At 53.3% G+C, this 54,646-nt stretch carries 45 protein-coding genes and 1 riboswitch (1 of these 46 running past the window's edge); of the genes, 33 read left to right on the top strand and 12 right to left on the bottom strand.

What is annotated here, in order from left to right; all coding sequences use genetic code 11:
- Window positions 1-470 precede the first annotated feature (470 nt).
- The 7 genes from DQG23_RS06590 (at window position 471) to DQG23_RS06560 (ending at window position 7,226) form a co-directional block, all read left to right on the top strand.
- Window positions 471-1,775, top strand: a complete 1,305-nt coding sequence (locus tag DQG23_RS06590; protein WP_113030001.1) for a M20/M25/M40 family metallo-hydrolase — start codon at window positions 471-473, stop codon at window positions 1,773-1,775.
- Between the two features lie 133 nt (window positions 1,776-1,908).
- The gene (locus tag DQG23_RS06585) at window positions 1,909-2,292 is read left to right on the top strand and encodes a Rid family detoxifying hydrolase (protein WP_113030000.1); all 384 of its coding nucleotides are present in this window, start codon (window positions 1,909-1,911) and stop codon (window positions 2,290-2,292) included.
- A 21-nt stretch (window positions 2,293-2,313) separates the two neighbouring features.
- Window positions 2,314-3,066 carry an SDR family NAD(P)-dependent oxidoreductase gene (locus tag DQG23_RS06580; protein ID WP_113029999.1) on the top strand — a complete coding sequence of 251 codons (753 nt, stop codon included), beginning with the start codon at window positions 2,314-2,316 and terminating at the stop codon, window positions 3,064-3,066.
- A 122-nt stretch (window positions 3,067-3,188) separates the two neighbouring features.
- On the top strand, window positions 3,189-4,295 hold the full coding sequence (locus DQG23_RS06575) for an alanine racemase (RefSeq protein WP_113029998.1): 1,107 nt from the start codon (window positions 3,189-3,191) through the stop codon (window positions 4,293-4,295).
- A 324-nt stretch (window positions 4,296-4,619) separates the two neighbouring features.
- Window positions 4,620-5,477 (top strand): phytanoyl-CoA dioxygenase family protein, encoded by an 858-nt coding sequence (locus DQG23_RS06570; protein WP_158560330.1) that lies wholly within the window; start codon window positions 4,620-4,622, stop codon window positions 5,475-5,477.
- Window positions 5,478-5,499: 22 nt separating this feature from the next.
- The gene (locus DQG23_RS06565) at window positions 5,500-6,375 is read left to right on the top strand and encodes an AraC family transcriptional regulator (RefSeq protein ID WP_113029996.1); all 876 of its coding nucleotides are present in this window, start codon (window positions 5,500-5,502) and stop codon (window positions 6,373-6,375) included.
- 74 nt (window positions 6,376-6,449) lie between these two features.
- Entirely contained in the window at window positions 6,450-7,226 is a 777-nt protein-coding gene (locus DQG23_RS06560) for an AAC(3) family N-acetyltransferase (protein WP_113029995.1), read from the top strand.
- A 146-nt stretch (window positions 7,227-7,372) separates the two neighbouring features.
- Here the strand turns inward: DQG23_RS06560 and ald are convergent, their stop codons facing one another.
- Window positions 7,373-8,506, bottom strand: a complete 1,134-nt coding sequence (gene ald, locus DQG23_RS06555) for an alanine dehydrogenase (RefSeq protein WP_113029994.1) — start codon at window positions 8,504-8,506, stop codon at window positions 7,373-7,375.
- Between the two features lie 177 nt (window positions 8,507-8,683).
- Entirely contained in the window at window positions 8,684-9,925 is a 1,242-nt protein-coding gene (locus tag DQG23_RS06550) for a PucR family transcriptional regulator (RefSeq protein WP_113029993.1), read from the bottom strand.
- A gap of 285 nt (window positions 9,926-10,210) precedes the next feature.
- Between DQG23_RS06550 and ilvD the strand changes: the two genes are divergently transcribed.
- A complete protein-coding gene (ilvD, locus tag DQG23_RS06545) occupies window positions 10,211-11,881 on the top strand; it encodes a dihydroxy-acid dehydratase (RefSeq protein ID WP_113030044.1) in 1,671 nt (556 codons plus the stop codon).
- Window positions 11,882-12,109: 228 nt separating this feature from the next.
- On the opposite strand, the gene DQG23_RS06540 is transcribed toward ilvD, so the two are convergent.
- The 4 genes from DQG23_RS06540 to DQG23_RS06525 all read right to left on the bottom strand — a co-directional run bounded on the left by DQG23_RS06540 (window position 12,110) and on the right by DQG23_RS06525 (window position 17,669).
- A complete protein-coding gene (locus DQG23_RS06540; protein WP_113029992.1) occupies window positions 12,110-13,006 on the bottom strand; it encodes a manganese catalase family protein in 897 nt (298 codons plus the stop codon).
- Window positions 13,007-13,045: 39 nt separating this feature from the next.
- Window positions 13,046-13,270, bottom strand: a complete 225-nt coding sequence (locus tag DQG23_RS06535) for a YuzF family protein (RefSeq protein WP_420330208.1) — start codon at window positions 13,268-13,270, stop codon at window positions 13,046-13,048.
- A gap of 695 nt (window positions 13,271-13,965) precedes the next feature.
- Entirely contained in the window at window positions 13,966-15,624 is a 1,659-nt protein-coding gene (locus DQG23_RS06530) for an S-layer homology domain-containing protein (protein WP_113029991.1), read from the bottom strand.
- A gap of 14 nt (window positions 15,625-15,638) precedes the next feature.
- Window positions 15,639-17,669, bottom strand: coding sequence for a choice-of-anchor I family protein (locus DQG23_RS06525; protein ID WP_113029990.1), 2,031 nt, complete (start codon window positions 17,667-17,669; stop codon window positions 15,639-15,641).
- A 155-nt stretch (window positions 17,670-17,824) separates the two neighbouring features.
- On the opposite strand from DQG23_RS06525, the gene DQG23_RS06520 reads away from it, so the two are divergent.
- Entirely contained in the window at window positions 17,825-19,135 is a 1,311-nt protein-coding gene (locus tag DQG23_RS06520; protein ID WP_113029989.1) for a phytoene desaturase family protein, read from the top strand.
- 69 nt (window positions 19,136-19,204) lie between these two features.
- A complete protein-coding gene (locus DQG23_RS06515) occupies window positions 19,205-20,110 on the top strand; it encodes an RNA polymerase sigma-70 factor (protein WP_113029988.1) in 906 nt (301 codons plus the stop codon).
- A gap of 238 nt (window positions 20,111-20,348) precedes the next feature.
- Here the strand turns inward: DQG23_RS06515 and DQG23_RS06510 are convergent, their stop codons facing one another.
- On the bottom strand, window positions 20,349-20,612 hold the full coding sequence (locus DQG23_RS06510; protein WP_113029987.1) for a hypothetical protein: 264 nt from the start codon (window positions 20,610-20,612) through the stop codon (window positions 20,349-20,351).
- Between the two features lie 221 nt (window positions 20,613-20,833).
- Window positions 20,834-21,133, bottom strand: a complete 300-nt coding sequence (locus DQG23_RS06505) for a DUF3055 domain-containing protein (protein WP_113030042.1) — start codon at window positions 21,131-21,133, stop codon at window positions 20,834-20,836.
- A 408-nt stretch (window positions 21,134-21,541) separates the two neighbouring features.
- On the opposite strand from DQG23_RS06505, the gene DQG23_RS06500 reads away from it, so the two are divergent.
- The gene (locus DQG23_RS06500; RefSeq protein ID WP_113029986.1) at window positions 21,542-22,540 is read left to right on the top strand and encodes an HRDC domain-containing protein; all 999 of its coding nucleotides are present in this window, start codon (window positions 21,542-21,544) and stop codon (window positions 22,538-22,540) included.
- Between the two features lie 182 nt (window positions 22,541-22,722).
- On the opposite strand, the gene corA is transcribed toward DQG23_RS06500, so the two are convergent.
- Complete coding sequence (gene corA, locus DQG23_RS06495) at window positions 22,723-23,658, bottom strand: magnesium/cobalt transporter CorA (protein WP_113029985.1); 936 nt, start codon at window positions 23,656-23,658, stop codon at window positions 22,723-22,725.
- 422 nt (window positions 23,659-24,080) lie between these two features.
- Window positions 24,081-24,201: riboswitch (SAM riboswitch) on the top strand.
- Between the two features lie 136 nt (window positions 24,202-24,337).
- On the opposite strand from corA, the gene metA reads away from it, so the two are divergent.
- From metA to DQG23_RS06445, 10 genes are all read left to right on the top strand, one after another.
- A complete protein-coding gene (gene metA, locus DQG23_RS06490) occupies window positions 24,338-25,255 on the top strand; it encodes a homoserine O-acetyltransferase MetA (RefSeq protein WP_113029984.1) in 918 nt (305 codons plus the stop codon).
- A gap of 140 nt (window positions 25,256-25,395) precedes the next feature.
- Window positions 25,396-26,550, top strand: a complete 1,155-nt coding sequence (locus DQG23_RS06485; protein ID WP_113029983.1) for a PLP-dependent transferase — start codon at window positions 25,396-25,398, stop codon at window positions 26,548-26,550.
- Window positions 26,551-26,825: 275 nt separating this feature from the next.
- The gene (gene mqnC, locus DQG23_RS06480) at window positions 26,826-27,959 is read left to right on the top strand and encodes a cyclic dehypoxanthinyl futalosine synthase (RefSeq protein ID WP_113029982.1); all 1,134 of its coding nucleotides are present in this window, start codon (window positions 26,826-26,828) and stop codon (window positions 27,957-27,959) included.
- 168 nt (window positions 27,960-28,127) lie between these two features.
- Entirely contained in the window at window positions 28,128-28,571 is a 444-nt protein-coding gene (locus DQG23_RS06475; RefSeq protein WP_113029981.1) for an OsmC family protein, read from the top strand.
- Window positions 28,572-28,698: 127 nt separating this feature from the next.
- Window positions 28,699-30,243 (top strand): AraC family transcriptional regulator, encoded by a 1,545-nt coding sequence (locus tag DQG23_RS06470; RefSeq protein WP_158560329.1) that lies wholly within the window; start codon window positions 28,699-28,701, stop codon window positions 30,241-30,243.
- A 201-nt stretch (window positions 30,244-30,444) separates the two neighbouring features.
- Complete coding sequence (locus DQG23_RS06465; RefSeq protein ID WP_113029979.1) at window positions 30,445-31,008, top strand: nitroreductase family protein; 564 nt, start codon at window positions 30,445-30,447, stop codon at window positions 31,006-31,008.
- Window positions 31,009-31,075: 67 nt separating this feature from the next.
- Entirely contained in the window at window positions 31,076-32,029 is a 954-nt protein-coding gene (locus tag DQG23_RS06460) for an ABC transporter permease (protein WP_113029978.1), read from the top strand.
- Window positions 32,019-32,969 (top strand): iron chelate uptake ABC transporter family permease subunit, encoded by a 951-nt coding sequence (locus DQG23_RS06455; RefSeq protein WP_113029977.1) that lies wholly within the window; start codon window positions 32,019-32,021, stop codon window positions 32,967-32,969. The genes DQG23_RS06460 and DQG23_RS06455 overlap by 11 nt, the downstream gene beginning before the upstream one ends.
- A complete protein-coding gene (locus DQG23_RS06450; RefSeq protein ID WP_113029976.1) occupies window positions 32,963-33,721 on the top strand; it encodes an iron ABC transporter ATP-binding protein in 759 nt (252 codons plus the stop codon). The genes DQG23_RS06455 and DQG23_RS06450 overlap by 7 nt, the downstream gene beginning before the upstream one ends.
- A 49-nt stretch (window positions 33,722-33,770) precedes the next feature.
- Entirely contained in the window at window positions 33,771-34,763 is a 993-nt protein-coding gene (locus DQG23_RS06445) for a siderophore ABC transporter substrate-binding protein (RefSeq protein ID WP_113029975.1), read from the top strand.
- A gap of 562 nt (window positions 34,764-35,325) precedes the next feature.
- On the opposite strand, the gene DQG23_RS06440 is transcribed toward DQG23_RS06445, so the two are convergent.
- Entirely contained in the window at window positions 35,326-36,099 is a 774-nt protein-coding gene (locus DQG23_RS06440) for a Cof-type HAD-IIB family hydrolase (RefSeq protein WP_113030041.1), read from the bottom strand.
- Between the two features lie 348 nt (window positions 36,100-36,447).
- Between DQG23_RS06440 and ytxC the strand changes: the two genes are divergently transcribed.
- From ytxC to DQG23_RS06420, 4 genes are all read left to right on the top strand, one after another.
- Window positions 36,448-37,368 (top strand): putative sporulation protein YtxC, encoded by a 921-nt coding sequence (gene ytxC, locus DQG23_RS06435; protein WP_113029974.1) that lies wholly within the window; start codon window positions 36,448-36,450, stop codon window positions 37,366-37,368.
- A gap of 369 nt (window positions 37,369-37,737) precedes the next feature.
- The gene (gene thrS, locus DQG23_RS06430) at window positions 37,738-39,684 is read left to right on the top strand and encodes a threonine--tRNA ligase (protein ID WP_113029973.1); all 1,947 of its coding nucleotides are present in this window, start codon (window positions 37,738-37,740) and stop codon (window positions 39,682-39,684) included.
- A 338-nt stretch (window positions 39,685-40,022) separates the two neighbouring features.
- Window positions 40,023-41,951, top strand: a complete 1,929-nt coding sequence (gene thrS, locus DQG23_RS06425) for a threonine--tRNA ligase (protein ID WP_113029972.1) — start codon at window positions 40,023-40,025, stop codon at window positions 41,949-41,951.
- Window positions 41,952-42,118: 167 nt separating this feature from the next.
- The gene (locus DQG23_RS06420) at window positions 42,119-42,838 is read left to right on the top strand and encodes a 3D domain-containing protein (protein ID WP_238177775.1); all 720 of its coding nucleotides are present in this window, start codon (window positions 42,119-42,121) and stop codon (window positions 42,836-42,838) included.
- 69 nt (window positions 42,839-42,907) lie between these two features.
- On the opposite strand, the gene DQG23_RS06415 is transcribed toward DQG23_RS06420, so the two are convergent.
- A complete protein-coding gene (locus DQG23_RS06415) occupies window positions 42,908-47,008 on the bottom strand; it encodes a DUF4838 domain-containing protein (RefSeq protein WP_113029971.1) in 4,101 nt (1,366 codons plus the stop codon).
- Between the two features lie 281 nt (window positions 47,009-47,289).
- Between DQG23_RS06415 and DQG23_RS06410 the strand changes: the two genes are divergently transcribed.
- The 6 genes from DQG23_RS06410 to DQG23_RS06390 all read left to right on the top strand — a co-directional run bounded on the left by DQG23_RS06410 (window position 47,290) and on the right by DQG23_RS06390 (window position 52,151).
- Complete coding sequence (locus DQG23_RS06410; RefSeq protein WP_113029970.1) at window positions 47,290-48,339, top strand: LacI family DNA-binding transcriptional regulator; 1,050 nt, start codon at window positions 47,290-47,292, stop codon at window positions 48,337-48,339.
- 100 nt (window positions 48,340-48,439) lie between these two features.
- Window positions 48,440-48,571 (top strand): hypothetical protein, encoded by a 132-nt coding sequence (locus DQG23_RS43385; protein ID WP_272949031.1) that lies wholly within the window; start codon window positions 48,440-48,442, stop codon window positions 48,569-48,571.
- Between the two features lie 207 nt (window positions 48,572-48,778).
- Window positions 48,779-49,156, top strand: a complete 378-nt coding sequence (locus DQG23_RS06405) for a hypothetical protein (protein WP_113029969.1) — start codon at window positions 48,779-48,781, stop codon at window positions 49,154-49,156.
- Window positions 49,157-49,352: 196 nt separating this feature from the next.
- A complete protein-coding gene (liaF, locus tag DQG23_RS06400) occupies window positions 49,353-50,375 on the top strand; it encodes a cell wall-active antibiotics response protein LiaF (protein WP_238177774.1) in 1,023 nt (340 codons plus the stop codon).
- A gap of 10 nt (window positions 50,376-50,385) precedes the next feature.
- Window positions 50,386-51,411, top strand: coding sequence for a sensor histidine kinase (locus DQG23_RS06395; protein ID WP_192894551.1), 1,026 nt, complete (start codon window positions 50,386-50,388; stop codon window positions 51,409-51,411).
- 83 nt (window positions 51,412-51,494) lie between these two features.
- On the top strand, window positions 51,495-52,151 hold the full coding sequence (locus tag DQG23_RS06390; protein ID WP_113029967.1) for a response regulator: 657 nt from the start codon (window positions 51,495-51,497) through the stop codon (window positions 52,149-52,151).
- A 70-nt stretch (window positions 52,152-52,221) separates the two neighbouring features.
- Here the strand turns inward: DQG23_RS06390 and DQG23_RS06385 are convergent, their stop codons facing one another.
- On the bottom strand, window positions 52,222-52,695 hold the full coding sequence (locus DQG23_RS06385) for a hypothetical protein (RefSeq protein ID WP_113029966.1): 474 nt from the start codon (window positions 52,693-52,695) through the stop codon (window positions 52,222-52,224).
- 172 nt (window positions 52,696-52,867) lie between these two features.
- Here DQG23_RS06385 and DQG23_RS06380 point away from each other — a divergent pair, with 172 nt between their 5' ends.
- Window positions 52,868-53,281, top strand: a complete 414-nt coding sequence (locus DQG23_RS06380; protein WP_113029965.1) for a YugN family protein — start codon at window positions 52,868-52,870, stop codon at window positions 53,279-53,281.
- Window positions 53,282-53,455: 174 nt separating this feature from the next.
- Window positions 53,456-54,646, top strand: the 5' portion of a protein-coding gene (locus tag DQG23_RS06375) for a S1C family serine protease (protein ID WP_113029964.1). The gene runs 414 nt beyond the window's last position; the window shows 1,191 of its 1,605 coding nt (coding positions 1-1,191); its start codon is at window positions 53,456-53,458; its stop codon lies off the right edge, out of view.

Below are 54,646 nucleotides of genomic sequence, written 5' to 3'. Positions count from 1 at the left end.
GTTAAGCCCTCCAGCGCCAATGGTACTTGACCCGCAGGGGTCTGGGAGAGTAGGACGTCGCCAAGCACAAAAAACCGACCACTATAATTAGTGGTCGGTTTTTTGTTGCATGTACAGCTATTGCAGCTTTCTCCGCTTTATAAACCACCAGCGATCTCGAAAAGTATCCGCCTTTCTTGCGATCTAGCATCTGTGAAAAACGGAAAATCTCCAGCAAATAAATAGCTCAACGAATGAAATTTCGGCTTTTTGCCGGCTTTTGTACACTCCCTTGCATTAAGTTCAACAGGTTGAAATGATTTCCGTAACTGAAACATTCGTTTTCCAGGCTTACCTATACGTTTTATAAAAATATGACGAAAGAGTTCGATTGACAGTATGTTCGTTTCTGATTACACTGAACTTAGTCCAGTATATAAAACTTGTATGAAACTTGTATCGACGTTGATAAGACGAAAGGGGAGGGTACGGTGGTTCGGCAAGGTTCATTCGAGGAAAGCATTAGGCAATGGGTGAACGCCAATCGGGAGCGTATTGTCGATCAAGTCGGCGATTTGGTCAAATTCGATACCGTCAATCAGATTACTACGGGCAAAGAAAAGGACAGCCAAGTTCATATTCGCGGTGTATTGGAAGCCCTTCATATGGAAGTCGACTTGTATTCCCCGGAGGATGTTCCCGGCTTTCGCGAGCATCCGGCATACTTTCCCGGCAAGGATTATGCAGATCGGCCGAATGTGATCGGTACGAAGAGGGGCATCGGCGGCGGCAAGTCGCTCGTTTTTTCGAGCCATATCGATACGGCAGTCGTAGCTCCGGGATGGAGCCGCTCGCCTTGGGAGCCTTGGATCGATGGAGACCGACTTTACGGTCTCGGTTCCTTCGATATGAAGGGCGGCCTGGCCGCTTCCATTATGGCCGTACAATGCCTAAACGAGCTGGGCGTCAAGCTGCAGGGAGACGTATTGATCGAATCGGTCGTCGACGAAGAGTTCGGCGGCGCGAACGGGACGCTGGCCGGACGTATTCGCGGGGACAATCCGGATGCGGCCATCGTGCCGGAGCCGACGAATCTCGCCGTTTGTCCCGCTTCCAAAGGCGGCGCGTTATGGCGTATTACGTTTCGCGGGACGACGGGGCTGTCGTTCAGCGGAGAGACGATCGTCAACCCGGTATATGCAGCCAGCAAGTTCATGAGCTTCCTGGAGCGGTTCGAGCAGGCGCGCAGCGAGCAACCGGGACCTGCGCCTTGGTATGAGAACGACCGGTACCTCCCCATTGTGATCACACGCGTGGAGGCGGGAGACATGACGGCGCCCCTGTGCGATGCGGGACCGACCGAATGCCACGTCGACATTTGGATAGAGTGCTACCCGGGGACGGACGAAGAACAGCTGAAGCAGGAGCTGCTGGACGCATTTGCCCGCGATGGAGGCAAGGAGATCGTCTCGGGACCGTATGCGCCGACCTTCAGCAAAATGATCCGTTTTTTGCCGGGCTCGGAAATGACGCCAGGTCACCCGCTTATCGGGATACTCGCGGATGAAGTCGAACGGACGACCGGCGAAACGGCCGCTGTTCAGGGCGCGCCATTTGCTTGCGACGCGTTCATGTTTAATCTTCATAGCCCGACGCCGGCGATTGTTATAGGACCTAAAGGCGCGAATGCACATGCGCCGGACGAGTATGTGGAAATTTCTTCGCTTCTTCAATTAGTGGAAATCTACGCGCAAACGATCGTAAAATGGTGCGGCGCTGCGGAAGAACGTCAATAAATTGTATTTGATTGTAATTGGCGCATGGCCAATTTTAAAGCTGCGGGCGGGACAAAACGTTTCATTGTAGTTGAATACGCACGATTTGGGAATTATCGCTAAATTTTATTTTATACAAAGGAGTGCTGCGGCAATGAGAAAAGCGGTGTTTACGGATGGAGCTTCCAAGGGAGACGGGCCTTACTCGCAGGGAGTCATATCGGGCGGGTTCGTATTCGTGTCGGGGCAAGGACCGCTGGATCCGAAGACCGGCGAGATCCTAGGCGAAACGATCGAGGAGCAGGCAAAGCTGACGATGGACAACATCAAAGGCATTGTGGAAGCTGCGGGCAGCTCCATGGACGATGTCGTAAAAATAACCGTATATTTGGAGCGGATGAGCGATTTTGCGGCATTTAATCGCGTATACAAGACGTATTTCGACGAGCCGTTCCCTGCGCGTACGTGCGTACAGGCGGGATTGGACGATATTTTGGTGGAAATCGATGCAGTTGCCAAAATTCCGGATGAGGCGTAACCGGTCAAAGGGAGGATTCATATGAACAGATTCAGCAATCAAGTAGTGCTTGTAACCGGCGGGAGCCGGGGCATCGGCAGAGCGATCGTGGAGCGTTTTGCCGCGGAAGGAGCGGCGCTGGCCGTTTTGGATTACGACAGAGACGAGCTCGACAAAGTGGGACGGGAATGGAAGGAAGCCGGGTATACATGCATGACGTTCCCGGTTGACGTCAGCAATCAGGAGCAGGTCGATCAGGCGGTTGCGCAAGCCGTAAGCGCTTATGGAAAAATAGACGTTCTTGTGAACAATGCAGGCATCGCCTGGGAAGAGCCGTTTCTTGATATCCAAGCGCAAAACTGGCGTAAAATGCTCGATGTCAATCTGAACGGAATGTTTTATGTTGCGCAGCGCGTGGCCAAAGAAATGTCGGCCGCTGGAAGCGGCTCCATCATTAACATGGCTTCGACGAACGGACTTGTCGGCGAAGCGAAATATGCGCATTACAACGCGTCTAAAGGAGGCATCGTGCTGCTGACCAAAACGATGGCCCTCGAGCTTGGCGCTTTCGGTATCCGCGTTAACGCGGTATGCCCGGGATACATTCAAACGCCGATGTCGGAAGCGATCGACAGTCCGGAATTTATCGAAGAGTATATCCGTACCAAAATTCCTCTCGGACGCGTAGGCAAGCCGAAGGATATTTCCGGCGTATTTGCGTTCCTCGCATCCGAGGATGCAGCATTCATTACGGGCGAAACGATCGTCGTCGACGGCGGACAGCTGGCGTTCTAGAGGCAACGAGCCGGAGAAAACGTTTCGCGATCCTAACGCCGGAAGCGCATGTCACGCCGGCAGCCGGCGGTTAAGGTTATTGCACAAACAGATTAAGCAAGCTGCACGGGGAGGGCGCACAGATGCGCAAACAGGAGCTGGATACGCCATACGTCATTATCGATTTGGATAAAACGGAACAAAATATCGAGGCTATGCAAGCGATCGCCGACAAAGCCGGCATCGGTCTGCGGCCGCACGGCAAGACACATAAGCTGCCGCAGGTCGGCCGCATGCAGGTGGATGCGGGGGCAGTCGGCCTGACGGTCGCCAAGCTGGGCGAAGCGGAAGTGATGGCTGCAGCCGGCATACGCGACATTCTGATCGCTTATCCGATCGTAGGCGAAGCGAAGCTGGCGAGGCTCGTCCGCTTGGCGGAGCAGGCCGACGTGACGGTCGCGCTCGACAGTCTCGATGTTGCGGAGCCGATGTCCCGCGCGGCGGAAGCCGCAGGCGTGAGCTTCGGCGTCGTCGTCGAGCTGGATTGCGGCTTCGGCCGCGTCGGGCTGCCGCCAGGCCAAGCGGTGCTCGAGCTGGCCCAGGCTGTCGCCAAGCTGCCGGGCTTGCGACTGCGCGGCCTGCTGACATTCGCCGGCCAGTCTTACGACGCCGCCGACGAAGCCGCCCGCCGCAGCATCGGGCTCGACGAGGGCCGCGTCGCCGCAGAGACGGCCGCTCAGCTGCGCGAGCTCGGGCTGGAGGTCGACATCGTAAGCGTCGGCTCGACGCCTTCGTCGCGCTATGCGGCGCAGGTTGCCGGCGTGACCGAGATCAGACCGGGCACGTACGTGTTCGGCGACCTGACGCAGGTGAGCCTAGACGCGCACGAGCTGGAGAGCTGCTCGCTGACCGTCAAGGTTACGGTCGTCAGCCGGCCGGCGCCGAACCGGGCGGTCATTGACGCCGGGACGAAAGTGTTCACCATGGACGGCGGCGATTCGCCGATCGGCACCGGCCGCGGTTATGTCGTGGGCCGGCCCGGGATTACGGTCGCCTGGTTTACGGAGGAGCACGGCATGCTGGAGCTTTCGCAAGAGGAGCAAGACATAGGGCTTGCCGTAGGCGACACGCTCGAAATCATTCCTTGTCACTGCTGTGCCGTCATCAGCATGTTTGACGAAGTGGCGGCCGTTCGCGGCGACGAGGTCGAAGCGATTTGGCCTGTCGCGGGCCGCGGCAAAGTGCGGTAAACATGAAATGCAACAGCGGGCGGTGTCTACCGAGCAAGAAATTGCTCGAGGCGCCGCTTTTTTTTAATCGGGATAAATCATAACGGATGCGTGCCGCCGCCAGATTGGTTTGGCGGTTTTTTTCTATATGTTGAACGAATAACAAGGGAGAGGGAATGCAGTGGACTCTCCATTCATTGGCTTAACTTATAGAGTTCGGAAACGGTCTTAATAATAGCCCTTTGTGGGAATCGGGTTGCCTTTAATGGGACGTTTCTCCAATGGGCCTGCACTATAATGGGGGTGTCAAGCAAATCGGTTACCTTCATGGAGGAGAGAATAACGATGAGTAAAACGCCGAAGAAGCTGCCCTACGTTTACGAATTCGATAAAGACGATACTGAGGGGATTTACAAGTGTAACGAGTTGCATGGTTTTGCCGTAGTCAAGGGATTGCTTCCGCAGGATATAGTGGATAAACTGAAGGCAGAAGTTCGCCGGACGCTGGAAGACGAATCCGATTCGACTCCGGGGACGACGCGCTTCGCTACCAGCTTCATCGAGCAATCGCCGACGCTGGCCGATCTGCTGACCTATGAGCCTTATATGAAAATCGCTCGCCGTTTATATGGGAACGAGCCGATTTCGCTCAATCGTTCCGCAGCCATTTACAAGAAGCCGGGAGCTCCGGTCGGCGCTTGGCATACGGACTGGCAGCCGAGGGTTCATCCTTATGGCGTGGACGGTGTGCTGAATACGACGGGAGCCAATTCCAACTGGTTTTATTTGAACGGGACGCATCCTGACAGAGCGGGGATCTCGATTATTCCGGATTCGCATACGGAAGAGTGGGAAGGGCCGAAAGGATTCGAGTTTACAAGCCGCCGCAAGTCATTTTACAGGAAAGGAACCGAACCGGAGGCTTGCGTGGAAATGGACTTCGACGAGGCATTTTCATTGTTTACGGATCCTGGCGATATGATCGTGTTTGCAGAGCGCACGTATCACGGGGTACATGCACACAACGGTACGGAAACAAGACTCAGCTGCGCGCTTTCGTTCCGGACGAAAGGACAGCAATTCGACGAGGTGTGGCCTCTGCCGGAATCGGCGCGGACATTTATCGCGAATTGTCCGGTGGGAGTAAAGCCGCTGGTTGAAGAATATTTAGGAATGGGCAAGTCATGGTCCAGTACGAAGTAATTCGGTAAAGCGGGGCGGCGTGATGGGGATCATCGGCAAGAGCGACGGCGTTAAGATCATTTTCAAGCTGGATAAGGAGGCAGGCGCTCAAATTATCAAGTGGACGCTGGACCGCGTTCAGGAGCCGATTCACTGGCATCCGACGCTGGAGCTCTGTTATTGCTTGTCCGGCCGCGGTACCTTTACATGCATGGAAAAGCAATATCGCGTAGGACCCGGGGACATCATTCTGGTCAATAATACGGAGCGTCATACGAGCCAGTCGGATCCCGGCGACGCCTGCGTTTGCCTTGTCGTATGCCTGGATGTAAGGACGATCCAGGAGTTCAATCCGGATCTGCTTCTGCCGTTTATTTACGATCCGCATACATTCGAGCATCGCATTCCCGCCGAGTCGGCAACCGCACAGCAAGTCGGACGCATGCTGACCGAGATGAAAACGGAGCTTGAGGCTTGCCGCAGCGCCTATCAAAGCATCGTAAAGAGCTTGCTGTTCCATATTTGCGCGCTTCTGCTTCGGCATTACGAGAATGAAAATACGAGCAGGCGGAGGAAGCGGTTTTCCGCGAAATTTATGCTGCTGCAGCCAGCGCTGGCTTACATTCAAGATCACTTTCACGAGCCTGTGCAGCTTGCGGATATTGCCCGCGTCCTATCGCTCAGTCCGTCCCGAACGCGGCATTTGTTTCTGGAAATCGTGGGCGAGCGCTTCAAGTCGTATCTTCTGCAAATTCGCGTTCAGGAAGCGAAGAAGCTTCTGAGCGGAACGAATATGCCGATTACGGATATTTATTTGAGCTGCGGCTTTCAGAGCTCGTCGTCTTTTTACCGGGAGTTCAAAAAGCTCGTGTCGGTTTCTCCGCAAGAGTATCGCGGGCAAGCGCCGCATATCGAGTGAGAACATGTTCGGATCTAGCGCATTGGGGGGAGAATATGTCAGATATGACCGGTCAACCTGGAAGCACCAGAAAAATGACAAAAGCAAGTCTGCTGCAGGATCTCGATAACCTGAAAATCGCTCCGCACGGGACGCTTTTGGTGCATTCATCCATGAAAAGCATCGGCGATGTGGAGGGCGGACCGGATACGGTTCTGGATGCGTTATCGGAATATATGAAAGACGGATTGCTCGTCCTGCCGACGCACACTTGGGCTTCTATCAATCAGGATAACCCTGAGTTTCATGTGAGCGAATCGCCGTCTTGCGTAGGAATCTTGACGGAGGTTTTCCGAAAGCGGCCGGGTATCTGGCGTTCTCTGCACCCGACCCACTCCGTAGCGGCATTGGGAAGCGATGCGGAGGAATTCGTATCCGGCGACGAAAAATTCGATACGCCTTGCGCGCGAGGCTCCGTCTGGGGGAAGCTGCTGGATCGGCGGGCAGTTATTATGCTGATTGGCGTGGACCTGACAAGGAATACATTTATACACGGGATCGAGGAATGGATGAACGTTCCGGGCAGAGTATCCGATGAGCCGAGGCAGCTATACGCCGTTACGCCGGACGGAACGAGAATCCACGCTCCTGTAAGGGGACACACTGCGCCGGTATGGAATCATTATTCCAAGGTGGACGGACTTCTGGAGGCAAAGGGAGCCATGCGCAAAGGGCGGTTCGGCGATGCGGAAGTACGTCTGTGCGACACGGCGAGAACCACGGAGCTGCTCAGCGCTATGCTGAGGATGGAACCTGACCTTTTCTTGGACGATACCCCGATAGATCCGCAAACGTTTCCCGGTTTATTGTGAGGGCCGACGCGAGTGATTGTACGTGACGACCTGTCCTTAAGGGCGGCGAAGCCGTTTATCCTTGTTTGTACAGAGCAGAAATGCAAAGAAGCTGCAGCGACCGTGTAAAGACGGGGCTGCAGCTTTGCTCTTCTAAACAGGCGCGGTCACGAAACGGCAAGCTTCGTTGGCAAAGCTTCGTCGACCGGCACGTAGCCGCTTTTCAAATCGCGAGCGACCGGCTCGTACGTTATATGTCCGTTCGCCGTATTAACTCCGAGCTTGAGCGCCGCATTGTCCTCGATCGCCTGCCGGACGCCTTTGTTGGCGATTTGCAGTGCATAGGGCATCGTGGCGTTCGTCAGTGCGTAAGTCGACGTAACGGGCACGGCGCCGGGCATGTTTGCCACCGCATAATGAACGACTCCGTGTTTGACATAGGTCGGGTTGTCGTGCGTCGTGACGCGGTCGGCCGTTTCGACGATGCCGCCTTGATCGATGGCGACGTCGACGATGACGGAGCCGGGCTTCATCGTTTGCACCATCGCTTCGCTGACAAGCTTGGGCGCTTTGGCCCCCGGGATCAGCACGGCGCTGATGACAAGATCGGAATCGGCTACCGCTTCCGCGATGTTGTGCGGGTTCGATATGAGCGTCTGAATATCGCTGCCGAACCGGTCGTCGAGGACGCGCAGCCGTTCCGGATCGAGATCGATGACCGTGACATCGGCGCCGAGACCGATGGCGATTTTCGCCGCGTTCACGCCTACTACGCCGCCGCCGATGACCGTTACTTTGCCGCGTTTCACGCCGGGGACGCCGGATAGCAGCAAGCCTTTGCCGCCGTGCGGCTTCTCAAGAAACTGGGCCCCGATCTGGGCGGCCATTCGGCCGGCGATTTCGCTCATCGGCACGAGCAGCGGGAGCGTTCTGCCTACGGCGACCGTTTCATAGGCGATGGCGGTCACCTTATTGTCCGTCAGCGCTTTGGCGAGCGCAGGCTCGGCCGCCAGATGCAAATAGGTGAACAAGACGAGGCCTTCGCGGAAATAGCCGTATTCCGAAGCTAAAGGCTCCTTCACCTTCATGATCATTTCCGCGCCGCTCCATACGTCTTCCGCGCGATCCAGAAGCTCGGCACCCGCTGACTTGTAAGCTTCGTCGGTAAAACCGCTGCCAAGCCCGGCGTTCCGCTCAAGCAGAACCCGATGTCCTGCGCGTACGAATGCGCTTGCACCGGCGGGCGTCAAGGCGACGCGGTTTTCATTGTTTTTGATTTCTTTCGGCACTCCGATAATCATAGTAAACCCCTCCATGTCAAAAGCCTCTTCCAAGACTTCGCTTTTCTTAGAATAAAGTCGCCGGCAAGGCGTGTTCTCCTTATAAGAAAAGTATAAAACATGGCGGGGCGGCCATCTTCGTGCGGTTCCATGAATAAATCGGGACCGGTTTGTGATTTTTAACAAACGGGTCAGGCGTTACGATTTAAGCTTGCCGTATTTCTCCGCCTGAAGCTCCAAGTAGACAGAGATCTTCTGATCGGCATCGTTCAAATCGATACCGCCGATTTCCGTAATGCGTTTGAGTCTGTACGTAAGCGTGTTCGTGTGGACGTGCAGGGCGACCGCCGCATCCTTGGCATTGCAATCGCAGGCCAGAAAACGTTCCAGCGTTTCCGTCAGGCAGCTGTTGTTATACCGGTCGTATTCGCGCAGCTTCATCAGCCCGCGATGGCCGTAAGGATGCTTTTCCTTCGACTGCCAGATGGCCGGCAAATGCCGATATAGCCCAAGCTCGTGGTAGACATGAACGTTCTCCAGACGCTCCGCAAAAACAGGCTTGATATCCAGTACCTCAAGCGCTTCCCGGTAGCTGGTTTCCACTAGCGCGTAACTGCTGTAAAATGAACCCGCACCGCCCGTAACCGCCGGCCTCCCCGCCAGCCGCTCGCCGAACTGCGCCGCCATAGCTTCAATAAATTGGCCGACAGCCTTCTCGGGAGATTGTTCGCGTTCGGTGCCGAACAGCAAAATAAGCCGGTTCCGGTCGACCGCACGCAGCACGATACGCGCGCTGGGGCGAAATGCCATCATGTCGTAAAGTTGCTGCTGAATGTCCCCGACATCCTTGCTGAACTGCATCACGATCACATTATAGGAGTCAGGCAGCGTAAGGCCGAGCTTTTTGGCTTTGTCGCGGATCGTTTCGTGGCTGGAGAGGTGTCCGGTAAGCATCTGCCAAAAAAAATCTTGGCGCCCTTCCTCCTCCTGACGCGCCAGCATCCGGTGATGCAGCAGCTTCGTGCGTACCGCCAGCGCCGCTTTGGCCAAATGACCGATCGCTTCCGCATCCAGCTCGCGTTCATTCTCCATGACCCAGATGTAGCCGAGCACATCGTCGTTTTTGCGTACCGCAACCGCTACGCGGCGTCCGAGCCCGACATCCGCGATGGCTTCGATCTTGACGGGCTCAGGGCTTTGCAGCAAACGGTGCATGATCCCGCCCTGCCAGAGCGACTGGACGACATGCTCGGGTACGCGACGTCCCACTATGGTAGCCGTACGCGCCGGGTCGATTTGCCGCTCGTGCGAGCTGTAGGCCAGCAGCCGGTGACCGGCGTCCTCGATCGTAATCGGACATTGCAGCACCTCGCTGATCGCATCCGCAAGCGTTTCCAGGCTGTCGTAATGCCCGTCGAACAACTCTTTTTTTCTATTCATCCGTCTCTCGTCTCCGATCGGTTTGACCGTCCTTCTACCGAAAATTAAAACGCACCGGGGAACGGATTGTCAATCGCTTTTCAATAGATATCTTTTTATCGGCCGAAACCCGGCAAATACAGGGACTTGCTTGCCAAAGCGAGTGATGTGCACTACAATTTAAAGCAGTAAAGGATTTCGCTCTCATAGAGGATGTTTGACTTATCAAATACAGACTCATGCTCGATGTGAACGATCATATTAATTCCGCTCAGGAGGGGTACCATGACTACAGCTAAAGGCAAAATGCGCAGCGACATGATCAAAAAAGGGTTCGACCGCGCGCCTCACCGCAGCTTGCTGCGTGCCGCAGGAGTTAAAGAAGAAGATTTCGGCAAACCGTTCATCGCGGTCTGCAACTCGTACATCGATATCGTACCGGGTCACGTTCACTTGCAGGAATTCGGCAAAATCGTCAAAGAAGCGATTCGCGAAGCGGGCGGCGTACCGTTCGAATTCAACACGATCGGCGTTGACGACGGGATCGCCATGGGCCATATCGGCATGCGCTACTCGCTGCCGAGCCGCGAAATTATCGCGGACTCGCTCGAAACCGTCGTAGCCGCTCACTGGTTCGACGGCATGGTTTGCATTCCGAACTGCGATAAAATTACGCCGGGTATGATGATGGGCGCGCTTCGCGTCAACATCCCGACCGTATTCGTCAGCGGCGGACCGATGAAAGCCGGTAAAGATTCGAACGGCAAATCGATCTCGCTGTCTTCCGTATTCGAGGGCGTAGGCGCATACCAAGCCGGTAAAATTGACGACAAAGGACTTCTGGAGCTTGAGCAGTACGGTTGTCCGACATGCGGCTCTTGTTCCGGCATGTTCACCGCCAACTCGATGAACTGTCTGGCGGAAGGACTTGGCCTTGCGCTTCCTGGCAACGGAACGATTCTCGCGATCTGGGAAGAGCGCAAAGAATTCGTTAAACGCTCCGCGAAGCAGCTGATGGAGCTGATCAAATCCGACCTCAAGCCGCGCGATATCGTGACGATCGACGCGATCGACAACGCGTTCGCGCTTGATATGGCGATGGGCGGATCGACGAACACCGTATTGCATACGCTGGCACTCGCGCACGAAGCGGGTTTCGAATACCCGATCGAACGTATTAACGAAGTAGCCAAACGCGTACCGCATCTGGCCAAAATCGCGCCTGCTTCCGATTACCATATTGAAGACGTGCATATGGCGGGAGGCGTCAGCGCGATCATTAACGAGGTGCTGAAGAAGCCGGGCGCAATGAACGGCGACTGCATCACCGTAACCGGCAAAACGCTCCGCGAGAACGTTGCGGGCTGCGATATTTTGAACAAGGACGTCATTCACGCGATCGACAACCCGCATAGCGCGGAAGGCGGTTTGTCCGTTCTGTTCGGCAACCTGGCGCCTAACGGCTCCATCATTAAAGTCGGCGCGGTTGACAAGTCCGTCGGCGGCCGCCACGTCGGTCCGGCGATCTGCTTCGATTCGCAAGAGGATGCGCTCTCCGGTATCGCGAACGGCAAAGTCAAAGAAGGCCACGTAGTCGTAATCCGCTACGAAGGACCGAAGGGCGGACCGGGTATGCCGGAAATGCTCGCGCCGACTTCGCAAATCGTCGGTATGGGTCTCGGCGCCAAAGTCGGTCTGATCACGGACGGCCGTTTCTCGGGCGCGTCGCGCGGCATCAGCATCGGCCACATTTCGCCGGAAGCGGCTGAAGGCGGTCCGATCGCGTTCGTCGAGGACGGCGACATTATCGAGCTCGACCTCGTGAACCGCAAAATCGAGCTGCAAATCAGCGACGAAGAGATGGAGCGCCGCAGAGCGAACTGGAAAGGGTTCGAGCCGAAGGTCAAAACCGGCTACCTCGCCCGCTACTCGAAGCTCGTCACATCCGCAAGCACAGGCGGCGTAATGAAAGTATAGTATCGCCCTGTTATCATAATATGGACGAAACCTCCCGGTCGCATTAGGCGGCCGGGAGGTTTTTTTGGATGTCTCTGGCGTATATCCTCCGCTGATTGTTCGGCTTCCCGGTACACGCGCCTCCAAAAAGAAATCGTTTATTACGAAAATGCGCGATCGCCGCGTCGAATTTTCATCCTAGCCTGGCCTTGATGGGGCATGAGCGTTTAACCTGGACGGCTCAGGCTGTCAATAAATGCCCGTAAATCCCAGTCTTTTGGCGATTTCAACATAGTGATCGATCGTAATCCCCGGGGCGAATTCCTCCGGCAGATCGTCCAGGTTCGGTATCGGATACCCCTCCGGTGCGCCGAAAACGACTTGAAGAGGCTGGCCGGTATCGGGATTCGTTCCTTTCCATATGCGGTCGATGTCCCGATATTCGGTTTCGCTCCACGTATATAAAATATTATCGAGACCTTGCGCGATATATTTGCGCGAGTAGTCGAAGCGGGAATTGTCGAGGTTCGGAATCGGCAGCATTTTGGCAAGGTTGACGTCCGTGACAATTTCCAGCGCTTTCGCGTAAGCGAGTATATGTACGCCTCCGCGAACGAGCAAATAGCCGATCATCTCCCGTGCCGTCGGGTGATCGGTCATTTCGTATACGCGCATTTTATGGGTGCGGGCGCCGATTTCCAGAAAAAAGTTGTGCAGCAAATCAAGCGTTAAATTGCCGCTGTTGAAGACGTAATCCCCGTTCCAAGACTTGCCCATCGAGTCCCCCGGCAGCGAGGCTTGCGCCGTTGCGATAAAATGGTAGGTGTTGCGTTTGTTCAGGCCGTTTTGCAGAGGGGCGATGTCGGGAGGGCCGGGAAACGTCGTTCCCGTGGTCAGCAGATTAATCGTATTCGACACCAGCTCGACGTGCCCGAATTCTTCGGCGGTGATGCTGGCGACCAGATCGTAGAACGGCTTGAATTTGCTTTTATTTCGAAAATTGAATGATTGGTACATATAGTTGTTGAGCGTGGACATTTCGCCGAAACGGCCGCCGAGCAGCTCTTGAACAGCCGCAGCCGAGTTGGCGTCCCCATGGGCGGGGACGGGAAGATCGATCGGGAGCTTATTCATTCGTTTAATCATCGGCTCTCCTCCGTTCCATAGGCTGTTTACGACCAACGGTCAGCATGGCGATACCCAGACGATTTGAGCGGTTCGCACGAAAAACGGCACGCCGCTCACCTCAACGACGATATGGTCGGATACGACGCTTTTAAGCTTGCCGCGAACGCTGCCGGCCGCAGTTTGAACGACGATCCCGCCGCCGACGGCGCTTTGCAGCGTTTGATAAAGATAAGGCTCGTAAGAGCCTGCAGCAGGTGTCATAGGATTATACAAGCGAAACACGCTCCTTTTCCATGGTATCCCATTGATATATATGCAAAGCCGGGCATGTATCATGATCGCTGGCTTAATACGCTAGGGAGGCACGCTGATAAATGCTTTGTTTTTCCGATTCTTCAGCTGGCGAAACGGATATCGTAACGGTTATGCATGGACCGCATGATTAGTGAAGAAAACCTTATTGTTCATGAGGCTGTCCGCACTATTTCACAGGTAAAATGCTAATTCCAGCGGGATAGTGAGGCAAACGCGACTATCTATTTCGTTTGCCTCACTAATAGTAAACTTCGCCTTATTAACACGTCAGAACACGGGTTTTAGGCGAGAGACAGTGAGGTTCGTCTTATAAACAGTGAACTTTTCCTTATTAGTTCTCCAGGAAGCAAGTCATCAGTAGCATGGAGCACGCATCTAAAGCTCTGAAGTTCTCGAATTTTGCTGAATTGCAAATAATCGAAGGCCAGGGATCCTCCAAAACGAGTAATTTTTAAGGATTTACCTTTGCCGATAAAAATTTTTACGATATTAGTTATGACTAACTTGGGCGGAGTTTTGATATTGGGGACGATCATGACCATATTGGGTTAAAGAGCTGCTTCTTGCTTATGAATCATTAAAATGACCAATAAAAAACAACCCTCCGGCAAATAACAATTGCCGAGGGGCTGTTGAACATATAATCTGAATCCTCGCGAAAATCAGCCGTTAATAAATCCGGCTTTTTGCAAAAGGCGCTTGACCATGACTGCGGTTTCGGCGCGGGTCGCTGGGGCGGCGCCTTCGTAGCGGCCGGCCGATTTGCCTTCCGTGATGCCGGCTTCGACAATGCCGGCCACCGCGTCGCGCGACCATGCAGCCAGCTCGTCGCTGTCTTCGAATGCCGCGAGCAGCTGCTCCGTCGGCTTGCCGCTGCCGGGCTCGCCTGCGAAACGCAGCGCGTTGTTCATCAGCACGGCGAGCTCTTCGCGGGTGATCGGCGCGTTCGGGCGGAATGCGCCGTCTTCGTAGCCGGAGACAAGCTTCGCTTCGGCTGCGGCCGATACTGCGCCGCTAAACCAATCTGCAGCAGTTACATCGCGGAACGGTGCGTCGCCCGATTGCTCTTGTAACCCGAGCGCCCGGACGATAATAGCGGTAAATTGGGCGCGCGTAATATCGGCATCAGGCAGGAAAGCATCGGCGGTTACGCCTTGAACGATCAGCTTGGAGGCGAGCAGCCCAACATCCGCCTTCGCCCAATGCGAGGCCGTATCGCGGAACGACTTGCGGTTCTCGATCACCGTATAGAGGCTGTTGCCCTTGCGCTTCAGCTCTGCCGTCCATTTGTCGTCTTCCTGTTTGAAAACGGAAGGGACGAACTGCAGCCCCCCGTTAGAGTCGACCATGACGCCGGTCGCGGCACTCGGATCGACGCCTTCTGCCAGCGGCAAGGTGCGGCCGACATAAGTGCTGCCGAACTGCGTGACAGGCACGCTTTGCCCATTATAGGCGGCCTCGACGCTGAAATCTACGGCATCTGCGAGCTGTTTCGCGCCGAGCCCGGCGATCGCTCCGGCGATGACCGCGCTTTGCTTGGAATCGGCCTTCGCGAGCTTGATGCGGATCTCGAGCTTGTCGGCCGTCGTCTGAAGCCGGCTAGCCAGGCCTGCGAAATCAAGCGATTGCAGCGGCAGCTCGTAAGAGCCGAACGGCAAAACGATATTCAGCTTGATCGGCTGGCCGCTTTTCAGCAAATCGACCAGCGCTTGTGCGGACACGCTTGCTACCGCCGATTCAGCTGTCTGCGTATCGGCATGCACGGTAATGGTATCTGCATTCTGGGCCAATGCTTTTTGCAAATCCTCCGGCTTGATCGTCAGGCTGGCGACGCTTCTGCCGTCCTGCGCCAGGCTGAAAGCCGGCTTGACGGAGATAACGCCGTCCTTGACGGACGCTTCAGGTGAAGGAGTCGGCGTAGGTGCAGGTGTAGGCTGAGAGCCGCCGCCGGTAGGAGTAGGCTCCGGCGAAACAACGCCGCTTTTAACGGTCAGCGTCAGCGTCGCCACATTCGTCCCCGAGCCGGTTTGCACCGTCCACTTGCCTGCAGCTGCGGCGGACGGCACGACGAATGCGAAGCGGTAGCGGCCTTCAGCGTCGGATTTGACTCCGTCGAATACGACGATCGATTGCGATTCATCCGTCACGCGGAGTGTAATCCAGGAGGAAGCCTCGGCTTTGCCCGACATCTGCACGGTCTCTCCTCTAGCCGCTTCCGTTTTATCCGCCTGAATCGTAATAGGCGCGGCGAATGCCGAAGCCGGGATCCAAATAGCGGCGAGCATCGCCAGCAGGCATAGTATCGTTAACTGTTTACGCATGTTTCAACACCCCGTCAATTCTGTAAAAGGATCGGCAGCTTCGCCGGATTGTTCGTCAGCTCGTCCACGACAAATACTTCGATGACGTCTCCGGTCGCCACGTTAAAGGATGCCTGCGCTTCCATATCCGACAGGTCGAAATCGGCACGGACGGCGGCAAGACCGATTTGTACGCCGCCGCGAAGCTGCTTGAATACAACCGTTTCCTTGCCGTAATGCGCTTCCTCGGAAGTCACTTGCGCCGCAAACGTACGGAAGCCGGCAACGCCTTGCTTAACGGTCATCGTTTGTACGCCATTGACATTGGTGCCGGTTGTGTAGACTGCGGCGTCTTCAACCGGCTTCACCGCAAATTTTCCAGGGACGGAAATTTCATATGCGGCAAGTGTGCCGGATATTTCATTGGCCACCAGCAGCATCGGCTTGCCGTTCGGACTCGCCTCGGCGGGAATGAACTGCAGGCCTTCCGGTCCAAGCTCGTTGTTGCGGAAATCCAACTCCTCAAAATCGCGATGGTTGACATAGGTTACGAAATGAGGCTTCGTAGGCTTCGTCACATTATACACAACGATGCCGCTCATTCTTTCCAGGCCGATGAAGGCGTACGTTTCGCCGCCGACGCGGCCGATTTTGACGTCTTCCGGCTCAGGTCCTTTACCGGAGCTCCGGCTGTCGAATTTGACGCTTTCATGATCCGAATTGAAATATGCGGGCAGCAATTTGGCGGTTATTTGCTCGAAAGCATCGCCGCTGTCGAATACGGGACCGTCTCCGATGTTATCCGCATCCCAAATCGAGAACGAGCGCGCACCGAACCCGTAAAGCGCGTCATAGTAACCGGTGCCGGTTACGCTGTAAACCGCGTTGGAAACTTTCAGCCGGCCGAGCTTTTTGTCATCGGTAAACGTGCCGTCCGTTTTCATTTGATCGAGCTGATCTTGCGTGAAGCCTTTAAGCTTGCCGGCGTCCAGCTGGATTTTGGAGGCGATGTCCTTCACCCGAACCTCTTCCTCATAGACCCCGTCTTCGTTCCAGTCCGCCCGCGCATCGCCTTCGTTGGCTGTAACCAGATACGTTTTGCCTTCGCTTTGGTAAAGCGACATGCCGTCCGGCATATATGCGCCTAGAACCGGCCATGGCTGAATGTTGATTTTGCCGTCTTTGTCCGAAGCGTCGAAGCCGTTGCCCGCCTCGGAAAAATCTTTATAACCCAATGCGTGGATGCGGGTAAACGCTTTGCCCGCGATATCTAGGCTGGCGATCGCATTGTTCTCCTGCAGCGTTACGTATGCGGTGCGGCTGTCCGGAGACACGGCTATATACTCCGGTTCGAAATCGACCTTCCAGCCTTCGGCTACATTCTTACCCTTAGGAAAAATACGAACATTTTCGTCGATATCATCCTTCGTCAGTGCGGAAAAATCGATATCCGACACTTTGGACGGATCGGCCAGCACGCTTTGCACGCCATCCGCGACATCGATGATCGTCACCGAGCCCGGAGGATCCTCCGAATACGTAGGATTCGGCTCGCCCTCATTCGCGACAAGCAGCTTGCCGCCGTCCGGCGTGACGGTAATCATATCCGGATGATAACCTGCCGGAACATGGCCGATGTAATCCCCGTTCTTTTTGAAAAAAACGACATAGCCGCGATTCGGCTTAGCCGCCGGCACCGCCGCCGCGATAAAGTCCTGCGTCGGATGCGCCACTACGCTCGTAACGTCGTCAAAGCCGGCGTACACGCTTGTGATGACGGTTTGCCGCACCGGCTTGATGTCGCCGCTTGCCAGATCGAGTATTTCGATCGCTTTGGAAAATCCGTTGACCAAGAAAGCTTTTTTGCTGCCCGCGTCGTAGCTGACGATTTCCGCTCCGGTTCCTGCGAGCTCGGCGCCGGTGTAGTAGTGCCCGGTTTTTTTTAGCGACAGCTCCTGTGTTCCTGCGTATGACGGCTGAGCATCCGCGGCCGTTACCGCCTGCGGCGCCAGCAAGGCTGCCGTGGAAACGGCAAGAGCCGCAGCGATTTTGTTCCATGATTTCACCCGAAATCCCCCTTTGCATGATCTTCCGTTCTACTTTATCAACCAATTGTTTTCGCTAAATGAGCGGTATGTTAAGAAATGATGAAGGCGCTTTGTCACACCCCATTGCCCCTAATCGTCTTATTAGTGAAAACCGAAAACGGAGGGTGAGCGGGATGAAGCCTTTTGACGTTGCCGTAATCGGCGGGGGACTTGCGGGGTTGATCGCGGCGAATGATTTGGCGGGTGCCGGTAAAAGAGTCGTTTTGCTGGAGAAGGGGAACCGACTCGGGGGGAGGGCCGCTACGAACGAGAAAAACGGCGCTTTCTTTAATCTAGGCGGGCATGCCATCTACAAGCTGGGAGAACTGCATGCAGCTTTGCAGGAATTCGGCATCGGGCTTGAAGGGGGAAGTCCGCCGACAAGCGGCTTCGCGATATGGAAGAACAAGGCATATACGCTGCCGGGCGATCCGATTAAGCTTCTCGCGTCGAAATTATTGTCCTGGTCGGGTAAAATGGAGCTGGGCCGCATTATGCTGACGCTCGGCAAAATCGACACGGCTTCCTTGACGAGCCGCAGCCTGCGGGAATGGGCGGAGAAAGAAATCCGCGATCCGATGGTACGCCATTTTTTCTATGCGCTCGGCAGAACGGGAACGTATACGCACGATCCCGACCACCAGCTGGCGGGGCCGGCGCTTAAGCAAATACAGCGTTCGCTCCAAGGCGGCGTGTTTTACGCGGACGGCGGCTGGCAAACGATTGCCGACCGTCTGAGGGAGCGGGCGGTGCGGCTGGGCGCTGCCGTGCTCAGCGGCACCAAAGCGGAGGAGATCAAGCATGACGGATGCGTTCGGGGGCTTGCGTTGGGCGGCGGAGAGACGCTGCAGGTCGGACATGTGCTTGCTGCGATGTCCCCTGCGGACATATGCCGGTTAGTCCGGGGCGCGGAGCATACGGCTCTCGGGCGATGGCACGATGAGGCGCGTCCGGCCGTCGCGGCGTGTTTGGATCTTTGTTTGAAACGGCTTCCGAGCGCGAACCGGCATTTTGCGATCGGAATCGATCAGCCGGTCTTTTTCACGAATCATTCGCGCGTAGCCAAGCTGACCTCCAACGGTACGATAGTGGTGCATCTGATCAAGTATAACGGCATAGGCGGAACCGATCCGAAAGCGGACGAACGGCTGCTTGAGCAGACGATGGATTTGCTTCATCCCGGATGGCGGGAGGAGACTGTCGCCAGGCAGTACTTGCCGAATATGGCGGTCGTTCACGATTATCCGCATATCGGGCGGACGGATCGGACGCCGGGTCCTGCGGTTCCGGAAATTCGCGGACTTTATGCAGCCGGCGACTGGGCGAGCCACGGCGAGCTTCTGGCGGATGCGGCTGCGGCCAGCGGCAGAAGGGCGGCGGCCCTGATCGTAAAGGACTTGGCGGAGGCGGGACGGAGCGAGCGGCTGGAATCGGTTTTCGCTTAAAAGGGGCGGCACAGATCCGGTAACCGTCTTTTATGGATTCGATCTCAAATCAGGAAGCGAGTGTTAGGTATGGATGATACGATGACGGCAGAAGCGTTATACCGCCAGTACAAACCGCTGCTGTTTTCGCTTGCTTACCGCATGCTTGGAAGCGTAATGGATGCGGAGGACACGGTTCACGAGGCGTTTATCGCCTTGAATCGCGCAGTGCCGGAGCATGTCCGCAGCCAGAAATCATATTTATGCAAAATCGTTGCGAACCGCTGCTTGGACCGTTTGAAATCGGCAAGCAAGCAGCGCGAGATTTACGTAGGACCATGGCTGCCGGAGCCGATCGTGGAGGATCTTGAGGCGGACGCCGATCCGGTACGCAGCTATTTGCGCAAAGAATCGGTTTCCACCGCGTATATGCTGCTGCTTCAGCAGCTTTCCGCCGTCGAACGCGTCGTTTTTCTGCTGCGGGAAGCGCTGCAGTACGAATACGAGGAAATCGGCGAAATTGTAGGCAAAAGCGCGACGAATTGCCGGCAAATTTGTCACCGGGCCAAACGCGGCTTGGAGAGCAAAACCGCCGAAACGGATGTAACGCATTTGCGGGCGCAGTCAGGCGCTCTGGTCGAGCAATTCGTAAAGGCGCTCACCTCGGGCGATATTGCCGCGCTCCTGCAGGTGCTTTCCGCAGATGCCGTCCTTTACTCCGATGGCGGCGGCAAGGTGACGGCGGCGGTTCGACCGATACTAGGCGCAGAACGCATTTCCCAGTTCTTGGCGGGACTTCTGGCGAAGGTGCCGGACGGCTTCTCATTCAAGCTCGCGGAGGTAAACGGCTTGGCGGGTATCGTGACGTATGTGCACGGGCAGCCGTCGAGCGTATTTTCCTTTCATGCCGCGAACGGCTGCATAACGTCGGTTTATATTGTCGTCAATCCCGATAAGCTCGAACATGTTCCGTTAACGACGAACGACGGAAGATAACGTTCAGGCCGTATGCCTCGATGAGCATTAAGACTTGCGAATGCGCATAGTTGTAAAAAAACGCACGAGGTTTGGCGGTCGCCGTATGACCGGAGCCGCACGCCGGGAGTCGTGCCACGGTGCGCAAATGCAGACGCCGGCGTGTATCGGGCCGCTTTGGGCAACTGCGAAAAAACCTCCCGGCGCTGCATCTGCTGCAGAGTCGGGAGGTTTTTGACTGCGTATTGCCGCGGCGATGTCAATCGCCGGCTTCGTCATGCAATTCGTGATCGCCGGGATATTCGCGCGGCAGGCCGGCATGAAATTCGCGGTATTCATACGTAAACGCGCTTTGCTTACGCTGGGTGTCGCGCCAAGGACCGGATTTGCCGAGCGGTCCGCTTACGAGATCCGAGCCGTACGGTCCTTCGGGGAATTCCTCCGGAATCAGGTCGTTGCGCTGGGACTCCACGGTAGCGAGATCCGCCGTGGGCTCTTTGTCTTCGTTAAGAAAACCGGACACCGAACTCCCTCCTTTTCGGGCGGAATGAGGTCCACTGCCATGTCCATGGACCGGCTCGCCGGAGGGCTTCCTAGTTATGGGAATCCTTGCCGGACGAGGGTTACCTCCATTTTTCCCGGCAGGGATATTTTTTATGTACGGCCAGGCGAGCCGCAAGGCTGTTCAAAGGCTGCCTTTCATCAAGAAAGAGCAGCCTTCTCCTGGCCTCTTCAAGCTGTGCTTTAGATATCGGTAAAGTTGACTGTGCCGACTACCTGCTCCAGGAAGGAGGTCAATTCTACGGCTTCCTCTTCCGTAAGCTTAAACACATATTCCAGATAGCCCTCGGCCGCAAGGTCATCGGGTCCGATAATTGCCGTTTTGCCCATTTGAATATCCGTGACCAGCATTTTGCCGTAAAACCGGTTCGAAGAAGTAATGGCCAAATCGAACCGTTTCATGCTATCGCCGATAAAGGAGACGAACCGCGTCTTCGTTTCCTCGCTAGTATCGTACAAAAAATCAAACTCGTTGACGTTCATCGACTTGCTCACATCCATTCCTTCCATGATACCGTTCAGTTTAACATAAAAGCGTAGCGCTTTGGAAACCGTTTCGCAATCGGATCGTACTTTCCGGCAATTGGGCAGGCAGAAAAATCGATTGAAAAAAGAGTGCTTGCCTGTATTTGTATCCTATGATACAATTCAGGTAATATCAGGGAACGGGGGAAGCACCTCTTCTGCTATACAGCAGGAGGGGTGCTTTTTTTTGCGGTTCGGAAAGGATTCGTTTCAAACGGAGTACTTTCCGAAACGCCTTGAGGTTCGGCTTATCCGTGCGGATTACAGCCGTTCGCTTGGTTGCCTGCGAACGCGTCGGGACTAGCAGCCTGCCGCTTGCCACAAACAATTGGCGTTTAAGAGAAAACGCGATGGGGAGGAGCAATTATGAACCTTATTTTCATGAACAGCCTGGAGAAGAAAACGGGCGAAGCCCGCGTCCATACGGCGCAGGTGTCGATCAGCGAGCATCAGGGAAGCTGGATGGTCGTTTGGCACGAACCGAAGGAGGACGGCAGGGGGGCGCAGCAGGTTTGGTATGAAGGAGCCGCTTGGCAAGACATGCTTACGGAGTTCCGGTCCCGGCTGCGGGATCAAATCTCGCAAGGCTTCGTACCGCTGATCGACGACGGACGCGGGTACCGCCGTCAGTCGGCCTCGGCCAAAGCCGCGGCGCTGCTGCACTGCTATAGCGAGCGCAACGCCAATGCGGAGCTGTTCGCCAAGCTGCGGGATTGGCGGCGGGAGCAGGCTGCGAAGGAAGCCAAAGCGCCGTTTATCGTGGCGGGGAACCGCATTCTCTACATGATTGCCTCGTTCTACCCGCATACGGAAGAGGAGCTGCTGCAGCTTCCGGGCTTCGGCGGAAACCGTTTGAAGCTTTACGGAGAAGCCATATTGGCGATAACCCGCACGTTCGAGCAGAATACGGGATTTCCCCTCGATTGGGTCGAGGAAGAGGTCGGTCAAAGGCAATTGAATGAATGGCTGGATCGCCAACAAGAGCTGAAGGATCAGCAAGACGAGCAGAAACGCCAAACCCGCCGCAAGCTGCTTGAAGGTATCGAGCAAGGGACGGGCTTGGACGGGTTGGTCGAGACAACGGCGCTGCCCCGGATGGATGTCGTAGCGGCGATCGAGCAGCTGGATAAGGACGGCTATGACGTCGCAGCCTTCGTGGACAGGGAGCTGGAGCAGATGCCGGAGAACGAGCGGATGGAGGCCGAGCTTCTGTTCGCCGAGCTTGGCGACCGTTTTTTGAAGCCGGTGCTGCAGCGTTTATACACGGCCGAAAGATTGAACGAAGCGGGGACCGGAATCTTGTATGAACGGCTTCGATTCGTACGGCTGAAGCTTCGCAAGGAGAAAGTGGCGGTGCGGGGCTGAGGCCAGGATGTTCGATCCGCGCGAAGCGAAGTAAGTATACCCAGACGTACAGCGCTATGCAGCCGGCCAATGCCTTTCCATCCTGCGATTGGCGGCTTTGGACGGCGCATTCGTCAATCGGCGCAAAAAAGCGTCTCCGGCCTTGCGGCAAGAGACGCTTGCTTTCCAATATTTTTTTGGCGTTACAGCCAATCCTTTTTGCGGAACAAGTAAAACATGGACAGGCCGACGAGGATCATGCCGCCGATCACGATATATTCGGCGCCGGGAAAATTGATCCCAGGCAAATAATCGAAGTTCATTCCATAAATGCCGGTAATGAACGTCAGCGGCATGAATATGGTTGTCAGCGCGGTAAATACGCGCATGATTTCGTTCGCGCGGTTCGACAGGCTCGATTGGTAAGCCTCGCGCAAGTTGCCCATCAAGTCGCGGTAAGTATCGAATGTTTCCGCTATTTTTACGGCGTTCTCATAAATATCGCCGAAATATTTTTGCAGCTGGTTGTTGATTAACCGGAGTTCTTTCTTATGAAGGGTGCCGACAAGGTCCTTTTGCGGACCGAGCATCTTCTTCAGCCACAATATTTCGCTTCGCAGCCCGATTATTTCGTTCAGATGCGATTTCTTCGTATGCATGAGGATGTCTTCCTCGAGCTTCTCGATTTTGTTCTCGATCCGGTCGCCGACATTAATATAATTATCGACGACAAGGTCGACGAGATGATAGAGGAACCGGTCGGGAGAGTTGACTTCCTCGTCCCACAAAATCGGCTTAAGCGTCCGGATTTCATTGATTCGCTGGCGGGTTACGGTAATGATGAAATGTTTTCCGAGAAACATGTTTAATCCCCGCAGGAAAATTTCCTCATCGTCGAATCGAATGCTGTTGATAACGATAAAATAGTGCGAGTCGTACAATTCGATCTTCGGCCGCTGCTCCTCCTCGCTTAAGCAGTCTTCGACAGCCAGATCGTGCAGATGGAATAAAGACTGAAGCAGCTCCAAATCCTCCGCTGACGCATCGATCCAATAAAAACCGTTTTCCGGCGGTATAAGCGTTTCGGCCACATCTTCGACGATCGTGAATTGGCCGTTCTGAACCAATCTTGCCTTCATGTTCTCACTCTCCTTATTGGCGCACAAAGCGACGCTTAAACAAGCGTTCATTGGGCGAATAGTGGCGAGAACAGCCGGCACTTGGCTATGTCAACGAATGTCGACAGATGCCGGGCATCCGACTGCTCTCATGGATTGCCCGTATGAGATTGTTGATGACGCACCCACGGGGTCGGCTCCGTCCATCCGTTCGACACTTCCTTTCTTCCTTAAGCTTGTGATGAATTACTCGAATAGTATACATCTCCAGCTTGTTTCCATCAAGATGGGGCTTGCAATCTTAACATAGCGTATGGCGTGGCCGGGAGAAGGGTTCCGCTGCCGCCGGCTGCCCAAAAATAAACAAGATCGTATCCCACTTGACGATGACGTCGTTTTCCATTACATTATTAGCATAGCTTTATAATTGAATAGTGCAGTTACTCTTATCAAGAGTAGGTTGAGGGACTAGCCCGATGACACCCGGCAACCGACATCCCGCTTTAAGCAGGATGCACGGTGCTAATTCTTGCAGGAGCGTTTACGCTTCCTGACAGATGAGAGAGGACATGTTGCGTTTGCTATGGCCTTTCTCATGCGTGGAGAAAGGCCTTTTTACGTTCCTTTCTCCACGGTTCGCGGCCCTTCGGCCGGATAAACAGCAAGTATAAATCTATTTTCACCAAAGGAGTGTACCTTCATGCCAATCAAAATTCCCGACAATCTGCCCGCCAAAGAAGTGCTGGCAGGCGAGAACATCTTTGTGATGGATGAAAGCGTCGCTTTTCACCAAGACATCCGTCCGCTTCGCATCGCGATCTTGAACCTGATGCCGACCAAGGAAACGACGGAGACGCAAATTTTGCGTTTGCTCGGGAATACGCCCCTGCAAGTCGAGTTCGTACTGCTGCATCCGAAGACGCATACGTCGAAAAACACGTCGGCCGAGCATCTGGAAACGTTCTACAAAACGTTCGACGACGTCAGGAACGAGCGGTTCGACGGCATGATCATTACCGGGGCACCGGTAGAGACGCTTGAGTTCGAGGACGTGAACTACTGGGATGAGCTGAAGCAAATCATGGAATGGAGCAAAACGAACGTTACGTCGACGCTGCATATTTGTTGGGCGGCTCAAGCCGGACTGTTCCACCACTTCGGCGTGCCGAAGTATACGATGGAGGAGAAAATATTCGGCGTTTTCCCGCACACGGTCAATCAAAACAACGTAAAGCTGCTGCGCGGCTTCGACGAAATGTTTTTCGTTCCGCAATCGCGTCACACGGAAGTTCGCCGCGAGGATATCGAGCCGATCGAGGGCGTGGATATTTTGTCCGAATCCGACGAATCCGGCGTTTATCTGGTAGCGACGAAGGACGGCAAACAAATATTCGTTACCGGCCACTCGGAATACGATCCGCTTACGCTGAAGTGGGAATACGACCGCGACGTCAATAAAGGAATGGATATCGCGATTCCGAGAAACTATTTCCCTAAGGATGACCCGACCAAATTGCCGAAATCGCAATGGAGAGCGCATGCGAATTTGCTCTTCTCCAACTGGTTGAATTATTATGTATATCAGGAAACGCCTTTCGACTGGTCTTCGAATTTATAATCGCAAGCTGCAGATAAACGAACAATATCCGCTTGCTTCAAGCAAGCGGATCACTTGTCGACATAAACACCGCTTTCCCGATAGGAATTAACGAACATATTGCGTTTCAGTCCGAAGCGCCTTGGGAGGAGTACTTTTATATGAAAATTGAAAGCCGTTTGGCGCAAATAGGTTCCATTTCCGAGCCTGTAACTGGAGCCGTCAGTTTTCCCGTTTATCAAGCGACTGCATTCCGTCATCCGAAGCTCGGACAAAGCACGGGGTTCGACTATTCGCGGACGAAAAACCCTACCCGCACGATACTGGAGCAAGCGATCGCGGAACTCGAAAGCGGAGACGCCGGATTTGCCTGTAGCTCCGGGATGGCGGCGCTGCAAACGATTTTCGCATTGTTCAGTCAAGGCGATCACCTGCTCGTTTCCCTCGATTTATACGGCGGTACATACCGGCTGCTCGAGAAAATCATGTCCCGTTTCGGCGTAACGGCTACGTATGTGGATACGGACGATCTGGACGCGCTGGAAGCGAACCGTCTCCCGTCTACGAAGGCGGTGCTGATCGAAACGCCGACCAATCCGCTGATGATGATTACGGATATCGAAAAAGTAGCGGCATGGGCCAAAACGCACGGCCTTCTGACGATCGTCGACAACACGCTGCTGACGCCGTTCCTCCAGCGCCCGATCGAGCTTGGTGCCGATGTGATCATTCATAGCGCGACGAAATATTTGGGCGGTCATAACGACGTCCTGGCGGGTTTGATCGTAACGAAGGGCAAAGAGCTTTCCGAGCAAATGGCGTTCCTGCACAACTCGATCGGCGCCGTACTCGGCCCTCAAGATTCCTGGCTGCTTATGAGGGGAATGAAAACGCTGGCGCTTCGTATGGAGCGGCATGAGTACAATGCTACGAAAATTTCCGAGTTTTTGCTCGGACATCCGATGGTGGCGGAAGTATTTTATCCGGCCCTTCCGGATCATCCCGGCTACGGCGTGCAAAACCGGCAATCTTCGGGCAATACGGGCATTTTTTCGTTCAAAATGAAGGATGCCCGGACGATCGAGCCGATTCTTCGCCATATCCAGCTGATCGCTTTCGCGGAAAGCCTCGGCGGCGTCGAATCGCTCATGACGTATCCGGCCGTGCAAACGCATGCGGACATTCCGGAGGAAATCCGCCGCAAGGTCGGCGTGGACGACAGGCTGCTCCGCTTCTCCGTAGGAATCGAGCATGTGGACGACCTGATCGCAGATTTGACGCAAGCCTTCGATGCCGCTAAGGCAGAGCTTGAATAATGATGCTGCCGGTTTTCCGGCAGATCTTGCGCCGCACGCAGCTTCCTGCGCGCGGCTTTTCTTATTTCATCAAGCCGGCCGGTCGACCGCCTGGCAGCCGACGTATGCGGTACTTAAAGTCGAGACAGTCGTGACGTGAGGAGAAAGCGCCGGGAGACCGCTTCCATGTCCTTCCGCTTATTCAGATAATGATTCTCCAAGCCGTTTGTGGTACGATAACGGTATGTGTTGTTAATCGTTGCTTTATGAATTGAAAGTAAGGGAGTGGGTAAGGAATGAAACCGATCGACCGCATTTTAAATAAAGCGCAGTCGGGCCGCCGCATCGACGTGGAGGAATGCGTCACGCTGTTCGAGTCCGATCAGATCGAGAAAATAGGCGACACCGCCAACCAAATCATGAAGAAATGGCATCCGGATCCGATTGCAACGTTCGTCGTCGGACGGAACATCAACTATACGAATATTTGCGACGTCTATTGCCGGTTTTGCGCTTTTTACCGGGCTCCGGGCAATAAAGAGGGCTACGTGCTCGATAATGAAACGATTTTCCGCAAAATTCAGGAAACGATCGACGTCGGCGGTACGGAAATTTTGATGCAGGGCGGCACGAATCCGGATTTGCCCTTTACGTACTACACCGATTTATTGAAGGAAATCAAGAAACGCTTTAAGATTCAAATGCATTCGTTCTCTCCTGCGGAAATTATGAAGATGAAAGAAGTTTCGAACGGACTTTCGCTCGAGGAAGTCGTCCGTCAAATCCATGAAGCGGGATTGGACTCGCTGCCGGGCGGCGGCGGGGAAATTCTCGACGATCGGACGCGCCGTAAAATCAGCCGGCTCAAAGGCTCCTGGCGCGATTGGATGGATGTCATGCAAACCGCGCACAAAATCGGCATGAGCACGACCGCGACGATGGTTATCGGCTTCGGCGAGTCGTTCGAGGAACGCGCGCTGCACTTGCTCCGCGTGCGCGACGCGCAGGACGATGTGAAAATCCACGGCTATAACACGCCGGGCTTCCTTGCCTTCATCCCTTGGACGTTCCAGTCGGAAAATACGAATATGAAGGCGGATCCGGTTCCGCCGGAGGAATATTTGAAGACGCTGGCGATCAGCCGCATTATGCTTGACAACGTCCCGAATTTCCAAGCGTCCTGGGTAACGATGGGACCGGAGGTCGGCAAGCAGACGCTGTCTTACGGCTGCAACGACTTCGGCAGCACGATGATCGAGGAGAACGTCGTCTCGGCCGCAGGCACGACGCACAAGGTCAATATCGAGAGCATCCTGCGCCTCATTCGCGAAGCGGGCAAAATCCCTGCGCAGCGCAATACGCGCTACGAGATTTTGCGTGTGTTCGACGAGGAATCGTCGGTTGAGAAGGATTTTGTGATGCAGAATTAGGTCTTTCAGCGAAACGCTGATTGCTTGAATATGGGCGCATATCTTCTATCGTTATCCTTTTACGGGGATCGGGGGAGGATATGCGTTTTTTGTTATCCTGGAGTGTCGGATTTTGGTGAAATGTGGTATTATATCGCTAGTTTGTTATTTTACTAGAGGAGTGTTCGTATGCCGGTAGAAACGTTTAAAGCAACCGCTCATTTACAGAAAGGGCTTGTTGTAAAGGCGAGTTCCAGAAATTTCGAAATGATGATCGACGAGCCGAAAAGCTTGGGCGGTACGGATACCGCAATGAATCCCGTTGAAGCGGTGCTTTGCGCGCTTGGTTCCTGCCAGTCGATCGTGGCCAGAGCTTATGCCAAAAAATTCAACATCAATCTGGAGGACTTCTGGGTTGAGGTGGAAGGCGACCTCGATACGGACGGCTTCTTCAACAAATCCGACGTGCGCCGCGGTTACTCCGACATCCGGTATACCTTCCATATCAAAACCGATGCTGCTAGAGAGCAAGTCGAGGAATTTATCGAATTCCTGGAGCGGACATGCCCGGTAGGAGACACGATCGCCAATCCGGTAAATCTTAAACTGAACGGCATTATTATCGAAAAATAATCGCTTGAAATCAAACCGCCGGCTTTCGGCGGTTTTTTGTTTTTAGTCCGGACCATTTGACATTGAGATAGATTATCATTACCATAAAATGATTTGGTGGTATTTCCAGTCCAGGGGGAATCAGGAGATGGAAGCGTCTAGACATGTAGAAGGAAATGCGCTGCGGTATACGGACACTACAGAATATAAAATAGACGGCCGCCAAAGCGTGCACATAGAAGCGGACAAGCATGCCTTATTCGGTTATGTCCGCAAGGAGAGCGTGAAGATAACGCTGAAGGACGGCCAAACTCGGCGTACGGGAAATGCGTCTGCGGGAGAACTATTTTTCGTGCCGGCCGGCTGCCTGTGCTCGATTCAGAACCGGGAGGAGCATGCGTCGCGCATCGCGCTGATCCGGTTTCGATGGGAGGGAGGAACTGCTCCCGATCGGGCATCGTCGTATAAGCTGTACGGCTTCGGAATGTATACGTTCAAAATTCCGAACATCCGCAGCTGGGTGCAGGATTTTCTCGATGACGACGGGAAGCGGGAGCCGGCTTTTTACTTTCTTCTTCATGCGCATCTTTACGGTATGGTGCACGCCTTCCTGGTTTCCTTGAGCAAGCCTAAGAGCGTGGACGAAGACAGCCTGACCATGTATGTCGAGCAAATGAAACAAACGATGCTGGCCCGTTACCATACGGCGATGGATATAGAAGAGCTGGCGCGGCTGTCGGGAGCAAGCGTCAGCCGTTTTTACCAAGCCTTTCGCTCGCATACGGGGCTCAGTCCGCATAAATTCATAACGACGGTTCGTTTGAACGAGTCGCTAAGGCTGCTCGCAGGCGCGCCCGCATCGATCATGGAGGTCGCGCATGCCGTCGGTTATCCCGATGAGCTGTATTTCAGCAGATTGTTCAAAAAACATATGGGCATTTCGCCAAGCGAATATGTTACATATGCCCAGATTCGAATTGCGAATTTGACGCCGGTGTTCCAAGGCGATCTGGCCGTCCTAGGCATCGTGCCCGTATTATCGCTCAAGCGGGGATGGATGGACGAGCCCGAGGCTTATATCAAGCAGATCGAGCAAAGCCGGCCCGAGCTGATTTTAACGCCGCCGGTCACGGAAGAAGTATACGGGGCTCTGGCGGAAATCGCTCCCGTTTACATGTTTAAATGGAAAGGCCGCGACTGGAAAGAACGCCTGACGATAATCAGCGAGAGAATCGGCATTCCGACCGTGGCGGACCGATGGCTGGCCTACTACGAAATCAAGGCGGAAAACGCCCGTTATCATATCCGGAAGCAATTAAAGGACGAACCGTATTTATTGGTCGGGTTATTCGGGACGTTGTTCCGCGTTTTCGGCAGGCAGGTTAAAAAAATGAGCGATCTGTTCTATGACGAGCTGCAAATAACGTCGCCGGATGCCGTAAGGGAAATCGGCTTTCTCGATACGTTTTTGCTGAAGGAATTGGCGGAGCTCGATTGCAATCATGTCATTTTTCTGGTGCCGAGTTCCATGCCGGACGAGGAGTGCCGCAAGCTTGAGGAAGATTGGCAGAGCATGGACCTGAACGGGTGTCCGAGGCTGGTCTTGTTCATTCGTTTCGACGAACCGCTTTTGTACAATCCTTCCATTCATGAAAATATGATCGATCAAATCGTCAAGCTGCTTATGCATTGATTCGGCGAGCCGAATAGAAAAGTCCATGCTGAAAAAAAGAATATCCATTCCAGAGTCAGCGAATATGTGTAAAATAGATGTAGTGATAATGATTATCAATCGCGGGTGCGGAGGCTCGTTCATCTTGAAGCCTTATTGCTGGGCATGACAGCCGTTAAGAACCGTTCGCATCGCACTTCTAACACATATGGGGGAAACTGCATGGAACTATCGAAAATCATCATGGAACGCCGCTCAGTGCATGTATTCGAAGATCGCCCGGTATCCGTCGAGCTTGTCAAGGAAATGCTGGATACTGCAGTATGGGTGCCGAATCATAAAATGACGCAGCCTTGGCGCTTCGTGCTCGTGCATGGGGAAGGGCGCAAGCGCATCGCAGAGGTCAGCCGGGCGCTGAACGAAAGACGGGAGCGCGATCCCGAGAAGGCGAAGGAAATCGGCCAGAAGTTTTATAATAAGCTGATGGCCGTGCCGATGTTTTTGCTTGTCGTCATGAAAGAGCATTCCCATCCGGTCGTCCGGGAAGAGGATTACGCGTCCGTCAGCTGCCTCATCCATAACTTCAGCCTGTTGTCCTGGGAGCAAGGCCTGGGCCTTGTGTGGGAAACGTATCCGCTGCTGCATGAGCCTTCATTCCGTGAGGCGCTGGGTATCGGCCAAGGCGAAAAAATCGTCGGCAGCCTGCATGTCGGATATCCGGCGAAGGTTCCGTCAGCGCAGCCGAGAATTCCGGCCGAGCAGCTGCTTACCGTCATCGAGGCGTAAATTTTTTTGTCCTTTCACTGAGAATGATTATCTTTACTATATCCGCCGAACGAATGAGGAAAGCTTTATGAAAAAAAGATATTTGATCGCGGCGCTGATCATCCTTTCCGTCGCTTCCTTGTTTATCGGCGTGAAAAACATTTCGCCGCGCGATATGTTCCATTTGAGCAAAGAGCAAATGGACATTCTGACAATCAGCCGGATTCCCCGCTTGATCAGCATCATTATCGCCGGCGTCAGCATGAGCATTACGGGGCTTATCATGCAGCAGCTGACGCGGAACAAGTTCGTTTCGCCGTCGACGGCGGGAACGATGGATTCGGCGCGCTTCGGCGTGCTTGTCGCCATGATGCTTTTTACGGCGGCCAGCCCGATGCAAAAAATGATCGTAGCGTTCGTATTCGCGCTAGCCGGCACTTGGCTGTTCATGAAGATACTGGACAAAATCAAATTCAAAGATACGATATTCATCCCGCTGGTCGGACTTATGTTCGGCAACATCATCGGCTCGCTCACGACCTTTTTCGCTTACCGGAAGGATCTGATTCAAAATATTTCGTCTTGGCTGCAAGGCGACTTCTCAATGATTTTGAAGGGCCGGTACGAGCTGTTGTACATCAGCATTCCGCTCATGGTGATCGCTTATTTGTACGCGAACCGGTTCACAATCGCCGGCATGGGAGAAGATTTCTCCGTCAATTTGGGGCTCAAGTACCGGCAGGTCGTCAATATCGGGCTGGTCATCGTGGCGATGGTATCCGCGGTCGTACTGCTTACCGTTGGGATGATCCCGTTCCTCGGACTCATCATTCCGAACATTGTAACGCTTTACCAGGGCGATCATCTGAAAAAGAGTCTGGCACATACGGCGCTGCTCGGCGCGATTTTCGTGCTCGTTTGCGACATTTTCGGCCGCGTCATCATTTTTCCGTATGAAGTTCCGATCGGTCTGACCGTCGGCGTTTTCGGCAGCGCGATCTTTCTTTATTTGCTGATGAGGAGAAAGGCACATGAATCTTAAAGTCAGGCTAAGTCTTCTAGCCGTTCTCGCGCTAGCTTTGATCGCCGCGTTTATGTTCCTTCATGCAGGCGGCAACTGGAGCTACGTTCTTCCGCGAAGAGGGATGAAAATATTGGCGATCGCCGTAACAGGCGCAGCCATCGCCTTCTCGACCGTCGTGTTTCAGACGATTACGAACAACCGCATTTTGACGCCGAGCATTATCGGTTTGGATTCGTTGTATATGCTGCTTCAGACGTTTCTTATTTTCGCCTACGGCTCGATGAACATTGCGATCGTAAACAAAAATTTGAATTTCGTCCTGTCCGTCGGACTGATGATCGTGTTCGCGCTCGTGCTGTTCAAGTGGATGTTCCGCAAGGAAGGGCAAAACATTTATTATTTACTGCTTGTCGGCATCATTTTCGGCTCATTGTTCGGCAGTATGTCCACCTTCATGGAGGTGCTCATCGATCCGACCGATTTTCTCGTCGTGCAGTCCAAAATGTTCGCCAGCTTCAACAATGTGCAAACCGGTCTTCTGACGATATCGATCGTCGGGATGGTTCTCGTCACGCTGTACTGTATGAGATTCATCAAATATTTGAACGTCATTTCGCTTGGAAGGGATCAGGCGATCAACCTCGGCGTTCCGTACGATTATACGGTCAAAAGGCTGCTTGTCGTCGTCGCGGTGCTCATTTCGATCGCTACGGCGCTGGTCGGGCCGATTACGTTCCTGGGGCTGCTCGTCGTGAACGTCGCCTATCAGATGTTTAAAACGTACCGGCACGGCGTACTCATCTTGGGCTCCATCCTAATCGGTATCATAGCGCTTGTCGGCGGGCAATTGCTTGTGGAGAGGGTGTTCGCCTTCTCGACTACGATCAGCGTCATTATCAATTTTATCGGCGGCGTGTACTTTCTGTATCTTCTGCTTAAGGAGAGAAAAGCGTGGTAGAGGTCAAAAACGTTTCCAAAGCATACGGCGGCAAAAGCGTAGTGGATCAAGTAAGCGTGAAGGTCGCCAAAGGAATGATCACCTCCTTCATCGGTCCGAACGGCGCGGGTAAAAGCACGCTGCTCTCGATGATCAGCCGTCTTATCCCGAAGGATAGCGGGGACATCTACATAGACGGCAGCAGCGTCTCCGAAACGAAAAGCCAGGAGCTCGCCAAAAAAATATCGATTCTGAAGCAAACGAATCATATTAACATCCGGCTGTCTGTCCGGGAGCTTGTCAGCTTCGGGCGTTTTCCTTACTCACAGGGGAGGCTGAACGACAAGGACTGGAAGCATGTGGACGAGGCGATCGCTTATATGGATCTGGAATCGATGCAGCACAAGTTTCTGGACCAGCTCAGCGGCGGACAGAGGCAAAGAGCTTACATCGCGATGGTGCTGGCGCAGGATACCGAATATATTCTTCTCGACGAGCCGCTTAACAATCTCGACATGAAGCATTCCGTGCAAATTATGAAGGTACTGCGGCGGATGGTCGACGAGCTGGGCAAAACGATCATTCTCGTGCTGCACGATATCAATTTTGCATCCTGCTATTCGGATCGTATCGTTGCGCTCAAAGACGGCCGGGTGGTGAAGGACGGCCCGACTGCGGAAATTATCGATCCCGCCGTTCTGCTGGATATCTACGATATGGACATCCGGATCGAGACGGTCGAGGAGCATAAAATTTGTATTTATTTCACTTGATGGATAAAAGGAATTTCATATATAACCAAAATATTATGAGGTGATTAGGATGAAGAAGAAACTGATGTTACCCGTATTATCCCTGATTGTAGCGCTTGGCGTATCCGCCTGCGGCGCCGGCAAAACCGAGACGAACAATGCGGCAGGAAGCGCGAGCCCTTCGGCAGCGGCATCGGCATCGCCGTCAGCGGCACCGTCGGCACCGACGGAAGTGACGATCAAGCACAAGCTCGGCGAAACGAAGGTCAAAACGAATCCGAAAAACGTCGTCGTTTTCGATTTCGGCATTCTCGACTCGCTCGACAAGCTGGGTATCGAAGTAACCGGCGTGCCGCAGGCGAACATTCCGCCGTATTTGGCTAAATACAAAGACGCAAAATACAAAAACGTGGGCAGCTTGACCGAGCCCGATTTCGAGAAAATCAACGCGCTCAAGCCTGAGCTGATCATCATTTCCGGCAGACAGCAAACCGGTTACGACGAGCTCAAAAAAATCGCGCCGACCGTTTTCCTTGGCGTCGATACGGCTAAATATATGGACTCCTACACGGAAAATACGAAGACGCTCGGCCTTATTTTCGGCAAGGAGAAGGTGGTCGAGGAAGAACTGGCCAAAGTAACGGCTTCGATCAAAACCGTATCCGATAAAGTCAAAGCGCAAAACAAAAACGCGCTGATCGTGCTCGCCAACGAAGGCAGCTTGAGCGCTTACGGCGCGGGTTCCCGTTTCGGCATCATTCATGACGTAATCGGCTTCAAGCCGGCAGACGAGAACATCAAGGTAACAACCCATGGAGATCCGATTTCGCCCGAATACATTCTCGAGAAAAACCCGGATTATTTGTTCGTCGTCGACCGTACGGCAGCCGTAGGCGGCGAGTCGAGCGCAAAGAAAACCGTCGAGAACGAGCTCGTGAAGAAAACGAATGCGTTCAAAAACGGCACTATCGTTTATCTTGACCCGAACTACTGGTACCTTTCCGGCGGCGGCCTCATCTCCGTAGCGGAAATGGTGAAAGAACTGGATGCTGGCGTGAAGTAAACGATCGGATTCGGCTGCTCGCAGGGGGACGGCGATTCGTCCGGTCGCCTGATTCCCCGCATGCGGGGGATGGCAATGAGCTCGTGAACCGGCTGCGGGCCTCAACGCACGGCCAGCCGGCAGTCAGCCCTCGCGAAGTAGTTCCATGCGCTAGATATGACAGCGCTTGACGGCTGTCGCCTCGTGCGTGACGATAAGCGCGACCCTAATGAAAAAAGCCCTTGTTCTTCCTTATTGAAGGAAGAACAAGGGCTTTTTTGGGGTTCTTTTTAACAGTAGTTGGTTCCAATCCTCAGTAAAAACGTGCGGAGAAGCTGCTCTTACGAGCGCTAACTGGATAACATACAGCTAATTTCGTCTAAAAGGCGGTAAAAAGGCATTTAGATGGAAAAACTCCAGTTAAAATTCTGCATTTTCTCCTATTTAGGGAATTTCAATAATAATAACTGTAGCTTTTCCATTAAGATCTACGAATCAAGGGATATTCCGAAAAATAGCTGGAGGTTTTCCAGTTCGTATGGAGGCAAATTTGCGTGTACGCGAAGTTATGCGCTCCTCACCGTCAAAGCAGCCCCACCATCTGAAGCCCTTTCCAAATCCCGTCCTCGGAGCTCGAGGCGGTTACCATTTTGGCCGCATCCTTCGCTTCGTTGACCGCGTTACCCATGGCAATGCCGATGCCTGCAGAAGCGAGCATTTCAACGTCGTTTAAGCCGTCGCCGAAGGCGAAGCTGTTCTCAGGGCGAATGCCGAGAATGCGGAGCATCTGCTCGATGCCGATCGCTTTCGAGCTGCCCGAGGGAAGGACGTCAACGGCATAGTCATGCCAGCGAACGAAGCGAAGCTGCGGAAATTTTTGATCATACACCGTCTGCTCTTCATTGTCGACAAAGAGATAGCCCTGATACACCGGCTCGTTAAGATGAAAATAAGGGTCGACCGGCGGATGCGGCAATTCGATCGTGGCGAAGCTATTTCGGATATGGGGGTGATTTTCGGCCAGTGCACGGACCTTATCGGAGCTGCAGGTTGCCAGAGCATGGCCGCTCGTTGTCGTCAGCTCGACGAGTTCCTTAAGGATAACGCGATCGATCGGATTGGAATAAATCGTTCGGCCCTCGTGAACGACGTACTGCCCGTTGATGGACACGTAGGAGCTTATGCCAAGCTCTTCTCTGACCCAGTCGAACATGGACGGTATTCTGCCCGTCGCAATGGCCGTCACGATGCCTTTATCTTGAAGGGAACGAACGGCTTTTTTCGTCGAATCCGGAATTTCGTTCCGGTTGTTCAGCAGCGTTCCGTCAATATCGAAAAATACGATCTTTTTCTCCATATAATTCCGTAACCTCCATTGTATCCTTCCGCCCCCGGCAATGATCGTTCGGGAATGTCGTGCAATTCCTGCCGTTCCTAGACTTGCCCCGCTTGTCATTCTCGAACGTCCGATTTCGGCATACGCATCGATCATCGCCTCCAAGCGGATAGTTGGATTTATTATACCATACCATCCGTAACTCGTGCGGTACCGCATACCAGACATCAGCGATCGCAAACATCGTCCGCCTCTCTGATTTTGGCTCCTTTTTCCCAATCGGTTCATTGTATATCTCCTTTTGTTAAACCATATACTTGTAAGGAAACGACTCGCACGACAAATGGCTTTAGCGAGGGGAGTGAGCATATGGACGGGATTACGATAACGGTGATGGCTTCCAAAGAGCATTCGGGAATCGCGCTTCAGGCCCATCTGGAGCGTCTGCTGCAGGCATACGCAGGCAAAATCCGTTTGGAAACGGAGCACTTCGGCGAGTTTGCGCAAATCCGCTGCGAACGGCCGTCGAAAACGGTATGGAAAGAACCGCTGCGCATGATCATCCAAGACAAAATCGGTTCGGCAATTGCCGCTTATATCGTGCAGGAAGAGGAGCTGGAGCTTCTGCGCAGCATCATCATGACGGATTTTGCGTATGAAGATGAGGAAGAAGTCGCCAAGATCGTGCAGTATTGCGGAAGCATGCTGAACACACAGGACGATCCCGAGCTCGCGACCGATCATAGCCGTAAGCGGAGAGAGCAGCTTATCGCACAAGAAGTCGGCGTTTTTCTGAAGGAAAACGTGACGATCAACATTCACGGCCTTCTTCAGTTCCGGCTTCAAGGGTATTTGGAGGAGCTGCGCGAAATCGTCGAGTATGCGGTAGATGAATATTTAATGGATAAGCAATACCAGGAATTTATTTCGCTCTTGAAATATTTCGTCTTTATCCAGGATACGAAAATTCCCGAAGCCCATCTTATGCATAAAGGCGGCAATGAATTCGTCATTTTGAACGAGCAGATGAAGCCGATTACGGCGGAAGACATCGATGAAACGCTATCGGTCGAATGGCTGGACTCGGACTTCAATTTCGAGGATTTGATCGTAAGCACGCTTATTACGGTTGCGCCGCAGCGCATCTATATCCATACGCGCGAGCCGGAGGTGGCGGTCATCCGCACGATCGTGCAAATATTCGAGGAGCGGGCCAAATTATGCCATTACTGCCGCGTCTGCAAGCCGCTGCTGGGCGAACGGAGCAAACAGGATCAGTTGTCCCCTTGACCGGGGATGCCGTCCTGATTATAATAAAACGTAAATTCACAAGTTTAAGCGATTATCGAAGACATGAGTTCGTACGGAACCGGCACAGAGAAGGAAGCCATGGCTGCAAGCTTCTTACGTAAACCGGACGAATTTACCCCTTTGTAGCTTCGGAATGGAACGCTGCGCCGGCTATGCCGCCCGGTCAGTACATCCCGACGGATCATTCCCGATATCGAATGCCTGAGGATTCGTTCCTGATGTTTTCGGCATGAGCCGGCGCAGGACGATCGAAGTAGGGTGGAACCACGAGCTGAACGCACTCGTCCCTTATAGGAGAGATGCGTTTTTTTGCGTTCAAATAAAATTAAACGGAAAGGCTGATCACTAATGGCAGTAAACATTACATTCCCTGACGGCGCGGTACGCGAGTATGCGCAAGGAACCACAATCGAGGATATAGCGGGATCGATCAGCTCGGGGCTGAAAAAAAATGCGGTCGCCGGCAAAGTAAACGGCAAAGTGGTCGACCTGAACACGGCGCTGCAAGAAGACGCGAAAGTGGAAATCGTGACGCTGGACAGCGAAGACGGTCTTGAAGTTTACCGCCACAGTACGGCGCACTTGATGGCGCAAGCCATTAAACGCATTTTCGGCGAAAAAACGGTGAAGCTCGGTATCGGGCCCGTCATTGAGGATGGTTTTTATTATGACATCGATCTGGAGACGCCGCTTTCTTCCGACGACTTAAGCCGCATCGAGAAGGAAATGGAGAAGATTACGCAAGAAAATATCGCGATTTCCCGCCGCGAAGTTAGCCGCGAAGAAGCGGTTCGCATTTTCAGCGAGCTTGAGGATCCGCTTAAGCTTGAGCTTATTCGCGATTTACCTGCGGAATCGGTCATTACCATTTACGATCAGGGCGAGTTTTTCGACCTGTGCCGCGGACCGCATTTGCCGTCGACCGGCCGGATTAAAGCCTTCAAGCTGCTGAGCGTAGCCGGCGCATACTGGCGCGGCGATTCGAAGAACAAGATGCTTCAGCGCATTTACGGTACGGCTTTCCCGAAAAAAGCGCAGCTTGACGAGCATCTGCACCTTCTTGAAGAAGCGAAAAAACGCGACCACCGGAAGCTCGGCAAAGAGCTGAAGACCTTTACCTTCTCCCGCGAAGTCGGGCAAGGGCTTCCGCTTTGGCTGCCGGCCGGCGCCAAAATCCGCCGCACGATGGAGCGTTATATCGTCGATCTCGAGGAAAGACTCGGATATCAGCACGTTTATACGCCGGTGCTTGCGAACGTGGAGCTGTACAAAATTTCCGGTCACTGGGAGCACTATCAAGAGGATATGTTCCCGAAAATGACGCTGGATAACGAAGAGCTCGTGCTTCGTCCGATGAACTGCCCGCATCATATGATGGTGTACAAAAGCGAAATGCGAAGCTACCGCGACCTGCCGGTCCGCATAGCGGAGCTCGGCACCATGCACCGGTACGAAATGTCCGGCGCGTTGACCGGATTGCATCGCGTACGCGCGATGACGTTGAACGACGCGCATATTTTCTGCCGTCTGGACCAAATCAAGGAAGAGTTCGGCCGCGTCGTAAAGCTGATCCGTCAAGTATACGAGGATTTCGGCATCAAGGAATACCGTTTCCGTCTGTCGTACCGCGATCCGAAGGATACGGAAAAATATTTCCAAAACGACGAAATGTGGGAGACCGCGCAGCGCATGCTTCGCGAGGTTGTCGAAGAGCTCGATCTGCCGTTCTACGAGGCGGAAGGCGAGGCGGCGTTCTACGGACCGAAGCTTGACGTTCAAATCAAAACCGCACTGAAAAAAGAAGAAACGCTCTCGACCGCGCAAATCGACTTCCTGCTGCCTGAACGGTTCCAGCTGGAATACGTCGGCGACGACGGCCAGAAGCACCGCCCGGTCGTTATTCACCGCGGCATCATAAGCACGATGGAGCGGATGACCGCCTACTTGCTCGAAAACTTCGCAGGCGCGCTGCCTACTTGGCTGTCGCCCGAGCAAGCCCGCATCATCCCGGTTTCGCCGGCGTTCGAGGCGCAAGCGAACGAGCTGAAGGAGAGGCTGCAGCTTGCGGGTATCCGCGTAGAGGCGGATGTGCGCAATGAGAAGCTCGGCTACAAAATCCGCGAGGCGCAGCTCGAGAAAATTCCTTATATGCTCGTCATCGGCGAGAATGAAGTGAACAACGGCACATTCTCCGTACGTAAGCGCGGACAAGGCGATATCGGCGCGCATAGCGTGGAAGCGACGATCGCGATGATAACGGATGATATCAAAAACAAGTCGCAGGATCAGGAATAAGAGAATATTGAGTAAGTTATGATCAAAGACATGAGTCTGCCAGGGAGCGGCACAGAGAGAGGGGTTCCGGCTGAAAGCCCCTTCCGTCAGCCCGGCGGATTTACCGCTTTGTAGCTTCGATAGGGAACGATGCGTATCAGGATAGTAGAGTCATGCTGCCCCATCCGCGCATTCAGTATCGATCGACGGTTCATCCCCGTTACCGGATGGCTGAGGATTCGCCGCGCAAGCGGCGGATCGAATCAGGGTGGAACCACGGGTTTAAACGCACTCGTCCCTTTTGTGGGACGGCTGCGTTTTTTTTGTTTTCACAAAAATCGAATAAGGAGGAAACGGAAATGAAACCGAATGAGATTCAAGTTATGTTGTCCGACGGAGCTGTAAGAAAGGTGGCGGCAGGCACGACGGCGGCGCAGCTGGCGGAAGCGATCAGCCCGGGGCTGAAGAAAAACGCGGTGGCGGGGAAAGCGGACGGGAAGCTCGTCGATTTGAACGTTCCGCTGCCGGACGGCGCGAAGGTGGAGATCGTTACGCTGGACAGCGACGACGGTTTGAGCGTTTACCGGCATAGCACGGCGCATCTGATGGCGCAGGCTATCAAGCGTTTGTTCGGCGGAAAGTCGGTTAAGCTCGGCATCGGTCCCGTTATCGAAGACGGTTTCTACTATGACATCGATCTGGAGAAGCCGTTGTCCTCGGAAGACTTGGCCGGTATCGAGACTGAAATGGAACGGATCGTCCGGGAGGATTTGTCGATTGCCAGACGAGAGGTGAGCCGCGAGGAGGCGGTTCGAATTTTCAGCGAATTGGAGGATCCGTTCAAGCTGGAGCTGATTCGGGATTTGCCTGAGGACGCCGTCATCAGCATTTATGACCAGGGCGAATTTTTCGATCTTTGCCGGGGACCGCATCTGCCGTCGACAGGCCGGATTAAAGCGTTCAAGCTGCTAAGCGTGGCCGGCGCTTATTGGCGGGGAGACGCGAACAATAAGATGCTGCAGCGCATTTACGGCACGGCTTTCCCGAAAAAAGCGCAGCTCGATGAGTTTCTTCACCGGCTTGAGGAAGCGAAAAAGCGGGATCACCGCAAGCTCGGCAAAGAGCTGGAACTGTTCATGTTTTCGGAAGAGGCGCCGGGTATGCCTTTTTATTTGCCGAAGGGGATGATCGTCCGTAACGAGCTTGAGGCATTCTCGCGCGGAAGAAGCGGAGCGGATTACGAAGAAGTGCGTACGCCGCTTATAATGAACAGAAAGCTTTGGGAGCAGTCGGGCCATTGGGATCATTACAAAGACAATATGTATTTTACGGATGTAGACGAAACGGCGTTTGCGTTAAAGCCCATGAACTGTCCGGGCCATATGCTCATATACAAAAATGCGCTTCATTCCTATCGCGAGCTGCCGATTCGTCTTGCCGAATTCGGCCAGGTGCACAGACATGAGTTTTCCGGGGCGTTGAACGGCATGATGCGCGTGAGAACGTTTTGTCAGGACGATGCCCACCTGTTCGTCCTTCCGGAGCAAATCGAAGCGGAAATCGCGAATATTATCGCGCTGATCGACAGCATGTACCGCGTGTTCGGCTTCGAATACCGCATCGAGCTGTCGACGCGGCCGGAAGATTCGATGGGCTCCGACGAGCTGTGGGAGCGGGCGGAAGCTTCGCTGCGAAGCGTGCTGGAATCGCAAGGGATCGTTTATCGGCTAAACGAGGGAGACGGGGCGTTTTACGGTCCCAAAATCGACTTCCACATCTATGACGCGCTGAAAAGAAGCTGGCAGTGCGGAACGATCCAGCTCGATTTTCAAATGCCGGAAAAATTCGATCTGTCCTATGTCGGCGAAGACGGCCAGAAGCATCGTCCGGTCGTTATCCATCGCGCCGTTTACGGGTCGATCGACCGGTTTATCGGCATCCTGACGGAGCATTATGCCGGCGCTTTTCCGGTTTGGCTGTCGCCGGTGCAAGCCGTCATTATCCCGGTTTCCGATGCGCAAGCGGAATATGCTTTGGAAGCGCGCAAGAAGCTGCTGGAAGCCGGCATTCGCGTCGAAGTTGATCTGAGGAACGAAAAGCTCGGCTATAAAATTCGCGAAGCGCAGCTGCAGAAGGCTCCTTATATGCTTGTCGTAGGTGAGAACGAGAGGAATGCCGGCACTTTCTCCGTAAGGAGACGCGGACAGGGCGATATCGGCGTTCACGGCATCGAGGAAACGGCCGCCATGATCACAAAAGAAATAAGCGGCAGATTGGGCGACCGCTAAGCCCTCCATTCTGACCTTAGCGGCGGTTTGGCGGTTAACAAGCGCGTAGGAGCACAGATGCATAATCGTCCGTTTTTTTGGGTACCTTATTTGTTAATATGCCGTTTTTGGGCTTATTGAGGCATGTTAAACAGGACACCCTCATTGAGGGGGAGGTAGTCAATCAAATGATTTCGAAAGCGTTAAGTCAGTTCAAACGGCTTGGCATTGTAAGCATGTTGGCGGCGATCCTATTCGTCGGAGCGATGGAGCAAGCCGGTGCGGCCGGCCGGACCGCAGCGCAAGCCGGGCATTATCGTCAGGATGCTGCGCCTGCAGCCCATCATATGGTCAAGGTGCCGCTCTTGAAGGAGTTTGCCGCCGGCGCGAACCGCACGGTTGCTTTCGCAGAGCCCGGAACGGCCGAGGAGCCGAACATAGCCGAGATGGAGGAGAGCGACCTTTTTGCTAACTTGGATAAATTGCTTGACCGCTTCGATACGGTAGAGGTTGTTGCGACCGGCTACTCCGCCGGGAAGGAATCGACCGGCAAGACGCCGGGCCATCCGGAATACGGCATTACGTACTCGGGCGTTAAAGTGCGCAAGGATAAATTTTCGACGATCGCGGCCGATCCGAAGGTTTTCCCGCTCGGCACGGTTCTGTACATTCCCGGCTACGGGTTCGGCGTCGTGGCGGATACAGGCAGCAAAATAAAGGGACATAAGATCGACTTGTACTTCAAAACGAAAAATCAGGTTTACCAGCAATGGGGCAAAAAGACGGTGCGCGTCCACGTGCTGATCCGGGGCGACGGCAAAGTGACGGAAGCGATGATGGATAGGCTCAACGCGCTCAAAACGGTTCCCGTCGAGCAGGCGGAAGCCGCTCCGGCTAAATCGCAGTAATAAAGCGGTAAAAGGTTTTTCCAGCAAAAAGGCGCAGATCCTAGTCTAACGGGATCTGCGCCTTTTCCATTACGGCATTTCTATGATTTCGAGTTTCATGTTGTCAAACCACACAGGCGCCCCTGCGTTTTTCAGTATTCTTAAATAGACTTGGAGAATCTTTGCATCCGCTCGGGGAACGAGCTCTAATTCAAAGTATTGCCACTCTGCGATTGAATTGCTGGCTGCGGTAAAATCATATTTCAGCGATGTACCGCCTGTCGCTTGATTCGTTTGACGCAAACCGAATTGGGCTTGGCTGTTCTCGCTGTACACCCATCCGCTCAAACGGTATTTGGCTCCCGGAATAACGGTAACATGGTCGGAGCGGGCTTCTTTGTATGAGTTCGGATCAGGCATCATTTTGAAAGCGTAGCTTCCGTTTTGCTTTTTCTCATTCGATCGCTCTGCTACACTGCCAATTCTGACCCAGTCCTTTGCAAGTAATGGATTCGCCGGATCGGCCTCCTCGAAGCCGGGGTTTTTCAAAAGGTTCGTGTAGTGAGCTACCTTGAGCTTCGTTTGCAGCACAGTTTTTCCACTCAGCTCCAAGCCGATATCCATGAGGTAGTCGCCTTCTTCCAGCGCCTCAGGAACGGTTAAAGTTCCTTCAACTGTTGAAGATTGGTTAGCAGGGACGGTTACCGGATTGTCAAAATTGAGTTGAATCCCGTCAGTTATATTCCCTGACAGCTCGAAAGTAAAAGTTTCAGAACTATTATTTTTGATTGTTACTGGAACTTTGTACGTCCCGGCATGCGTAGTCCGGAACTCCTGGCTTGCGTACTGAAAATCGATTTGTTTTCTGATAAGCGCAAAAGCTTCGTCGGCCAGCGCTTGATAATCGCCTCCACTCAACACATTATTGGATCGAAGCCGCTTCGCTTCTTCTATGAAATCGGCGAGCAAGCTTACATATTGTTTACTCTCATTCTGCTGATATTTTTCTTCCGCTGTTTGGAGCAGCGAAATCATCGGTTGAGCCTGGGCGCCGGCCAGCTTCCCTTCTTCGATATAGCTATTAACTAGCTCAATCAATTCCGCCGTGCCGTATCGGACTTGATAAACCCCGATATCATCCACATAAACCACGGCATCCGACGCATTTTTAATTTGCGTGTTGATTAAAATATTTTGAATATCGCGGCCGTTAATTTGCGCCGGCATTTCTTCCAAGAATGTAAGCTCGGTCCATTGTCCGGCGTGGTCGGCTAAAGTCATCGCCTCGGAATAATAAACGAGTTTGTCCTTGCCGGTATGGAGCTCAATGACGATTTGAATGACGCCTTTGCTGGTTGTCCCTGGCGGCGTGTAAAATTTGACGGAAGAAGCGAGCAATCCGGCATTCACGTTTACATACTTCCATACGCCGGCTTGCGATGCGTTTTTGAAGCGTAAACTGCGTTCTCCGGTGGAGGCGTATTCCTCCGATACTTCGATTAAAGCCGATCCGGCGGGATTCCATTTGTTCCAGGAGGGGACATTTTCCTCCTCGAAGGATGCGTCTTCGGCTAATGACTGTTCAATATCGATGCGATTTAACAAATGAGCGAATTCGCGAAGCTTCGGATTTGCGGCATTTTGTTGAAAGGAACGAATACGCTGCAAGATTGCGTTATTCTGATCCAGCGGTCCGTTATTCTCCAAGTAACGCAGCAGCTGCCAAAATTCATCCGGACTCCAACCGGACCAAGAAGCGCCTCTTGCAATCGGATCGACAGGATATTTTTGCGCAGGGTTCCGGTTAAACTCTTCAATAAGCCCGGGCCGGCGCTTGGCCATGTTCAATCGGACTTCAAGCGTTTGCTCCAGCTCATTCAACATCGCTAATACTTCGCCATCATTATTCAGCGTTTTGATTTGGCGCGGATAAGAAAGCGTTGAGGCTTCATAATATTCGAATTGGCGCAAGAGCTGTTGAGCTCTTGTTTTTTGGGCCGGCGTTTGAGCCTTCGCTACTGCCGATTCGAGCAACGGCCGGCTTTGCATCACTTCTTCGCGGGCATAGGCCAAGTAAGAATAACTGTTCCACGATAAAAAGGTAGCATCCTTGGATGTTTGGAACCAAGACGAATCGGTTGCTTCGGTTTTCCAGAATTGCTCCCACAGCTCGAAGTACTGTTTTAAATACGAAGCCGCTTCAGGGCCGACTGCAGCCTCATACCAATGGTCAAGCAGCGTATCCGCATCCTGCTCCATACTCCAGCCGAGTTTGGCGATGAGCCAAGGCTGCGGGCCGTCTCCGAGCACGGGATGCATATCCCAATGGTGCACCAGCACGTTCTGATCCTGTGCATACGCATACAATTGTTCTACCAGATGCGGATAAACGCGCGGAAGAGGATACACGTAGCTCAGCATGTAATCATACCAGCCCAATTGCTCCGCTTTTTCGCTCCAAGCTTCAAGATGCGCTTTGCCCTGCGCTTCCACTTCAGGATCCACCCAAGCTAAACGATCCTTAGTAATCACAGGAATGACACGCGGATTCAACGGGAACGAAGGAGGGTCCATCACTTGCTGATAAGCGTATAGACCGAACCATTTGTCCGGATAGTCCTGCAGTACCCCTTCGACTACCTCATTTACCCATTTGTAATAGATTTCGGACATGTGCTGTACGCCGACTGAGTTGATCTTGTTCGGATAATCGGGATGCGCGGGGTTTTCTTCGCAATATCCTCCTATATCGTTAGCAGCCAGAGAAAAGGCGATCGCCTTAGGATTATTGTGAAAGTACGCTTTGATATGTTCGATCGCTGCCGTAACCGTAGCCGGGTTGCTGTAACAAGGCTGCCAGCCCGTTTGAACGCCGGGAGCGGGCGGCTTATTATTCGGATAGAAATTGGGATACTTCGCTGTGTCTCCGTATTTCTCAACCGGGAAAATTGTGAAAATATTATGGCCAAGCGTGATTTCGGAAGCGGAAAGGGTCCGATTCTGACGCTGCCATTCGGACCGGATCGTGCCGTAAACAGTCTGGCTGCCCATATTCATCGTGCGCCTTAATGAGAAAGCTGTCGGCTCGTCTTTCCATGCTTCGCTCGGCATAAGCAGCTCATCGCTCTGCGGAACATCTATCCACTCTTCTCCCGGAAACAGCCACGTAACGCCTGCGTATTTCTCAAGAAAAGCGTAAGCCCCGTTGCGTGTTCCGACCGGTGTCGGGCCTGTAATAATCAACTCATGGCCTTCGGGAGCTATGAGGAAGCCGTCGGGATGCAAGGCTGCGACTTCATCTTCCAGCTCCTGATTACCGGTGTAGGAGCCGGCTCCAATCCGTATCGTGATCGTAGAGGGGTCCAAGATGAGACCGTCAAGCTGAGCGACGGTGTATACCGAAAGCGTTACGCCAGTCGCGCGTGCGATGTAGTCGGCAACCGCCGCTGCCGCCTCGTTTATTTCCGAACCGCTCTGCGCCGGCTTGACAATGACAGCGTGGGCTTGTCCTTGCGAGACGATGGCCAAAGGCTGTGAAGTCGGAGTCGATGCAGGCGTTGGCTCAGGCGTTTGCGTCGGTTCAGGAGTCGGCGTAGGCGATTGCGTGGGCTCAGGCGTTTGCGTCGGCGCCGGTGTTTCTGACGGCTCAGGCGTTGAGAGTTTCTTTACTTTTTTCGGAGCCTTTTCAAACGTAGAGCCTTTTGCCCCCTCGTGGACGATGGCTTCATCGATCTTGCCTTGGCCTGTTACATGAGTCAATTCCTGTATTGCGAGGGTATCGATCTTGGATTTTTTATCAAGATGCAAGGTAAGATCTTTGCTTGAAACTGTCATCGTTCCTTTAACATCTACATTTTCCAGGAACACTTCGCCTTCCCTGATCCCATCGGTTAAAAGCAGGTTTCCAAAAATTTTTATATCATGAAGCGTAACCCCGGACACGCTTACGACGACATCATTTCTGACAATATCGACACCTTTGGACGGACCATACGTACCGGGTTCATCATAAGTCGCCGTATATCCTTGCGTATCAGTGCCATTCGAAGCCGTCGTGCTGCTGCGAATGTCAGCCCCTTCTTCTCCATGTGCAACAGCATTCGAATTGAATGCGCTACCAAAAGACAAAAGCATGATAGTTAACATGAGCAACATAAGGAACAGCTTTTTAACAGAAGCAATCGGTTTCATAACAGCCTCCTTAATAACTTTAAAAAAAAATCCCTTTTTAAGCTTTTTAGTAATGCCACAGTTCCTTTCCCTTACAATAGAGTGCTTACATGCGCGTGCTAACGAAACTGAACCGAATTGATACTAATCATCATACCCTCCCTTCTTGCGCCTTCTCGGGCGCGACTAGCACTAATAGTTGGAAATACATAAAGTATAAATTGAAGTAAGTTCAATTTTTAGTTATTGTTTAGTTTTATTTTTTGTTATAATTATTAGGTGAAAGGAGTTGCGAATAAGCGATGGCCCGCTACCGAAAAATTACACTTCGCGATCTGTCCGACCGTCTCGGGATTTCTATTCATACCGTGTCGAGAGCGCTTCGCGGCTTGCCCGGGATGTCGGAAGAAACGCGGCATACCATTCACCAGATGGCCAAACAGCTCGGTTATCGGACGAAGGATCAGAAACTGGGCTTGGCCGCAGAAAATATTCCGCTGTTCTCAGACGAGAGGCGCAGATTTATGCTCATTATCACAAGAGCCAATGGAAGCTCGGATTTGAATCAACTTCTCCTTGCCGGTTTGCAGGACAAACTGTCCGAATTCGGCCATTCGATCGAAACGGTCATAGCTCCCGAAACTTTTGATCAAAGTTACCGGTTTGAAGATTGGGCCGAGAAATACAATCTGCAATATGCGGACGGCATTTTTATCCCGCCCTTAACCGGGCCGGAGCTGGAGAGCAAGCTGCTTGAGCTGCCGATGCCGCGCATTATCCTCAACTTCCCTCCGCCGGCGGCAAAGGCCGACAGTATCGCATGGGACGTCGAAACTTCGATTCATCAAGCGGTACGTTATTTTCGGGAGATGGGGCATACGAATCTGCTGTATATCGGTGCGCGGTGGAATTTCCGCGGTCTTATTTTCCGCTGGAGGGCTTTTACAGAAGCGATGAGGGTGGAAGGCATCGAGGTTGATCCCGACGATCATGTTACAGACCTGGTGAATGACAAAGAGAAATGGATGGAGATCGTCACCGAGCGCCTCCAAAGACGGAAACCGACGGCCATCTTGAACGGACTGGGCAGCAGACTGCCTTGGATTTACTTCGCATGCGGCAAGAACGGTTTGCAGATTCCCGAGGATTGCTCGCTCATCTCGCTCGAACACAGCAAAAGCGAGTTTTTGCCGCAATTGTCAAGACCGCTCATGCTCATTAAAGAATCCGGTGTGCGCGGAGCGGAACGGATGCTTTGGAGATTGGCGAATCCGCATTTGCCCTATGAACACATCCGGCTGCAAGGCGGCTTCTATAAAGGAGAGACGGTCAAGCCGTTGCGTAAACGTTGAGCACTCGCATAAGATAAATGCAGAGCCGTTCACCCATGACTTAAGTACGTACATAAAAAGCTCCCGCCTGCAAAAAATAGAGGTGTGGAGGTGAGCACCAATGGCGAAGAACAAAAAAAATAACAACAACAAGTACAACGCCGAGTTTGCGGAGGAAGTCGTTGAAATGAACAACAAACGTGCTGCGCAAAATTCGCCCGGCGAAAGCGCAAGCAAAAATGCCAAGCGGTAATATCCGAATGTGCTAAAAGAAAGAAAGCGGTGGAGCGCAGCAATTGCGCTGTACCGCTTTTTGACGTTGGTTATTCGCACGCTTGGACGCCGCGACCTGCTTTTACCCGCACTTCAAAATCGCTAAAAAAGACTACTCAATCCTTGAAAGTTGTAGTAAACTGATTTCATGTAATGAATAATAACATACGGAGATAGGTGATCTATCATGGAAGAGGCTTTATCGAATGAAAAGCGGCTCCCCGTAAAGAAGAAAAAATTCGCCGATATTTATACGTTTCTGGAAGCGTACATCGCCAAGCGGGAGCAGCAAATAGCCGAAATCATGCAGGTTGTCGAGCGTTTCGAGAAAAAAAGGCTCGCGGAAGAACGCTCGTATCAATCGGTGTCGCCGCTTCGCCGCATTTTTTCTGCGAAGAAGCCGGATCAACGCGTCGCGCTGGAGTATGTCCATCATGTTAAAAAACCGCTCGAGCAAGTAAAGAGGCTGCGGGCCGAAATCGAGGAAGTGCGCGCTATGCTGCGCAAATCGCAAGCGGGCGAGCCCGTCGAATTGACGGACGATATAGAGCGGGAGCTTTTATGAAAAACCGGTTCGGGCGAATCGGTCTTTTTTTTGCTCGAATTCTAGACCTTGTGTTTGTGTTATGAAATCTAACATAATCGTAACTCCGTTCGCCTCGGTCTCAAGACCGATAGCATGTTCATCCCCTCGCCTCTTTTGATTTCGCCGCTTATTTATTACACTATAAACAGAACGAACAGCGATGGAGGAAATGCCAATGAAATACTCGTTTATGAGCCGTGCAATGATCGGTCTTATGCTGATCGGAATCGGCGTTATGTTCATGCTGGATCAAATGGATTATTTGGAATTCGACTTTGGCTCCCTCTTCTCGACTTTCTGGCCTGTCGCGCTCATTCTTGTCGGGCTGCACGGGGCATTCTCGAGACGGCAGTATTCAGCCGGCGGGGGGGGCGGCGTTTGGAACGCATTTATCGTATTGCTGGGCGCCTTGTTCCTGCTCGACAATTTGGATATTTTCCACTTTACGTTTCAAATGATATGGCCGATAGCGATCATTTTCGCCGGGCTAAGCTTCCTGTTCGGAAGATCCGGCGGCAGACGCGATTGGAAGGAGCAGCCTCCTGCAGCGAAGAACGATCCGTCTTCGACCTATGACGCTCCCCCGCCGCCCGGTTACGATCCGACATTTACGTACGGCTCGTCTTTTGATAAGCAGAAAGAAGCGACTGCGAAAGCGGGGACGGAAATTCCGGCGGCACCATACACCGAAAGCAATCAAAATCAGTCTGCCGGCGGAAATTCGTACGGAAACGGCCATAAGTGGAAGCATAAGCACCACAACAAGCATCACAAACACCATCATCATAACTGGAGCTGGAATTGGAATATGCCGGAGGATTCCATTCAGCGCTCCAATTTTATCGGCGACGTGCATCTTGGAGTGGAGTATTGGGAGCTGAAGCCGACTCAAGTGTCTCATTTTATCGGCGATACGATTATCGATCTGACGAAAGCGAGCATTCCTTACGGCGAAACGAGAATTACGATTTCGGCTTTTATCGGGGACGTGAAAGTGTTCGTGCCGAACGACGCGCAAGTGGAAGTCCGCGTATCGACATCCTCATTCATCGGCGATTTGAATGTTCTCGACCGGTACGAGGGTGGGATGTTCAAGTCGGTGCAGCTGGAGACGCCGTTTTATGCCGAGGCGGACAAAAAAATATTCATTAACGTCAGCTCGTTCATCGGGGACGTTAGCGTGAAGAAGATCGGATGAGGCTATAGCTATGATGGATCGGATCAAGAACGCCAAATGGCGAACGCCCATTTATCATTTTGCGGGGGCTTGCTTGACCTTGGCGCTCGGTTTGCTCGGCTGGCTGTATTTGCCGGTTCAGACGCTGGCGCAAGACAAGCCGATGGTGCTGATGGCGCTTGTGCTCGGTTTGCTGCTGATCGGTCCCACGATCGGATATTGGGCGGCCCGAGGCGTACAGCGCGACGTCGACAAGCTTCATCTTGCGATTAAGCAAGCGGTGAAAGGAAATTTGTCCGAACGGATTCCGCTCTCCGGAAACGGGGGCTTCGATGCGATTTATCAAGATTTCAACGAGATGAGCGAATCGCTGGAGGGCCGCATCAAGCTATTGCGGAAGCTGGGCGAGGAGAACGTCATGCTGCAGGCGCAATCGAACGAGGCGGCTGTGCTGGAGGAGCGGAAGCGGCTTGCGCGGGATTTGCACGATACGGTAAGCCAGCAGCTTTTTGCGATTCATATGTCAGCGTCTTCGCTGGAAAAGCTGCTTGATGCGCGTCCCGAAATGGTGAAAACCGTCGTGGAGCAGCTGGTGACGATGTCGCAGCATGCCCAGAAGCAAATGCGCAGTCTGATTGCGCAGCTCCGGCCCCTCGAGCTTGAAGGCAAAACGCTGCACGGGGCGCTGGACCAATGGTTTCCCGTATATTGCTCGCAGAACGGCTTGCAGGGAAAGCTCGATGTCAGATTGGACGACAGGCTGTCCGATGCGATCGAGCATCAGCTGTTTCTCATCATCCAGGAGGCGATGGCCAATGTCGTCAAACATGCGCGAGCGAATCATGTCATGCTGCTGCTTCACGACGGAGGGCGGCAGATCGTTCTGCAAATCGACGACAACGGCATCGGCTTCGAGCCGGGCGGCGCTCAACGTTCCTCTTACGGCTTGTCCACAATGAAGGAGCGGGCGCAGCGGCTGGGCGGCGACGCCGAAGTGCGCAGTTTGGTCGGAAAGGGCACGACCGTCAAAATTTCGATTCCGAAATTTTCATCATAATAATACTTGTTCAATAAGCCGGCTAACCGCCGGGACCGGGACTGGGAAGGTTCAACCCGACTGAAGAAGGAGGAGCGAATTGGATGAGCGGGGAAATTAAAGTGTTGATCGTCGACGACCACGATATGGTCCGGCTGGGCTTGAAAACTTATTTGCTGCTGGAAGCGGATATTCGCGTAGTAGGGGAGGCGGCGAACGGTAAGGAAGCGGCCGATATGCTCGAACGGAACGAGGTAGAGCTGCCGGACGTTATTTTAATGGATTTGATGATGCCCGTCATGGACGGCGTTGAGGCGACGGAGCGGATTATCGGCAAGCTGCCGCAGATGAAAATCGTTATGCTGACGAGTTTTCTGGAAGAGGAGAAGGTTGTAAAGGCGATAGAAGCCGGGGCTGTCAGCTACGTATTGAAGACGATCTCGTCCGATCAGCTTGTGCATGTCATTCGCGGCGCTCACCAAGGCATGCCTGTCATGAACTCGGAGGTTTCCCAGGCGCTGACCCGCGGCCTGCGGCAGCGTTCGGTCCAGCAGGACGGGGACGAGGGCTTCACGATACGCGAGAAGGAAGTGCTGCTCCTGATTGCGGAAGGCAAATCGAACAAGGAAATCGCGGACGAGCTCCACATCAGCATCAAGACGGTCAAAACGCATGTCAGCAACCTGCTTATGAAATGCGAAATGGAAGACCGCACGCAGCTTGCCATATATGCCCACCGCAAGGGCTTGGCGGCGAAATAATCCGATCGCAGGAAAAGGGAACGGCCCGATATTTCGAGCCGCTCCTTTTTTTATCCTTGTTCCGCAAATGTTACTTGAACAAGTCCTTCACATCGTATTTTTTCACGAATGGCTTCAAGCTATGCTTAAACGTAAACAAAAGCGGCTTGCCGTCCGGCGTAAAGATCAGTAAGTAAGGCTTCGCATCCGGTTTTTCCCAGAAAACGAAAACGACGTTCGCGGTTCCTTTGAACCACTGATTGTCGACTTTGACCGGCGGATCGAGCGGAACCTTCCAAACGACGCCTTGCTGCGGATTGATGACGGCATTCGGCACGGGGCCTTCGATCGATTTCAGCCATTTGGAGGCTTCTTTATGCGTTTTGCGGTCGGACGGAGCCGTCTTGACGACTTTGCCTTCCTTTACATCGAAAAATTCGACGTCGGTCGGCCCCTGCGCATGAACTTGTGCCGGGAAGCTTCCCAAGGCTACGGCGGCGGCGATAAACAGAAGCAGGAACGAATAAATGAAACGATGATTGCGGTTATTTCTTTGATGTCCCAAAAAGGACACCTCCTTTGCTGAATTGGATGGATGTCATATCCCGCGTCACATTTTGGGGAAATGGTTTGGGCCTATAAATAGTCTTCCCTTCGTGCGGCTCGTTAGCATTGCCACATAAAAACATCCCGCTTGGTTCATCCTAGGGGAAAATGGCAAAGTAAGGAGCGATGAGATGATCTCGTTATCTTCCAAATTGGAAAATGTAGAAGAAGCGTTCGTTAATGTGCAAGAATATTTGGGCGATCATAATTTTTCGCTGGGGGGCAATTGGGATTACGACCACGGATATTTTGACCGCAATCTGGATGAGGAGCGCAAGGTATGGCTTCGGCTCCCGTTTCATGTAACGCATGGCACGATGGAAGGGGAGAGCGACCAATCCGATGCGGTGATCAAATTCGGGCAGCCGTTCGTGCTGAAGCATCTATACAATGAAGGCTTGGACAATATGGCGGAGGCGAAGGTGGTCGGCGCGCTTGTCGACCAGTTTCAGAAGCCGGTGGATCCGGATGCGGACGTGGAGCCGTCGTGGGTCGAGCAGGCGGAGGATGTGCTGAGGAAGGTCGAGAAAGGTCTGCTGCAATAATTTTGCGAAAAAGTCGTTAATTTAGCTCCATTTTAACGTTTTTTAAGGTTCATTTAAGGTTGGGCGTGCATGATAGGGACATGAACGATAACCGCTTGCATATACACGGCGAATAAACGGCGGTATGCAAACGGACCTATAGTGAGCCGGTCTTAAAATGGAGGAGGAACCATCATGGATCAAAACAAAAAAGATTACAGCGACTTTTTCAGAAACTCGAACGATCCTCAGGATCGCAATAAAGAGTTTGATACCGATATCGAAGCCAAGCAAGAGAAGCCTTCCTATTACTATTCGTACGGGCCGTACAAATCTTCGATGAACGAAGAGCAGCAGCCGGAACCGACGGCTTCCCAATCGTCGGTTCCCGACAATCAAGTGGAGATGACGCCGCCGCGTCCGATCCGTCCTTTCGGCCTTCAGCAGGATAATAACGCCGCGATGCAGCAGCCTACGGCGTCTTGGACGATCAGCGGTCCGCCGAAGAAAGGCAGCATGTTCAAATCCGGCTTTGCCGCTTTTCTGGCAGGGGCGGTCGTAGTAGGATCGCTAATGTTCGCTTCGGACAAAATGAATCTTTTTACGGGCGACAGCGGCGTATTGGGTTCGAACGGCAGCGGGACGGGCTCGTCGGCGCCGGCTTCATCGAATTCGGGTTCCGGCGGCGGAACGAAAAACGTAGCGCTCGATATGGGGCGACCCGACAATATTTCGTCGATCGTTCAGAACGCCAGCCCGGCGGTCGTCAAAATTGAAACGTTCGTCAAAGCCCAATCGCGTTCCCGCAGCGGCGGCTCGATTATGGACGATCCGTTCTTCCAATACTTCTTCGGGGACGGAGGAAGCCAGCAGCAGCCGAAGTCAAATAACGGCGGCAAAAGCGGCAGCACGGACGGAAAATTGCAGGAAGCCGGAATGGGCTCGGGATTCATTTTCCAGAAGGACGGCTATATCCTGACCAACCAGCACGTGGTTGACGGCGCGGATGAAATTCAAGTGACGGTTCAAGGCTACGATACGCCATTCAAAGCGGAACTGCTCGGCAACAGCTATGATCTCGACTTGGCCGTTCTGAAAATCAAAGGGGACAAAGAGTTCCCGATTCTTCCGATGAGCAAGCAAGAAAGCGATGTTAACGTCGGCGACTGGGTAGTGGCGATCGGCAACCCGTACGGCTTCGATCATACGGTAACGGTCGGCGTGCTGAGCGCCAAGGAACGTCCGATCAGCATTCCGGACAGCAAAGGAACGCGCAATTATCAGCATCTGCTGCAAACGGACGCTTCCATCAACCCGGGCAACTCCGGCGGCCCGCTGCTTAACCTGAACGGCGAAGTGATCGGCATCAACACGGCCGTCAGCTCG

Origin of the sequence: Paenibacillus contaminans (assembly GCF_003285015.1) — a bacterium.
Taxonomy (GTDB): domain Bacteria; phylum Bacillota; class Bacilli; order Paenibacillales; family NBRC-103111; genus Paenibacillus_V; species Paenibacillus_V contaminans.
This window is presented reverse-complemented; position numbering and strand designations above follow the sequence as displayed.

Bases quoted from the DNA above. Each gene is read 5' to 3' on its own strand.
- DQG23_RS06465 (WP_113029979.1), top strand. From the start codon at position 30,445: ATGGAACTATCGAAAATCATCATGGAACGCCGCTCAGTGCATGTATTC.
- liaF (WP_238177774.1), top strand. From the start codon at position 49,353: ATGAAATACTCGTTTATGAGCCGTGCAATGATCGGTCTTATGCTGATC.
- DQG23_RS06560 (WP_113029995.1), top strand. From the start codon at position 6,450: ATGACAAAAGCAAGTCTGCTGCAGGATCTCGATAACCTGAAAATCGCT.
- thrS (WP_113029972.1), top strand. From the start codon at position 40,023: ATGAAACCGAATGAGATTCAAGTTATGTTGTCCGACGGAGCTGTAAGA.
- DQG23_RS06455 (WP_113029977.1), top strand. From the start codon at position 32,019: ATGAATCTTAAAGTCAGGCTAAGTCTTCTAGCCGTTCTCGCGCTAGCT.
- DQG23_RS06515 (WP_113029988.1), top strand. From the start codon at position 19,205: ATGGATGATACGATGACGGCAGAAGCGTTATACCGCCAGTACAAACCG.
- DQG23_RS06570 (WP_158560330.1), top strand. From the start codon at position 4,620: ATGAGTAAAACGCCGAAGAAGCTGCCCTACGTTTACGAATTCGATAAA.
- DQG23_RS06470 (WP_158560329.1), top strand. From the start codon at position 28,699: ATGGAAGCGTCTAGACATGTAGAAGGAAATGCGCTGCGGTATACGGAC.
- DQG23_RS43385 (WP_272949031.1), top strand. From the start codon at position 48,440: ATGGCGAAGAACAAAAAAAATAACAACAACAAGTACAACGCCGAGTTT.
- ytxC (WP_113029974.1), top strand. From the start codon at position 36,448: ATGGACGGGATTACGATAACGGTGATGGCTTCCAAAGAGCATTCGGGA.
- DQG23_RS06410 (WP_113029970.1), top strand. From the start codon at position 47,290: ATGGCCCGCTACCGAAAAATTACACTTCGCGATCTGTCCGACCGTCTC.
- DQG23_RS06540 (WP_113029992.1), bottom strand. From the start codon at position 13,006: ATGATTAAACGAATGAATAAGCTCCCGATCGATCTTCCCGTCCCCGCC.
- DQG23_RS06415 (WP_113029971.1), bottom strand. From the start codon at position 47,008: ATGAAACCGATTGCTTCTGTTAAAAAGCTGTTCCTTATGTTGCTCATG.
- DQG23_RS06530 (WP_113029991.1), bottom strand. From the start codon at position 15,624: ATGCGTAAACAGTTAACGATACTATGCCTGCTGGCGATGCTCGCCGCT.
- DQG23_RS06405 (WP_113029969.1), top strand. From the start codon at position 48,779: ATGGAAGAGGCTTTATCGAATGAAAAGCGGCTCCCCGTAAAGAAGAAA.
- DQG23_RS06475 (WP_113029981.1), top strand. From the start codon at position 28,128: ATGCCGGTAGAAACGTTTAAAGCAACCGCTCATTTACAGAAAGGGCTT.
- DQG23_RS06565 (WP_113029996.1), top strand. From the start codon at position 5,500: ATGGGGATCATCGGCAAGAGCGACGGCGTTAAGATCATTTTCAAGCTG.
- ald (WP_113029994.1), bottom strand. From the start codon at position 8,506: ATGATTATCGGAGTGCCGAAAGAAATCAAAAACAATGAAAACCGCGTC.
- corA (WP_113029985.1), bottom strand. From the start codon at position 23,658: ATGAAGGCAAGATTGGTTCAGAACGGCCAATTCACGATCGTCGAAGAT.
- DQG23_RS06440 (WP_113030041.1), bottom strand. From the start codon at position 36,099: ATGGAGAAAAAGATCGTATTTTTCGATATTGACGGAACGCTGCTGAAC.
- DQG23_RS06550 (WP_113029993.1), bottom strand. From the start codon at position 9,925: ATGAATAGAAAAAAAGAGTTGTTCGACGGGCATTACGACAGCCTGGAA.
- DQG23_RS06575 (WP_113029998.1), top strand. From the start codon at position 3,189: ATGCGCAAACAGGAGCTGGATACGCCATACGTCATTATCGATTTGGAT.
- DQG23_RS06505 (WP_113030042.1), bottom strand. From the start codon at position 21,133: ATGAACGTCAACGAGTTTGATTTTTTGTACGATACTAGCGAGGAAACG.
- DQG23_RS06380 (WP_113029965.1), top strand. From the start codon at position 52,868: ATGATCTCGTTATCTTCCAAATTGGAAAATGTAGAAGAAGCGTTCGTT.
- DQG23_RS06395 (WP_192894551.1), top strand. From the start codon at position 50,386: ATGATGGATCGGATCAAGAACGCCAAATGGCGAACGCCCATTTATCAT.
- DQG23_RS06485 (WP_113029983.1), top strand. From the start codon at position 25,396: ATGAAAATTGAAAGCCGTTTGGCGCAAATAGGTTCCATTTCCGAGCCT.
- DQG23_RS06520 (WP_113029989.1), top strand. From the start codon at position 17,825: ATGAAGCCTTTTGACGTTGCCGTAATCGGCGGGGGACTTGCGGGGTTG.
- DQG23_RS06460 (WP_113029978.1), top strand. From the start codon at position 31,076: ATGAAAAAAAGATATTTGATCGCGGCGCTGATCATCCTTTCCGTCGCT.
- DQG23_RS06390 (WP_113029967.1), top strand. From the start codon at position 51,495: ATGAGCGGGGAAATTAAAGTGTTGATCGTCGACGACCACGATATGGTC.
- mqnC (WP_113029982.1), top strand. From the start codon at position 26,826: ATGAAACCGATCGACCGCATTTTAAATAAAGCGCAGTCGGGCCGCCGC.
- metA (WP_113029984.1), top strand. From the start codon at position 24,338: ATGCCAATCAAAATTCCCGACAATCTGCCCGCCAAAGAAGTGCTGGCA.
- ilvD (WP_113030044.1), top strand. From the start codon at position 10,211: ATGCGCAGCGACATGATCAAAAAAGGGTTCGACCGCGCGCCTCACCGC.
- DQG23_RS06580 (WP_113029999.1), top strand. From the start codon at position 2,314: ATGAACAGATTCAGCAATCAAGTAGTGCTTGTAACCGGCGGGAGCCGG.
- DQG23_RS06585 (WP_113030000.1), top strand. From the start codon at position 1,909: ATGAGAAAAGCGGTGTTTACGGATGGAGCTTCCAAGGGAGACGGGCCT.
- DQG23_RS06420 (WP_238177775.1), top strand. From the start codon at position 42,119: ATGATTTCGAAAGCGTTAAGTCAGTTCAAACGGCTTGGCATTGTAAGC.
- thrS (WP_113029973.1), top strand. From the start codon at position 37,738: ATGGCAGTAAACATTACATTCCCTGACGGCGCGGTACGCGAGTATGCG.
- DQG23_RS06445 (WP_113029975.1), top strand. From the start codon at position 33,771: ATGAAGAAGAAACTGATGTTACCCGTATTATCCCTGATTGTAGCGCTT.
- DQG23_RS06500 (WP_113029986.1), top strand. From the start codon at position 21,542: ATGAACCTTATTTTCATGAACAGCCTGGAGAAGAAAACGGGCGAAGCC.